The sequence below is a fragment of the Plantactinospora sp. GCM10030261 genome (assembly GCF_042666615.1).
GTDB lineage: Bacteria > Actinomycetota > Actinomycetes > Mycobacteriales > Micromonosporaceae > KBS50.
This window is the reverse complement of record NZ_JBHTDD010000025.1, coordinates 57,672-115,292: the sequence shown is the minus strand read 5'-3', so window position 1 is coordinate 115,292 and position 57,621 is coordinate 57,672. Positions and strand designations below refer to the sequence as shown.

Here is a 57,621-nt window from a genome sequence, read left to right as displayed (position 1 = left end):
ACCCGACGGCTCCACAGCCGACTGTCCCACGGTGGTCTCGGTCGTCATCTGGCGTCTCTCCCTTGATCGGTCGATCAGCCGTTATTTGTACAGTCCCCTGTCCAAGACGACCGGGCCGACGCCGGCTTCGGTTGGTCGAGCGTGCCTTCGAGTGACAATAGGTCCAGACAGACGTAGAAGCGGCACGGGGAGGTGGAAATGACTGTGCCAGCAGGCGCTCACGTCCATGATCGTTTACGGGAGCTGAAGACCGCGCTGGAGGAGATGGAAGATCTTCTACGACAAAACGATGCTGGGAACTGGGCAGACTGGATCCGACAGGTTCTCGAAGGCCTCGAACGACGCGACGCCGATGCGTTGGAGAATTTGCTGGGTCGTTACCGCGGCGGCATGGGTAGTTTCAACGACCTTGTAGTAGGAGAGTTTTCCTGGTCAGGTGGCCCTGTGCCCGCCGCGGTCCGGCGGGCCAACGACCGGCTGAACGAACTTCGTGACAGGTGCTACTCCGCCGCAACGTACCTGCGCGATCGTCTGTGAGAGGACGGACGGGCGCACGCGGCGCTCGGGATCCGGTCCGCCCTTCGAAGGCGGTCCTGGCATGCGAAGGGGCCGGGGTCGTGTCGACCCCGGCCCCATCCGATCCGTGACAGGGCTACGGCGAAGCGGTCGCCTTCTCCTCGGGGGCGACCGGCTCCACGGCCGGACGCGAGTGGCGTCCGGCGCGGCCCCGCCGGGCGGACAACATGACCGCCACGACGATGAGGACGACGCCGAGCACGGCGAGTCCGATCGGGGCCCACAGCCTGACGGTCTGCAACTGCTGGCGGTTGCTCGACGCGGTGTCCGCGCTGCGCTTGATGGTGTCGTCGGTATAGGTGAACACGGCGCTGAGGATCTTGACCGACTCGCCGTTGTCGCCGACGAGGCTCTTCTCCTGGGCCTCCCGGACCTTGATGTACTGGCCGGTCGTCGGCTCCACCCAGACGGTCCGGGTGTTGTTGTAGACGATCTCACCGCTCTTGGCGCCGGGCACCAGCTGGCTGAGCAGGATCTGGAGTCGGTCGTTCGGCAGTTCCTGCCGCTCGCCGCGGATCTCCTGGGTGAACTCGTAGGTCTCCAACCCGTTGATCTTCTCCGTCCTGACGAAGTTCGCGGGCCGGGTGGCGTTGATGTCGCGGTCGAAGATCTCGTACGTCTTCTTCTCGGTGCCGAACGGGAACTTGTAGATCTGCCCCGAGTAGCTGACGCTCTGCCGGTTGTTGCCCGTGTCCAGCCACTGCCCGGTCCACGACTGGGCGGCGGCGGTCGTGCGGTCGACCGCCAGCGCGGTGCTGTACGCGCTGATCAGGTCGTCGTTGTCGACGCGGATGACCTCCTGGCCGACGAGCCAGACGACGGCCTTGCCGTCGAGGTCGCCCTCCAGGTTGGCGGTCGCGTCGGTGTCCGGCTGCACCGTGATGGTGGACCGGAGGTTGCCCTGCTCGACCGTGGCCTCCCCTTCGGTGATCTGCAGGAAGGTGGCGCTTGGCGCTTCCGCGATCGACTGGGTGCGGTCCAGGTCGTACGGCAGTTGTGCCACCCGGGGACCGACGATGAACGCCAGCCCGGCGGCGAACACCAACGCGAGGACTCCGAGGCCGAGCAACGCGGCGCCGATGACGCGGGACCTCATTGTGCCTCCCATTTTGTGACGGTTCCCGGGCGGAGACGTCCGCCGGCTGGGCAGCAGGTTACTACTGCGTAGCCTCCGAGGGCGACCCCCGATTCGGTCGGCGTCGCAAGACGATCGTGAAATTCCACGTCGATGTTTCCCGCAGCCCGGGGATTCGTGCCATCCACTGTGCCCAGCGCGGGTGATAGCGGGGAATCACGTCGACGACGTCCAGGCGTCCGTCGCGGCGGGCGGTTCGCACCCAGCGCATCGCCCGCGCGGCGCTGACCGGGAAAAGTGTCTCCCGGTAGCGGTTCTTGGGCTCCCGTCCGGTCCGCCGCGCGTAACGTCGCCGGGCCCGCTCACCGCCGAGGTAGTGCCACGGCGAGGTCTCGTGCCCACCCCAGGGCGACAGCCACGGCGTGAACGAGACGAAGACGGTGCCGCCGGGGCGGGTGACCCGCAGCATCTCGTCGAGCATCGCCTCCGGCGCCGACACGTGCTCCAGCACGTTCGACGAGTAACAGACGTCCACGACCGCCGATCGCGCCGGCAGCGCGGTTCCGCTGCCACGCACCATGCCGGCCACCGCCGCCCCCGCCGCGGCGAAGTCACCGACGGCTGGATCGAGTCCGACGTACGTGGCGCCGGCGGCGCGGAACTCCTCGGCGAAGTAGCCGGGACCGCCCCCGACATCCAGCACCACGGCGCCGTTCAGGTCCGCGTACGACCGCAGTTGACGCACGGAATCCGTGGCGAGCAGGGCATAGAACCGGTCGGGGTCGGTCTGCTCGTGCCGGAAGGCGCGGAACAACGCCAGCGAACGGCCGACCGTGGCCCGATGCGCGGCAGGCGGCTCGGGCGCCGTCGGCCCGGATTCCGACGCGTCCGACGGCCCGGGTTCGCCCGAGTCGGACCCGGGCTCGCCCGGTGTCGGCGGCTCCGCCCCGACCCGGGCCGACGGCGCCACGGTCGCCACCACCGAGCAAACCGCCGCGAGCATCGCGGCCTGCACGAACGTGCCGTACGCCCAGTCCTGGCCGTGGCCCTGAAGCCGGCCCGCGACGGCGACGACGGTGCCGGCGCCGGCCGCGACGAACGCGACGGCGGGCAGTGCCGCGGGTCGCAGTTGGCGCACCAGCATGGCGGCCAGCAGGAACGCGATCGCCGCGACGCCGCCTAGGACGATTGTCAGCGCGGCCAGCGGCACCGTGATCAGCCAACTCCCGCCCGTCGCCGGTGTGCCGAGCGCCCGCCGGCGCCGACCGGCCGGTACCAGCGCTAGCACGCCGACCAGCAGAACGGCCGCCGCGCCGCCGGCGAGACCGGCCCGGTACGGACCGTCCGGCGTGAAGGTGAGCCGCACCGTCCCGCCGGAACCGGCCGGAACCTCGTACGCCTGCTGCCACCCGTCGACACGGACCGGACGCAGCCGCTGGCCGTCCATGGTGGCCGTCCACCCGGCGTTGCGGTTCTCCGGTACGACGAGCAGCGCCGTGTCGCCGGCGGCGACGGTCACCGTGCGGTCGGTGACGCCCCAGTCGACCACCTCGACCGCCCGCTGCCGGGCCGGTGCCGCCGACCGCGCACCCGGCGTACCGTCCGGTGCCGCCGAGGGCGCACCGGAGCGGTCCGCCGCACCCGGCGTACCGTCCGGCGTCGGTCCGGTCCCGGTGAGGGCGGCGGTGTCGACGAGGAACGCGGCGGAGGGCGTGGTGTGCAGCCGGTGCTCACCGGCGGCGAGCCGGACCGCCTCGCCGGCGAAGTCGTCGCAGATGGTCACCGCCAGCGGTCGGCCGTCGCGGAGGTCCGCGAGGGTCCCGGAGACCGACGTCGGATAGGCCACGCCGTCCAGTTCGACGGTGGGCCCCCGGCCGCACGGCTCGGTCACGGCGGCGTCGTTGGCCCCCGGTCGCGGCAGGTCGTCGAGCGCCGGTATCTCGACCTCCGCCACGCCCACCGGCGCCGGCCAGCCGTTCCCACGGTGGTCGGCGAGCGTCGCGACCTGATCGGTGACCCAGATATCCAGCCGGTCCGTGGTCCGGGCGGGGAACCTGACCCACCCGTCCGCGTCCACCGGCGCGACGGTTTCGCCAGCCGCCGTGCGCAGGACGACCGCGCGGGGCGCTGCCGAGACCGGCGCGGTCGAGGTGACCAGCCGCAGCCGATCCACCCGGCGCGGCTGCGCCCAGGCGAGGCGCAGGGTGGGTGCCTCGTCGACGGGTTCGGCGAGCCAGGCCGTGGCCGGGTCGCCGTCCACCGCCGCGTGGGCGGCCACCGTGACATCCCCACCGAGCACCGACGACGCGGACGCGGTGACCGGCGACGTGACCGGCGCGGTGGCGCCCGGCCGGGGACGCGCGGTCAGCCTCAGGCGGTAGTCGGCCGGCACCGGGGTGCTGAAGAACCGGTCCAGTCCCAGCGGCTCCTCGCCGTCGCGGGCCAGGAACTGGTCACACCGGATCTCCGTCCCGCTCGGGTAACAGGCGCCCCGGTCCTGCGGGGCCCGGCCGAACAGGTAGCTGGGAGGTGTGGTTGCCCCGGCCACGTCGGCCGGGGCCCGCAGCGCCCGGTGTGCGTCCAGACCTGGGATGCCGAGTTCGCGCAGGGCGACCGCGCCGCCGGCGTACCCGGGGCGCAGGGCCAGCACGGTGATCCGCAGGGTGGTGGTAAGTCCGGGCAGCGTGGCGAGCCGGTGCGGCCCCGGCGTGGCGGGCACCTCGCGGTCCACCGCGCCCTGGTCGGTCCCGATGCGGACGTACCCCACGGGCGAGGCGACCCGCAGGTCGTCCACGAAGTCGACGGCCAGTTCGTCCACCCGGCGGGGCGTGTCGAAGGTGACCTCCAGCCACTGGCCCGCGGGTTCGGTGAACGGATCGGACCGCCAGGACGTCCGGCGGTCCCCGTCCAGCGCCGCGAACGGCAGATACGATGGTTCGCTGGTGCCGGTGGTGTCGGCGAAGGCCCAACTGCTGGACGCGTTCACGGAGCGGACGCCCTGGTACGCCGCGACGGTCCCATGCTCCTCGACCTGGAACGGCGTGAGGTCGCTGCGGGCCCGGCGCTGGCGGGTCGGCTCGTCGGCCGCCAGCGTGTGGCTCACGTTGTCACGCATCCGGCCGACGTTCAGCTCACGCCGGCGCAGCCCGTCGGTGACGATGCGGGCCTGCCCGGCGGTGTCGAGGTCCGCCGTGTCGCCCGCGAACACCACCGGCTGCCGCCCGTCGATGAGCCCCTGCTCCAGCAGGCCGAGCAGCGACTCCGGTCCGCCGCTGACGACCGGGACGTCGGCCAGCGTGGTCGCCGAGGCGACCGGGACCGGCGCCCCGACCTGGAATATCTCGATCGACGGTACGGCCGCCGTGGCGTCGACCGGGCTGCGCCGGGCGTCACCGGCCCCGGTCGTCGGCCCGAAGGACGCCACCGGGGTGAGGCCGGGCGAGCCGGCGACCGCCCGACGGACGACAGCGATCGGCGGCGCTCCGGTGGCCACCCGGTCGTTGTCGTGCCGGACCAGCAGGTAGCGGTAGCCGGCGCGGGCCAGGAAGTCGGACAGCCCGGGGGAGCCGCGGCCCTGGGCGAGCACCGACTCCACGGTGTCCATGACCCGGATGTTGCCCTCGGAGCCGAGCGGGATCTGGTGCCGCGTCGACCACGGCGCCCCGGCCAGCGGTTGGATCGGCTCGTCGACGGTACGTCCCCAGGTGTTCTGCGCGAACCCGGTCCCCGGCACGACGAGGGTGCGGGCGGTCGGATCCTGGGTGGCGAGCCAGGCCGTCGCCTGCCGCCAGTGCGGCGGGATCTGGGACCAGCCCGGGCCGGGACGCAGCAGCAGCAGCCACGCCGGGGCGGCCGCCGCGAGCAGGAGGCATGCCACCACCGGTGCCGCCGGTACGCGGACCCGGGGCACGGCGAAGCGTCGACTGGCGGCGTGCGCGAGGCCGAGCACGAGCGGCAACCGCAGCACCGGTTCGAACTTGTGCACGTTGCGTAGCGGCGCAAGGGGGCCGTCGAGCAGGTCGCGGGCGCCGGCGGCGAGCGGGCTGTCCAGCGTCCCGAGGTAGCCGACCGTGAGGAGGGTCAGGCCGGTCAGCATGCCGAGGACGAGGAACCGCCGCTCCGGCAGCCCGCGCAGGGAGAGCCCGACGAGGCCGACCACGGCGACCAGCGCGGTGGCCGCCATCAGGCCCGCGTTGTCGATGAGCACCCAACCGGCCGGCCACCACGGATCGCCCTGCACGATGTAGCCGACCCACTGGTTGGTGCCGCGGATGGCCTGGAACTGCGACGCGACCGCGGTGGTCGTCGCGGAGGACTCGATGTAGTCCAGGAACGGAAGGCTGTACTGGCCGAACAGCAGCAGCGGAACGGCCCACCAGAGGCTCGCCCCGGCCACGGCGACGCCCCACCACGCGGCCAGCGCCGCCAGGTGCCGGTCCCACCGCCGGGTCGCCAGCCACAGGGCCGGCAGCACCAGGGCCATCACGACAGCGGCGGCGTTGATCCCGCCCATGCCGAACACGGCGAGCCCGGACAGTGCCGCAGCGCGGCGGGCCGATCCGATCCGATGGGCGGCCACCAACGGCAGCATCACCCAGGGCAGCATCACCACGGGGAGCATCTCGGACGACAGCGGCCCGATCTCGGTGAGCATCCGGGGCGCGAGGGCGTACCCGAGGCCGGCGAGCACCTGCCCGGTCGGGGAGCCGATCCGCAGCGCGCGGGCGAGCAGCACGACGCCGAGGTAGGCGGTGCACAGCAGCAGCGCGCACCAGGCCCGCTGGGTGATCCACGGCGGCACCCCGAGCAGGTCGCCGGCGGCGAAGAAGGGGCCGATCGGGAACAGGTAGCCGTACGCCTGGTTCTGCAGCTCGCCCGAGGTGGCCGCCGGGTTCCACAGATGCAGGGCGCGGGCCATGAAGCCGGCCGGGTTGACGGCGAGGTCGAGTTTCGTGTCGAAGGTGACCTGCCCCGGCCGTTGCCCGGCGGCGACAGCGACCAGCAGGAGGGCACCGAGGACGGTGCCCAGCCGCCGGCCGCGGCGCGTCTCGTCGCCGGGTCGGGACGGTGCGGATCCCACCGTCGTCCGGTCCCGCGTGCCGGCGCTCATCGGCGGCACTTCGGCGGCAGGCAGCTGAACTCGGCAAGCGCGGTGAAGAAGATCTGCCGGATCCCGGCCGGGTTCGGGGTCAGCGCCACCCGACCACCGGTGACGTCGGCGATCTGTTTCAGCTCCGCCGGATCGATGTCCGGGCCGACGCCGATGAACAGGATCGGCAGCGGCCGGCGCGGGTCGTGCAGCGCCCGCAGGTCCTTGAGCAGCGCCGCGCGGCTGATCCCGTCGGGATTCTCGTCCCTGCCGTCGGTGAGAACCAGCACCATGTTGATCCGGCCGGCGGTCCAGTTGCGGGTCCCGTCACGGTAGGCGGCGAGGGTGGTGTCGTACAGGCCGGTGGCGCCGTTCGGCTTGACCCGCACCCGGTCGAGCCGCTCGACGATGTCCGATCGCCGGGGGCCCACCGGGCCGACCGGGACGACCTCCCGGTAGTCGCGGCCCCCGTCGAGGTCGGTGGAGAACGTCCAGACCCCGATCTCGGTGGTGTCCAGCAGCAGCCGGACGCCCCCCTGCGCGGCCTTGACCGTCGCGGACAGGCGGGTGTCCCGCGTCCCGGGCACCTGCGCCGCCATCGAACCCGAGACGTCCAGCACGGCCAGCAGCCGGGCACTGAGATGCACCCCGCCCCAGGCGTTGAGCAACGCGACGGCGTCGGCAGCGGATGGTATCGGGGCCGGTGGATAGTCGGCGGCGCGGATTCGGCCGGTGTCGTCGACCCCGGCCGGCGCGGCACCGCCCGGCGTACGCAACCCGTGGCGGGTCACGGTCGCCGCGCCCTCGGCCGCGAGCATGGCTCGCAGGAACGCCGCGGCACCCTCCTGCGACCGGCTGGAGGACAGGACCGCGTACGGGTAGTCGGGGCCGGGCAGGGGTTCCGCCGGATAGACGGCGACCTGCTCCGGCCCGCCCCGCAGGACCGCGTACTCGCTGCTGACGACCGCGGCCTCGGCGGTGCCGGGACCGGCGGGCGCGGGCGGCGCCTCACCGGACATGCCGACGGTGCCGGGCGCCAGCCGGCGCATGGTCGCGGCGACGGCTGCCGGCTGGTCACCGGCAAGGGAACGGATACCGGCCAGGGCGCCGAAACCGAGCGGGCTGGTGGCCGGGTCCGGCAGGACGACCGGCACCGGCGCGCGGTCGGCCGCGACGAGGCCGGCCCAGTCGAGCCGCCGGCCGGGCCACCCCAGCCGGGTGGCCGACCGGCGGTCGAGCGCCAGCACCACGGGTGTGGTCGCCACCGAGACGCCTGTCTCGGGCACCTGGAAGACCCCGGCGTCGCGGGCGCGCCGCAGCCAGAGTGTCGACTCGGGCAGCCAGGCGTCCGGCGGCGGCGCCGGCGTCGCCGTGGCCGAGGCGGTGGGGGAGGGTCCTCCCGGCACGACCGCGGCGAGCCCCCTGAGGACGTCGGCCGACTCCCGGGGCTCGACCGTGACGTCCAGGCAGCGGTCGCGGGCGGCGAGCTGCTGGCCGACCTCCTGGGCCGCGGCGGCGACGCTGGGCGCCGCCGCGATCCGCAGTGTCGTGCGCTGCGTACACGCGGAGTCGCTGCGGGTGCGGTCGAGATAGGTCACCGCCGTCCAGCCACCGAGCACGGCGACGAGAGCGGCGCTCAACACGACCACCGGCCAGAACTCCGGTCGTCGTCGTAGGCCACTGTTCGCCACGGAACCTCCTCCGCCATGCGACCGCTTCGATCTCCCGCTCGGCGTTGCGGATCGTACCGGCGGCGCCATAGGGTGACGCGACCGCGAATCGTACTCGCCGGTAGGGGTGAACGAGTAGGCCATGACCAAGGTCGAGCGTCGCCACGTACTGTTCCTGAACTGGCGGGACCGGCTCCACCCCGAGGGCGGCGGTTCGGAGGTCTACATCGAACGGATGGCCGCCGAGATCGTGGCCCGGGGGTATCGGGCGACGATCCTCTGCCAGGCCCACGCCAACGCGCCCGCCGCGGAGACGACGGGCGACGGGGTGCACGTGCTGCGGCGGGGCGGCCGGCACACGGTCTACCTGTGCGCCGCGTTTGTCTACCTGGCCGGGGCACTCGGCTTCGGTCCGTTGTCGGGCCGGCGCCTGGGCCGCCCCGACCTGATCGTCGACGTGTGCAACGGCCTGCCGTTCCTCAGCCGGGTCTACGCCCGCCGCCCGGTGATCACCCTCGTCCACCACGTGCACCGCGAACAGTGGCCGGTGATCTTCGGCCCGACGGTGGCCCGCGTCGGCTGGTGGATCGAGTCACGGCTCGCGGTCCGCTGCTACCGGAGCTGCCCGTACGTCACGGTCTCCGAGTCGACCCGGGCGGAGCTGGTGGGGCTCGGGGTGGATCGGGCCAGGATCAGCGTCGTGTACAACGGCACGCCCGAGGTCACGCGGCGTCCGGTGGCCCGGACGCCGCATCCGAGCCTGCTCGTCCTCGGTCGGCTGGTGCCGCACAAGCGGGTGGAACTCGCCCTGCGGGCGACCGCCCTGCTCTCGCTCGAACTGCCCACCCTCGAACTCGTGGTCGCGGGGCAGGGATGGTGGGAGGAGCCGTTGCGGCGTCTCGCGACCGACCTGGGTGTCGAGCGGTGCGTCCGGTTCACCGGGTTCGTGTCCGAAGACGACAAGGACGCGCTGCTGGGCGCGTCCTGGCTGGCGGTGACGCCGTCGCTGAAGGAGGGCTGGGGGCTCACGATCGTGGAGGCGGCCGCGCACGGTACGCCGTCGGTGGCCTTCCGGTCGGCCGGTGGTGTCTCGGAGGCGATCGTCGACGGCGAAACGGGCGTCCTGGTGGACGACGAGGTCGACTTCCTCCGGGCGGTACGCCGGCTGCTTCGTGACAGCGACCTTCGGACCCGGATGGGGAGCGCGGCCCGCGCCCACGCCCGGCGCTTCACCTGGACGGTGTCCGGCGACGCCTTCGCCGATGTGGTGTCCGGCCAGCTTCCGGGGACGTCCCGACCGCTACCGGATCAGCGGGTGCCGTAGACGTTCGCGGCGGGATCCTCGTTGACCTGCTCGGCGACGTGGTCGGCGGACGGGTTCACCGCTCCCATCGTCGCGAAAATCGCGATGAAACCCAGCGCGGCACCGAGGACGGCCGCGACGACGAAGGTTGCCAATCTGGCCATGGGTGACCCTCCCCGGGTGCGTGATCCTGCGGACCGTACCACGGTGCCCGCGGGCCGCGCAGTACCAGAACGGCGACAATGATCGTCACCAGGGCGGCCAGCAGGTGGGCCAGCGCGGCGGGCCACCGCTGATGGCCGGTGGCCGGCACGTCGCCGGCACCCGGGTTCTCCCACAGGGCCAGACGCGGGCCGTCGAACGCGGGCCGCAGTCCGGACAGGACGGCCGCCGGCACCTCGGCACCAGGCTCCTTGCGCACCAGCACCCAACGCACGTCCAGCCGCGCCACCGGTTCACCGGCGGCCAGCACCGCTCGGACCCGGGCCGCACGGGGGCTCTCCCCGTCGACCGTCACGTCGCCGACCCGCAGCGCGTCGTTCATCAGCACCGGGGCGTCCAGATAACGCGGGGCCGGATCGCGGACCACCTGGCCGTGGTTCCACCGGTAGCTCTGGTAGCCGAGGAACGGCAACGACAGCACCTCACCCGGCGCGGCCGCGACCCGCGCCGACACCGCGTCCCAGTCGGCCGGGTAGCGCACCGGGCGCAGCTGGCCGGCGACGCCGAACGCCAGGTCGGGCAGGGTTGCCACCGGCAACACCACCGCGGCCACCAGCACCACCCGGGCGGCGGTGCGGTCCAGCCGGCGGCCCAGCCGGTCGGCCAGCACTCCGGCGCCGAGACTCAACCCGAGCGCCAGCAGCAGCGCGTACGGGAGGAGGAACTTCTGACCGTCGCGCAGCAGACCCGCGCCCGGCACGTGCGCCACGAGCCATTCGAGAACGGGCGTACCCGGCGCCGTGCCGGCCGCGGCCACCACGAACGAACCGGCGGCCAGCAGCGCGAGCCGTCCGGCGTACCCGGGCCAGCGGCGACGTAGCTCGACGAGGCCGACGGCGCACAGCGCCAACAACGCCAGGGTCGCCAGCGGCGTCAACGGCGACGACCGGCTGGCCGGCACGGTCTGCGCGTTCCAGATCCCGCCGGTGCCGGCGAGCGCCCCCCAGACACCGCTCCAGTTCTCCGCCCGGGCCGCGAACGCCGCCACCCCGTCCGGGTCGGACCGACCGCCGGCGGCGCTGGTCACGGCGGCCACCGCCCATGGGGCGCAGAGCACCGCGACCGCGCCGCCGGCCACCGCTGTCGCCCGGCGCCAGCCGGGGAACCCGCCGGGCAGCAGCACCGCGACCGTGGCCAGGGCGACCACCCCGCCGGTCGGGGTCAACGCGGCCGGTGCCGCCGCCAGCACCAGCCGGGCCAGCGCCCCCCGGCGGCCCGCCCGCACGTCCCGCGCCGCCGCCACCAGCCAGGGCAGCGCGGCGTACGCCAGCAGCAGCCCCCACTGCCCCAGCAGCAGCCGCTCGGCGAGGTACGGCGTCCAGACGTAGGCGACCGCGCCGACGGCCCGGGTGAGCGGCCGCCCGGTCGGCACCAGCCGGGCCATGCCGAGCGCGGCGAAGTAGACGATTCCCACCAGCGCCACTCGTTGCAGCACCCAGCCCGGCACGGCGAGGTTGGCCAACGACACCACCGCGTCCAGTGGGACCGCCCGCGGCAACGAGTCGGCCGGGGCGACCATGTCCCAGGTCAGCGGCTGCCGGGGGACGAAGACCATGTCGTAGCGCAGCACGTATCCGGGCCGCGCCAGCGGGGCGAGCACCATCGCCGTGATGGCCGCCGCCGTGAGGTGCGAAACCAGCCGGCCGCGCACCGGCTATCCGACCGGCTGCGGCACGAGTTCACCGATCTCGATCTCGTCCGTGCACAGGTTGGCCGCCGGGTCGGCGACAGTCAGCTCGATCCGGTCGCCGCCGCCGTACACCAGCAGGAAGATCGCGTTGAGCCCGCGCCGGACCTCGAACGACCGGGCCTCGCCCGGGCCGAGCCGGAAGGTCGCCGTGGTGTCCCGGTCGCTGAGGTACGCCACCCGCACGGCCTGCCAGTACTCGGGAACCGTCCCGGCCAGCGGTACCGTCACCGGGCGCCCGCCGGTGACCTGGTAGCCGCACCCGGGCGTCGGCCCCGGGCTCGCCTTGACACCCTTGACCCACGCGGGACGGACGGTGCCGGCGGAGTCGAAGACCCACAGCAGCCGCGCCTGCGTCACGAACACCGGATCCTGGTCGAGCGGTGCGAAGAACCGCGACTGCATGTTCCACGGTGTGGACAGGTAGGTGACCACCTGTTCGGGCACCGGCTGGTCCATGAAGACGGTGCCGGGGGCGGCGGTGGCCAGCCCCGCGCGGGCTGTGGTCAGGTAGTCCCGGCCGGCCTTCGACGACCAGTCGGTGGCGAAGTCCGTGCCGCTGTAGACGCTGCTCGACACGAGGAGCAGCACGCAGGCCGCCAGGCCGGCGCCGAACGCCCGAGGATGCGACCGGACCGGCGCCGGAAGGCCGGCGGCCGGATCCGCCGCAGCGTTTGTCGCCGGCTCCTCCGGATCGCCGGCGACCGGACCGGTCGGGCGACCGGTGGCCGCTCCCGCCGGCTGCGGATCGGCGTCGACCCGGCGCAGACCGCACCCGGCGACCCCGACGCAGAGGGCCGCCACCAGCAGCACGTCGGCGATGTAGCGCGGCACGAGACCGGCCACGCCGCTGAACCCCGACCCGAGCCGGGTGGCGCCGATCAGCCCGGCGGACAACGCCGCGTAGAGCAGCAGCAGCAGCCACCCGCGCAGCGCCACGCCGCGCCGCAGCCACAGGGTGGCGCCGACGAGCGCCAGCACCAGCACCCAGGACACCCGTTGCTGGGCGAGCGTCGGTGCCGCCACGGCCGGACCGTCCGAGGCGTCGAGCCAGTTCCACGGGCCGCCGAGCAGCCCGGTGGTGAGGGACTGCCCGAAGAACTGCTGGAGGAAGGTGGCCACCTCGCCGCCGGACGTCGGTCGGCGCAACGACGAGGTCGCCAGGGACAGGTAGCCGGCCAGGAACACCAGGGACACCCCGGTGAGCACGAGCCACGCCGGCCACCAGCGGCGGACGGCGGTCAGCACCGCCCGCAGCGGTCCGCCCGGCGCGTACAGGCAGACCGTGAGCAGGAAGACCAGGGCGACCACGAGCAGCGACTTCTCGAAGAAGACCAGGCCGAGGACGACCCAGAGGGCGAGCGCCACCAGGTGCCGACGCCGCCGGGTCCTGAGGTAACGCACCTGGGCGCCGATCGCCATGATCATCGCCAGCTGCATGGGCAGCAGGTTGATTCCCACCGCCCACCACGCGCTCACCTCGAGGGTGAGCGGGTTGAACAGGAACAGGCACAGCGGCAGCAGCAACCCCCAGGTGGCCGGCAGCATGAGGCGCAGCAGCCGGTAGAACGCGACGCTGACGACCGTCTGACCGATGATCATCAAGGTGGCGTACGGCCAGTAGTCGAACTCGGTCAGCCGGTGGGTCAGCCAGGTGAGCAGCCGAGCGGCCGGCATCAGGTGGTTGTTGTAGAGCGTGAACAGATGACCGGGGCCGAGGCTGGCGGCGTCGGCCTGCGAGATGAGCGGAAAGTCGTCCTGCGTCAGGTACCCGCGGGTGGTGATGCTGGCCCGCCAGACCAGGCTCCCGACGATCAGCAGGCCGGCGACGACGTGCAGCGGATCGCGGAGGATCCACGTGGGCAGCGCGGGTGCGGCCGGCGCCTCCCGGGTTACCACCGGCGCCGCGCTCATCGGTCCGCCTCCGGCCGGAAGAGGACCATGTTGACGTACCGGGGCCACGGCGCCACGACCCGCCGGGCGAAGCTCTGCCGCACCCGCCCGACCGCCTCCCGCTGGTGCGCCACCAGGTCGAACTCGGCGAGCGGCAGCCAGCGGTCACGGGGCATGACGTACGGCCGGTAGCCCCAACCCGCCAGCAGCTCCAGAACCGGACCGACCGGCTGGATCCGGTCCTCCACCTCCACCAACAGCAGCGGACGGTCCCGCCGGATGGTGTCCTCGGCCCCCCGCAACGCCGGCACCTCGTGGCCCTCGACGTCGACCTTGACGAACCGCACGTCGGTGAGGTCGAGACTGTCCACCGTCACCCTGGGCACGGTCACCGTCCGGCCGTCGCCCGCCTCGACCGACGACGTACCGACCCCCGGGCCGCCCTCGGGAAGGTGCAGCGTCGCGGTGCCGACCGAGTCGGAGGCCGCCGCCCGCACCACCCGCACCCGCGGGTACGCGGCCGTGAGGTGCGCCGCCAGTTCGGCGGCCGGTTCCACCGCCACCACCCGGTCGGCGAGCCGGCGCAGGCTCCTCGTCCACGGCCCGTACCAGGCGCCGACGTCCACCGCCGTGCCGCCACGCGGCGCGTACGACGCCAGCCGGGCGAGTTCCGGCTCCACCCGCGGATAGACGGCCCGGATGGCGGCCCCCGTCACGCCGGCCGGCATCGCCGCCGCGAACCGTGCGCTGAGGTCGGATGACAGTCTGCCGGACATGGTGAGGAACCATAGCCGCCCGGCTGGTCGTTGGGCGACGTGCTGGACCCGAGGTTTCCTCACCAGTAACCTGCACACCATCCGCGACGACGCCGCCCCACCACCCGGCCTCGCGCGGCGGACGTGTGAGGCGGCGATGACACCCACCCAGACCCCGGTCGACGTATGCGTTCTCGGCGGCTGCGGTCGGGTCGGCCTGCCGCTGGGCATCGCGCTGGCGTCGCGGGGCCTGTCCGTCGTCCTGTACGACATCGACGCCGCGGCCGTCGAGCTGGTCAACGACGGTACCCTGCCGTTCGCCGAACCCGGCGCCGCAGACCCGCTCACCGAGGCGCTGGCCGCCGGCCGGCTGCGGGCCACCACGGCGGCGGCGAGCGTGGGTACGGCGGACGCCATCGTCGTGGTCGTCGGCACCCCGGTCGACGAACACCTCAACCCGGACCTCGGCGCCGTGCCGCAGGCCCTCGAGCGGTGCGCCGAACACCTCCGTGACGGTCAGCTCGTGGTGCTGCGCAGCACGGTATATCCCGGGGTGACGGCGCTGACCGAGCGGCAGCTGGCCCGCCAGGGCCGCACGGTCGACGTCGCGTTCTGCCCCGAGCGGATCGCCGAGGGCAGGGCGATGACCGAGCTGTTCACGCTGCCGCAGATCATCGCGGCCCGCACGCCCGGGGCGATCGCCCGCGCCGGCGACCTGTTCCGCCACCTCACCGACCAGATCGTGGAGCTGGAGCCGGAGGAGGCCGAGCTGGCCAAGCTGTTCACGAACACCTGGCGCTACATCAAGTTCGCCACCGCCAACCAGTTCTGGATGATGGCCAACGACTTCGGACTCGACTTCGCCCGCATCCGGCACGCCGTCGCCCACGACTATCCGCGCGCCGCGGACCTGCCGATGCCCGGTTTCGCCGCCGGACCGTGCCTGCTCAAGGACACGATGCAACTGGCCGCGTTCAACCGGAACAACTTCGTGCTCGGCCACTCCGCCATGCTGATCAACGAGGGTCTTCCGCTCTACCTCGTCTCCCGCCTGGAGGACCGGTTCGACCTCGCCGAGATGACCGTCGGCATCCTCGGCATGGCCTTCAAGGGTGGCAGCGACGATCCCCGCGACAGCCTCGCGTACAAGCTCCGCAAGATCCTGACGTTGAAGGCCCGGGAAACCCTCTGCACCGACCCGTACGTCGCCGACGACCGGTTCCTGCCGCTCGACGACGTGCTGAAACGGGCCGACCTGCTGGTCATCGCCGCACCGCACGCGGACTACGCCGCGCTCGACACGGACCGCCCGCTTGTCGACATGTGGGGACTGACCGGACGGGGGGTCCGGGTGTGAAACCCCAGGTTTCGGTCGTCATCCCGGTCTACAACGAGGGCGAGTCGGTGGTCCGCTGCCTCGACCGCATCCTGCGCGAGGTGATGTTGCCGGCCGAGGTGCTCCTGGTGCACGACATGCCCGAGGACACCACCGTTCCCTACGCGCGGCAGATCGCCGAACGTGACCCGCGGGTGCGTCCCGTCCTCAACACCTATGGCGCCGGTCCGGCCAACGCGATCCGGTTCGGCATCGACGCCGCACGGGCACCGGTCGCCGTCGTCACGATGGCCGACGGGTGCGACGACCCGCGCCAGATCGACGAGCTGGCCCGCCTCGTCGACCGGGGAGTGGTCGTCGCCGCGGCGTCCCGCTACATGCCCGGCGGCCAGCAGGTCGGCGGACCACGGTTCAAGCGGATGGCTTCCCGCTGGGCGGGCCGCAGCCTGTGGCTGCTCGCCCGGGTCGGCACCCGCGACGCCACAAACAGCTTCAAGGCGTACGACACCCAGTTCGTCCGGGAGGTCGGCATCGAGTCCCGGACCGGCTTCGAGATCGGCATCGAGCTGACCGCCAAGGCCACCCGTCTGCGTCGACCCGTCGCCGAGATCCCCACCATCTGGCTCGACCGTCAACTCGGTGAGTCCCGCTTCGATGTCGGCCGGTTCCTCCCGAGCTACCTGCGCTGGTACTTTTTCGCGTTCGGGCGCCGGCTGGACATGGCTCAGCTCGCGGCCCGCTGGGCCGAGAAGCGGCCGGCCGCCCCGGCGTCCCAGGATTTCGAGAAGGCGCGATAGGAAGGGCGTTCCGCACGTGGCGAAGGTGCTGGTCACCGGTTCGGCGGGCTTCATCGGCGGTTACCTGGTCCAGGAACTGCTCGACCGCGGACACGAGGTCGTGGGCCTCGACAACTACTCCAAGTACGGCCGCGTGGCGCACAGCTACGACGACCACCCGGCGTTCCGGTTCGTCGAGGGTGACGCCCGGGACAGCCGGTTGCTGGCCGACCTCCTCGCCGACTGTGACCAGTTCATCGCCGGCGCCGCGATGATCGGCGGCATCTCGTACTTCCACGCGTACGCCTACGACCTGCTCGCCGCGAACGAACGCATCATGGCGGCCTCCTGCGACGCGGCGATCGCGGCCCACCGGGCCGGGCGCCTGCGGAAGGTCACGTACATCTCCTCGTCCATGGTGTTCGAGTCGACTGACACCTGGCCGAGCCGGGAGGGCGACGAGCGGCGCATCCCCCCGCCCCGATCGTCGTACGGGTTCCAGAAGCTCGCCGTCGAATACTGGGCCCGGGCGGCGTGGGACCAGTACGAGCTGCCCTACACGATCGTGCGGCCGTTCAACTGCGTGGGCGTGGGCGAGGCGCGGGCACTCGGCCAGGCGGAGGTGCTGTCCGGCAACGTCAAGCTCGCGATGTCACACGTCGTACCCGACCTGGTCCAGAAGGTCATGAAAGGCCAGGACCCGCTCCGCATCCTCGGCTCGGGTGAGCAGGTGCGGCACTACACCTACGGCGGCGACCTGGCGCGCGGCATCGTCGTGGCGATGGAACACGAGGCGGCGCGCAACGAGGACTTCAACCTCTCGACCGCCGCCTCCACCACCGTGCTCGAACTGGCCGAACTGATCTGGCGCAAGATCAAGGGCACCGACGTGCCGTTCCGGTATGTCAGCGACGATCCGTTCGAACACGACGTGGCGAAGCGGGTGCCGGACGTCGCGAAGGCCCGCGACATCCTCGGATTCACCGCCACGACCAGCCTGGACGACATGCTCGACGAGGTCATCCCGTGGATCGGCGAAGCCGTCCGCGACGGCCGCCTGTGACCTCAGCCGCCGCCGGTCACCGCGTCGGTGTGGCCGGGCCGGCGGTCGCCATCGCCGGCGCCGCCACCAACGCGCTCGGCTACCTGGTGCCCATCCTCGCCGCCCGGCAGCTCACCGCGGGTGACCTCGGGGCATTCGCCACCGTTCTGGCGATCGCGGCGATCGCCGGCGTACCGGGCCTCGGGTTGCAGATCGCGGTCGCGGTGCACACCGCCCGCCGGCCCGGCGCGGTGACCGCGCGCATCAGCTGGCTGACCGCCGCCGCGAGCGCCGGCGCGGTTCTCGCGTTGACCCCGGTGGCGACCGGTCTGCTGGACCTCCCGGTGACCGTCGTCCCGGCGCTGGCCAGCTACGTCGGTGCCGTGGTGCTCGCGGGCCGCTGGCTGGGTGAACTCCAGGGCCAGGAGCGCTTCCTCCGCCTCGCGGTCGGCATGGTCGTGCTCGCCGTCGGTCGGTACGGCGGTCTGATCGCGGGCCTGCTGCTGGGGGCGGGCGTCACCGGATCCGTCCTCGTCGGCACGGTCGTCACGCTGCTGATCCCACCCGTCCTCGCGGTGCTCGCCCGGACCGGCACGGACCTAACCCGTGCCGACGGGGTGACCGTCCGGCAGGTCATCACGGCGTGCTCGGCCACGCTCGCGATGCTCGCCGCCTCGTACGCCGACCTGATCCTGGCCCGGCACCTGCTGCCGGCGGCGGCGTCGGGCGGGTACGCGGTCGGCACCGTCCTCACCAAGGGCGCGATCTGGGCGCCCCAGGTCGTGACGGTGCTGGCGTTGCCCCGACTGGCGCGGGGGAGTCGGCGTACCCTCGCCGTCGCGGCGGCGGTGGTGACAGCCAGCGGCGTGGTGCTGGTCGCCGCGTCGGCGGTTGCCGGCAGCCTGGCCTTCCGCCTCGCGGGCGGTGCCGACTACGCGGCGCTGGGCCGCTACGCGCCCGTCTTCGCGTTGACCGGCGCGCTCTACGCGGTGGTGTTCCTGGTCGTCAACGCCCAGGTCGCCGTCGGCGCCCGCTGGCCGTCGGCGCCCCTCGTGGCCGCCTGCGTCGTCCTGGTGGTGGTGACCAGGTGGGTGGTGCCGCACACGTTCACGGCCATCATGTGGTGTGCGGTGGCTACCGCGGCCGGGACGCTCGCGGTCTCCGTGTTGTCCTTCCGCCGGTCCCGTCGGCGCCTGGTGACCCGCTGACCTGGCCGGCGAGGACGCGCTCGCCCCATTCGCCCCTGCCGACCTCTTCCGGCGCGAATCTGGGTTGTCCGGCCGGGGTCCGCGGGTGACCATGGTCGGCATGGAGCGGGGTCGCCGGTGAGGACACCGCTGCAGGGCGGGTTGCCGCCGACGGGTGCGGTGGCCGGCACCGTCGTGGAGATCGCCTGTGACGAGTCCGGGTTCACCGGGACCAACCTGCTGCACTCGGCCGCACCCGTGATCACGCACGCGAGTGTCGATCTGAGTGCCGCCGAGGCCGTCGCGGTGGTCACCGCCCTGCGGTCGAGGTTCCGGTTGTCGCCGAACGAGCTGAAGTCCGGGCAGTTCCTGCGCCGCCCGGGCGCGGGCGAGGTGCTGGACTGGTTCCTGGCGGCGCTGGACGGCCGCGCCCACGTCCACCTGGTCGACAAGGAGTACTTTCTCGTCACCCGGATCGTCGACCTGCTGCTGACCGAGCCGTCGTACGCGGCGGGCACCCGCCTGACCCAGGACCGGCGTCCGGCGGCCCTGGCCCTGTACCGGGCCGGCCGTCGGGCCGGTAACGACTGGGGCGCCTTCCTGGCGGCCTTCGTCGACCTGGTCCGGACCAAGCGCCGGCACCAGGGCGACCACCTCGTGGAGCGCTTCTTCCAGGCCCGGGACGCACTGGTACGGCAGCACCTCGGCGCGCCGGCTGACGCCGTGCTCGACGAACTCTGCCCGGACCACGTCCGGACCGTGTCGACCAGGCTCGACAACGACGACCGGTCGATCCCGCCACCGCTGGAACCGCTGCTGCCGGCGCTGGCCGAGACGGTGTTGACGTGGAGCGCCGGCCGGCGGCGGGTGCTGGTGACGCATGACGAGCAGAGCGCCTTGACGGCCGATCGGTTGACCCGCCTTCAGCGGGTGCTCGCCGCCGAGGGCGGGCCATCGGCGGCGGACGCCGGTGCCGGCGAGGCGCTGCCGGCCGGACTGTCGCCGCTGGCCGGGTTGGTGATGGCCGACTCCCGCGACGATCCGCGGGTCCAGGTCGCGGATCTCCTCGCGGGCGTGGCCCGCCGGTCACCGGGAAAGCTGGACGACGCCATGCTCCGCCCCGGCCTGACGCCATAACCAATCGACAACGGCGGTCCGTGAACAACCTGGGGTGGAAGCTGGCTGCGGCCATCGACGGCTGGGCGCCGGACGACCTGCTGGACAGCTACGAGTCGGAGCGGCATCCCGTCGCCGCCGACGTGCTCAACAACACCCGGGCACAGCTGCACCTGACGACCAACGAGCCTGGGCCCCAGGCGGTCCGGCGACTGCTGACGCAGTTGATGGACCTCGACGACGCCAACCGGTTCCTGATCGAGAAGATCACGGCGATCAGCGTCCGGTACGACGTCGGCGCGGGACATGACCTGCTCGGGCGGCGGCTGCGCGACATGCGGCTCAAGCCTGGACGCCTGTTCGAGCTGCTGCGTCACGGCGGTGGACTGCTTGTCGACCAGACGGGGCGGCTGTCGGTGGACGGCTGGGCCGACCGGGTCGACCACGTCGCGGACCTCAGCGATGACCTGGCCGTGCCGGCGGTACTGCTCCGGCCGGACGGGCATGTCGCGTGGGTCGGCGAGGACCAACAGGCGCTCGAGGTCGCGCTGGCCAGGTGGTTCGGGCGTTCGCGTGGCTCGACCCGACCGCCCGGTGCCCCCTAAGGCACGCATCCGCCTCGACGGACACCGGGGGACGCCGGCTGTCTCGCCGGCATCCCCCGTCGCCCACACCCGCACGCTGGAGAAAGCTGTCAGCCGTGCGTGAGTGCCGGCTCGAGATCGGACGTGTCCGCCGCCGGGCGTGGGGGGTCCGGACGCGTGAACAGCGCGCTGGGCCACCACATCCAGCGGCCCACGTCGAGGGTCAGCGCGGTCACCAGCACCGAGCGGACGATCATGGTGTCGAGCAGCACGCCGAACGCCACCGCGAAGCCGAGTTCGGCCGCGAACACCAGGGGCAGGGAACCCATCGCCGCGAACGTGCCGGCAAGCACCAGACCCGCCGAGGTGATCACACCGCCGGTGGCGGTCAGTCCGGTCAGCGCGCCGCGCCGGGTGCCGTGCAGCAGTGCCTCCTCCCGCACCCGGGTCACCAGGAAGATGTTGTAGTCGATTCCCAGCGCGACCAGGAACACGAAGGTCAGGAGCGGGAAGGAGGCTTCCGCCCCGGCGAAGTGGAACACGTGGTTGAACACCAGGCTGCTCACGCCGAGGGCGGCCGCGAACGACAGCACCACGGTGGCCATCAGCAGCAGCGGTGCGACGACCGCCCGCAGCAGCAGCGCGAGGATGAGGAACACCAGAACCAGCACGATGGGGATGATCACCCTGGAATCGCGCGCGGCCGCTTCCTGCGTGTCGAGAATGATCGCCGTGTTGCCGCCGACCTGGGCGTCCGCGCCCTCGATCTCGTGGACCGCGGTCCTGGCCCGGTCGACCACGCGCATCGCGGCCGGGCTGCTGGGCGCGTCCGTCAGTTCGGCGACCAGGACGGCCTCGCCATCCCGCACGGTCGGGGTCGACACGTCCCGGACACCGGGGACGCCGGACAGTGCGGTCCTTACCTGTTCCGCGAAGGCAGCGTTGGTCACGACGTAGATGGGGTCGCCGGACCCGGCGGGGAAGTGCCTGGACAGGATGTCCTCACCGACGGCCATCTGCGGCTTGCCGGTGAACTGGTCCCGGTTGGACAGCCCGTCGGCCTTGAGTCCCAGGACGCCGATCGCCATGACACCCAGGACGAGCGCCGTGCCGATCCACACTGTGCGCGGTCGACGGGAAACGACGGTCCCGATCCAGGTCCAGAGGCGCTCCCTGGCCGCCTCGGCCGATCCGTACGACGGCTTCACCGGCCAGAAGATCCAACGACCGCAGATCACCAGCAGGGCCGGCATCAGGGTGACCATGGCGAGCAGTCCGACGAGGATGCCGACGGCGCACGCGGGCCCCAACCCCTTTGTGGAATTGAGGGTGGCCAGCATCAGCAGCATCAGGCTGACCGCGACGGTCGCCGCGCTCGCGATGATCGCGGGACCGGAGCGACGCAGAGCCTGCGCCATCGCCTCGTGGCGGTCCTCGTGCCGCCGCAACTCCTCCCGGTAGCGGGAGGTGAGCAGCAACGCGTAATCGGTGGCGGCGCCGAACACCAGGACGGTGAGGATGAAGCTGGTCTGTTTGTTGACGGTCAGTCCGGCGTGCTTGGCCAGCAGGTAGATCACCGCTTCCGCGGTGACCAGGGCGCTGCCCGCGCTCAGCAGTGGCAGGAGCGGCAACACCGGGCTGCGATAGGTGAGCAGAAGGATGGCGACCACGACCAGGGCCGTGATTGTGGTCAGGCTTCCGCCACCGCTGAAGGCTTTGATCGAGTCGGACGCGTAACCGGCCGGACCGGTGACGTGGAACCTGAGACCGTCGGCATTGTCCTGACCGATCACGACCATCGCGTCGACGACCTCGCCGATGTCCTCCCAGCCCTTCTTGCCCTTGCGCACCTGCACCACGGTCTGGATGGCCGCACCGTCCTCGGACAGCACCGGACCCTGTGCCTGGCCCACTACGCCGTCGATGGCCGTGAAGCCGTCAGCATCGGCTCTGGCCTCGGCCATGTCGGCGTCGGTGACCCCGCCCGGGCGGTCGTAGACCACGATCGCGGGCACGGTATCGGCGGTCTGGAACTTCCCGGCCCGGTCGATGACCTCGGTCGACTCGGCGTTCCCGGGCAGCCAGGCCGAGTTGTCGTTCTCCTCGACGTCGCCGAGTTGGCCGGCAACCATGGCGGCCGGGATCAGCAGTGCGATCCAGAGGGCGACAATGACCCATTTCGCCGCCCTGCCACCGGGCAGGGCCGCCAACGTCCGCAGCATGTGAGTTCCTCGGTGTTCAGTCGATGTGGGCGAGCTTGTCGGGGTTCGCGATGGCATAGATTCCGCAGACCTGGTCGCCGTCCGGAGTGAGGTCGAGGACGATGACGGCGTACGGCGTGTCGCCGGCGTACAGCAGCGCCGATGGGTCACCGTTGACCCTGCGATACGTGATCTCGAGGCTGGTGCCGGGGCGGGGAGCGAGGGCTGTGACCAGCCGGGCGACCTTGTCCCGGCCCCGCAGCGGTCGCAGACCCCCCGCTCCTTGACCTCCGCCGTCGCCCCAGAGCGTCACCTCCGGCGCCAGGATCTGTAGGAGGGCGTCAAGGTCCCCGCCCAACGTGGCGGCCATGAAGCGTTCCGTCACCTGCTGCCGCACCCGAGGGTCGGGCCGGTAGCGGGGGCGTCGAGCGTGCACGTGCTCGCGCGCGCGGTGGGCGAGCTGGCGTACCGCCGAGGGAGTGCGACCGAGGATCTGCGCGGTCTCGGTGTGGGCGTAGCCGAACACCTCGTGCAGGACGAACACGGCCCGTTCCAGCGGAGCAAGGGTTTCCAGGACCACCAGGAGCGCCATCGACACCGACTCGGCGCGTACCGCCGCTTCGGCGGCGTCGTCCGACCCGGGACTGTCCGGGAGCGGGTGGACCAGCGGTTCCGGCAGCCACGGTCCGATGTAGGTCTCCCGGCGACGACTGATGACGGACTGCTGCGCGAGGGCCCGGTTCACCGCGATCCGGACGAGATAGGCGCGGGGATTGTCGACCCGGCCCGCACCCGGCCTCTGGATCCGGTGAGCCCACGCCAGCCAGGTCTCCTGCAACACGTCCTCCGTGTCGGCGACGCTGCTGAGCATGTTGTAGACGATGGAGAACAGCAGTTCCCGATGGTCGTTGAACGTTCGTGTCGCGCTGGTCACCACCGGTGCCGCTGCCCGCGGGTCGCCTTCGCCCGAGAAGGTCGACGAACCTGGTGAAGTGTGGGGCATGTGGACCCTCCCGTCGCCGTTGTGGATACGAGCCGTCCACGTACTCGGAATGTGACAGGCCCGCCCCAGATGTGATCGGGGTCTCGGCAACCATCCGCACCGCCACCGCCGATACCCCCGCCGACCGCGGCCAGGCGCGCCGCGAACGGACCGTCGAGCGTGCGTCGGCTGACGTGCTGCCGGGCGGGTGGCGGCTCCGTACGGGTACGCCCGCAGCGAAGAATCGGGGACGCGGTCCGGGGCACCACCGATGTGCGGCAATATCGACGCCGCCTACTGTCCAGCCATGAGATCGAACACTGTCGACACCCGCTCTTCGTGGCCGGCCCGCCTGCCCGCCGCCGGACTGGTGGCGGCGCCGCTGGTCTGGCTGGCCGGATGGGTGGTCATGCGTCTCGGCGGAAGTGCCGGACCCAACATCGGCTGGGACGTCGCGCACGCGCTCTGGATCGTCAGCTTCGTGCTCTTCGGAGCCGCCGCGTACGGCCTGTACCGCATGGCTGGCAGCTCGTCCACCGGGCGGGTGGCCCTCGCCGTCGCGTTCACCGGGGCGGCGACGCTTGTCGTACAAATGGTCATCGACCTGGCGGTCGGTTGGCGGGCCGCCGACAAGGCGGCGATGTCGGATCGCTACGACGAGGTGTTCGCCGTCCCCGGTGTGGAACTGGTCTTCTTCATGATCGGCCCGATGCTGCTCTTCGCCGGGCTGCTGGCGCTCGTCGTGGTGGCGGCGGCGCGGCACACCGTTCCGGTATGGCGGGTGTTGCTGGTCGTGACGGGGATCGGCCTGATGGCCGCCGGCCGACAGGCGGACGGAGTACTGCGGCTCGTCGAAGGACTGGGCGCCGTCCTGCTCTGGCTGGCGCTCGCCCCGCTCGCCGGCCGGGTCGGCGCGGCCGGCGTCGGCCAGGCTTCGTGGAGCGGCCGTCGTCGGACGTCGAGCACCGCACCGTGACGTTCGTCCCGGCAGTCATCACCAGCCGCGGTCGCCACCCCATCGGGGGCGACCCGGGTGGCTGGCACAGAAGTGGGCGACGACCGGTGCGCTATCGATGGTGGGGTTCAGCGGAGACCCAGGTCTTCGCTTGCCCTCGGTCAGCACGCCGATTCGCCCGTACGACCCCGTCGGTTGGCTCAGCGCAACGGGTCGGGCACGGTGACAACGGTGTACGGGGGCGTGCCGGGCGCGTGGTCGAACTGGCTGTTGACCACGTACACCCGTCGGTCATGAAGAGCGAGCGTGGTCGGGCTGTCGAAGGCCGGGTCGACGACCCCGGCGATTATCTTGCCGGTGGTGAGGTCGTCGTTCAGCCGGGCGACGTAGACCCCCTGACCGTCCGGTGCGGCGTAGTTGAGCACCGCGTAGACGTGGTTGCCACGCAGGACGAGACCGTCCGGACCGAAGCTGGTGCCACCGAGATCGATGAGGCTGGCTGTGCGGGTGGTGACGTCGACCCGGATGAGCGATTCGAGGCCCTGGGAGGCGACGATCAGCGCGCGGCCGTCGGGCGTGGCGTCGATGCCGTTGAGGAAGAAGTACTGCGCCGGCATGCCGGGCACCAGCGACCGCAGGTCGAGCCAGCGTTCCAACGATCCGAGGCGATGGCCGCGCAGGGCCGCCCGCCAGAGCACGGCGTTTGTGGAGTCGGTGACGTAGACGGCGTCGCGGGTGACCACCAGGTCATTCAGGAAGGTTTCCCCGACCGGACCGGAACTGCCGGTGCGCCGGGCCAGCAGCCGGCCGTCGCGGCCGTGGACGTCAAGGGTCGCGCGGGCGGCGACGAAGATCCAACCGCGGCGGTCCGGGTGGACGCCGGCGGCGAACGGCCGCTCGGAGCCGCCCGAGGCGAACGGGTGCAGCCTGTCCCGGGTGACGTGGCCGCGGTAGAGGTCACCGTTGCCGCTGCCGGTGACGTAGATCGTGCCGTCGGGCGTGATGCCGATGCCCTCGGGTAGCACGCCGGGCTTGTCGGAGACGACGTAACGGGTGGGTAGCCGACGCCCGGCGTGAGCGGCGGAGGCCAGTGGCAGCGGTGCGGCGGCGGCGCTGAGCGCGACCGCGGAGGCGGCGATGAATCGGCGACGGTGCACGGTGGGTCTCCTCGCGTGGATGGTTGGTCCCCGCAAGATACTTCGAATCCGAACCAGTTTGTTGCCTCGTCCCCGAACCGTTACCTGCCTACCGCCCGCCATTCGGGGTGACAGGTCCGGCCGCACTCGATCCGACCGCGCTGGCGGAGCCGGCCGCCGCGATGGTGCGGTCCACGGCCGCCGCCAGTTCCAGCAACGCCGCCCGGGTGTCCGCCAACGGCATTCCCAGTTCGTCCCGCAGCCGGCTGCTGAGCTGGTGGACCGGCCGAGTGGCCGCCATGTGCAGCCGCCGACCCTCGTCGGTGGGCACCAGCAACGCCGAGCGCCCGTCGCCTGGAGCGGGCTCGCGCCGGATCAACCCCCGTCGGGTGAGGGCGGCGACGTAACCGGACATGGTTGACGCCGGCTGCCCGGTCATCCGGGAGATCTCCGACGGGGTGGCCGGACCGACCGTGGTGAGCAGGCTGAGCATGCCGTACTCGACGGGTTTGAGCCCGGTCGGCCCGAGCGCCAGCCGCAACAGCTGACCGACCCGCTCGGCCAGCGCGAACACGTCGAACAGCACGCCGATCTGGTGCTCCGGACGCTCGCTCATCGTTCGGTCGGCCTCCGCAGTACGGTCACCGCGAAGTCGGCATCGTCCCGCCATGGACGCCGGTCCCAGGTGGCGAACCGGTGCTCGTGGCGCAGCCCGGCCGCGTCGAACGGTGCCGGCTCGCCCTGGGTGGCGAGGTCCAGTTCGGCGAGGTCACCGACCAGCCAGCGCGGCCCGGCATATGCGTGTCCAGGCTTCGTATTGGTCACCCAGCGTGTCGGTCTGCCCATGTCACCACCGTAGTCACCGTTACGCGACCGGGAACAGCCGGTCGAGTACGGCGCTGGCCAGGGCGGGTGCCCCGGTCAGGGCCTGATGGGCGTCGCTGCGAGCAGTTCGAGGACGTCGGCGGGTCGGTAGGCCACGACCCGGGCGTTCACCGGCGTCGGGGACGTGACGCCCCAGCGGGCGTGTACCGCCAACGCCCCCGCCGCCTCGGCACACCTGAGGTCCACCTCGGCGTCGCCGACATACGCGGTCTCGGCGACGTCGACCCTCATCCGTCGGCAGGCCAACAACAGACCGTCCGGTGCGGGTTTGGGCTCGGCGATGTCATCTCCACAGACCACGACCGGGAAGAGCCGGTCGAGACCGGTGTTGGCCAGGACGAGCGTCGCGGCGCGTCGGGTGGCGGCGGTGAAGACGCCGAGCCGGCAGCGAGCCCCGCGCAACTCGTCGACCACGTCGAGCACGCCAGGGAACGGTCGTACACCCGCCACGGCCGTCTCGAAATGGTGATAGAACACGGCCAGATCGTCGGCGGTGACCCGGCGGCCCAGGAAGTGCGCCAGTACCACCGGAAGGGCGCCGATGTGCCAGGTGGCGACCACGGTGGCCGGTGGGACCTCCGGCCCGCCCAGGCTCCGGATCGTGTCGGTGTACACGGTGGGGGCGGTCGTCATCGTGTCGACAAGCGTGCCGTCGAGGTCGAACACGACGCCCCTTCGAGCGCCGGGGCTCCCTCCGCCGGGGTCCGTCATGTCCGCGTCCCGGGCGAGGACGGAATGTGTCTGAGGATGGCGGTGTAGTCGAGGGAACCCAGTCCTGCGGTCTCCGCATCGGCCAACCACCGCTGGATGGCGCGAGCCAACGGTGCCTCCACCCCGCAACGGTCCGCGGCGGCCGTGATGAGGTCGGTGTCCTTACGTGCCAGAGCAAGCGGGAACCGCGGCGGATACGCGTCCGATTCAGTCGCCGCCCGGCGCCGGTCGACCTGGCCGGCAAGTGGGGTCCGGGCGAGGATCCGCCACGTGACGTCCCTCGGCAGGCCGTGCGCGTCGGCGATCGACAGGGTCTCCCCGAGCACCCCGATGGAGGCCAGCAGCGCGAGGTTGGCCACGAGCTTCGCCGCGGCACCGGCGCCGCTCGGACCGACATGGACCGGTTGGCCGAGCAGCGACAACAACGGCCACAGGTGGGCCGCCGCGTCGTCGGGCCCGCCGGCCAGCAGCGTGAGTTCGCCGGCCTCCGCCTCGGCGAGGCTGCCCAGTACGGGTACATCCATCAGCGGCACCGGCCCCGGCAGCGCTGATCGGAGCCGGGACACCGCCGCCGGGCCGATCGTGGACATGTCCACCACCATCGCGCCGTCCCGGATCGCCGTTGCGACACCGTTCGGCCCTTCGGTGACGGCCACCACCGCGGCGGGATCCGCCAGCATCAGGAACACCACGTCGGCGTCACGGACCGCTTCGATCGCGGTGCCGACGGCGCGTGCCCCGGTGCCTGCGCCGAACTCCTCGGCGCGGCTCAGCGTTCGGTTCCACACCGTGAGGTGGTGACCGGCGGCGGCGAGCCGGCGCGCCATGCGCCCGCCCATGGCGCCGAGTCCGATCCAGCCGACGGCCGTCATCGGCGAACCGTGGGACCGCTGAGGGTCCCGGCCAGGCTCCCGGCACGGTCCGGTCGAGTACCGCCGCTTCCGCTACCGAGGCGTACGAGATCGTCCATGCCCAGACTATATGTAGCCGGCCTACTCCCGTTCGAGATCCAATCGCGTTCCGGTGGCCGTCCGCGTGCGGTCGGGGTCGGGGCGGGCGTCGAGGTACGCGTCCAGTGCGGCGGCGCCGGTGAGCATGGCGCGGCCTCGGGCCGAGAGGCGGCCCTGCCAGTCCCGCAGGGCCGATTCGGCAGGGGCGACGCCGCCTGCGGAGCGGACCTGGTTGATCAGCGGGGCGATCTGCCCCAGCCGGTAGCCACCCCGCCGGAGTTGGTGGACGAGCAGCGCGTCGCGTACGTCGGCCGTGCTGTAGACCCGGTAGCCGGTCTGTCCGTCGCGGCGCGGCTGGACCAGGCCGGCGCGTTCCCATTTGCGTAGGGTGGCCGGGCGGATGCCGAGCCGTCGCGCGAGGGGACCGACGAACGTGTCGCCGCGTTCCAGTGGAACCGGGTCGAGGTCGCGGAGTGCGGCCTCGACGGCGCGGAGGGTGCGGCGGTCGTCGAGCAGTTGGGCGTGGCTTTCGTCGATGAGCCGGAGCGCGTCCTCGGTCGCGTTCCGGTTGATCGCCCGCATGATCGACGCGGCGGTCTGGTGCCCGTGGCCGGTCACGAGGGTGAGGAACGCGCGGAGCGCGTGTGCGTGCAGCGGGGTGTAGGCGCGGTAGCCGTGTGGGGTGCGGTCGGCGTGCGGAAGGATCCCGGCCGCCTCGTAGTTCCTGATCGCCTGGGTGGACAGGCCGTGCGCGCGGGCCAGGTCGACCGGTCTGAGTCGTCCACCACTGTGAGGGTGCAGCAGCACCGTGCCCGCCGTCGTCGTGAGAAGCGTCAACAGGTGGCCAACGATACCGGCGACGGTATCGGTCCGGCGGTCCGGCGGTAAATTGTCGGGCCGGATGTCGGATCGGGCCGACCGCCGGTCGTCTACCTGGTAGAGAGACGCACCGAAGGAGGACGATCGACATGACAACCGCCGCCAGACCGAGTCCGATCCCCGATACGTATCGCCGGGTCACATCCTGCCTTGTCGTGCGGGGCGCCGCCAAGGCGCTGGAGTTCTACGGCGAGGTGTTCGGCGCCACCGAGCGGATGCGGTTTCCCGGACCGGGTGGCACCATCGCCCACGCGGAGATGTGTGTCGGGGACTCCGTCGTCATCGTCGAGGATGAGGACCCGCAGCGGGACACCGCCGCGCCACCTGTCGATGGCCTGGCCGGTACCCCCGTGTTCCAGTTCATCTACGTCGAGGACGTCGACGCGATGGTGGCCCGAGCCGTCGAGCTGGGAGCAACGCTCCGGCGCCCCCCGACGGACCAGTTCTACGGCGACCGGGACGCCTTCGTCGTGGACCCGTTCGGGCACGGCTGGGTGATCGCGAGCCACCTGGAGGACGTCAGCGAGGAGGAGATGGGGCGGCGGCTCTCCGCCATGTACGACGGCCCGAGCCAAGGGAGCGACCGATGAAGTACGTGCTGATGTTCGTGGACACCGAGGAGTTCGCGGCGGACCTGGCGGCGATGAGTGACACCGAACGGGAACGCGCATACGCCCGGGTGCGCCAGTGGTTCGCCGACAACCAACACAAGATCACTCATCACCGGCACCTCATGCCGCCGCAGAGCGCGACCACCGTACGCCTCGACGGCGGCGAGCCGCTGGTCACCGACGGCCCGTTCCTGGAGAGCAAGGAGGTGGTGAGCGGCTACGCCGAGATAGACGTCGCCGACCTGGACGAGGCCCTGCGGCTGGTGCGGTCGTGGCCGGCCTGCCCCGTCGTCGAGATCCGGCCCATCGCGGCGTGAGCGGTGGCATCGCGTCGTGAGTGAACCCTCGCACGGCGAGCTGGCCCGCGTGGTACGTGACCACGCCGGCCAGCTCGCCGCGTCCCTGGTGCACCTCGTCGGGGACTTCTCCGCCGCCGAGGACCTCGTGCAGGACGCCATCGAGATCGCGCTGGGTCGTTGGCCGGTCGAGGGCATCCCGGCACGGCCCGACGCGTGGCTGTACACGGTCGCCCGGCGCCGTGGCCTTGACACCCTCCGCAGCCAGCGCCGCCACCGCGAGAAGCTCGCTCTCGTGCCCGGGCCGGCCGGACCGGAACCCGACGACCGGCTGCGACTGATCTTCACCTGTTGCCACCCGGCCCTTCCCCGCACCGCTCAGGTGGCGCTCACCCTGCGGGTGGTGTGCGGTCTCACCACCGCCCAGATCGCCAAGGCGTTCCTCATTCCGGAAAGCACCGTGGGTCAGCGGATCACCCGCGCGAAACGAAAGATCAGTGACGCCGGCATCCCGTACCGGATTCCCTCCGCCGGCGAACTCGGCGCCCGGCTGTCCGAGGTCCTCGCGGTGGTCTACCTGCTCTTCAACGAGGGATACCTGTCCAGCGGCGGGCAGCGGGCGCAGTCCCGCGACCTCACCGAGGACGCCGAGTTCCTCGCGACCCTGCTGCACCACCTGATGCCCACCGAGCCGGAGGTGGCCGGTCTGCTCGCGCTGATCCGACTGCACCGGGCCAGGGCGGCCACCCGCTTCGACCACGACAACGAGATCGTCCAGCTCCCGCACCAGGACCGCGCCCGGTGGGACAACGAGGCGATCGCCGACGCGGGTCGGCTGATCGCCCGCGCCGCCGCCGCCAGGCGCCCCGGGCCGTACCAACTCCAGGCGGCGATCGTCGCCTGCCACGCCGAGGCCGCCCGTTGGGAGGACACGGACTGGACGCAGATCACCCTCCTGTACGACATGCTCCTGCGTCTTGCCCCCTCGCCGGTGACCCGGTTGCAGCGGGCGATCGCCCTACGCTACGTCGCCGGCCCGGCGGCGGCGCTGTCCGATGTGGACGTGCTTGGCGGCGAGCTGGACGGCTACCACCTCTTCCACGCCACCCGCGCGGAACTCCTCCGCGACCTCGACCGCGGCGACGAGGCCCGGACGGCCGACGAACGCGCGCTCGCGCTGACCACCAATCCGGCCGAGCGATCCCTGCTCCGCCAGCGCATCAACTGGACCTGACCGGAAAGCGGGAGGGTGCCCACGTCGCACGGCCGGATAGCGCGGGTGAAGCCTGGATGAAGCCCGCCGCTGATGGAGTTGCCGCAGTCGAGGCCCGGGGAGGTCTGCATGTTGCGGCATCTGGTGGCGGCGGTGGTGGGTTGCCTGACCGTCGTTTCGAGCACCGTCGTACCAGTCCACGCGGCGCGACCCACTGCGCCGGCGGCGCCCGCGCCCACCACTGCGGCACCACCACCATCCACCGTGGATCCCGCGCAACGCGACACCGTGTTGCCCCACGACTGGCGATCGTCGCCGGACGTCGCGTGGACGACAAGCGGCGACGCGACCGGACTCCACGTGCTGGTGGCGGATTCCCGCTCGGGATACACGTGGCGCACCGCGGCGACGCTCACCGAGCCGGGGCTCGACACCGACCGGTGGATCGGCAACGCATGCCTGACCGGATCCGGACGGCGGATCGTCGTGGTCTACGCGCCGCGGCAGTTCACCAACCGGGCCGAGCTGTTCGACCGGGGTGCGTTCGCCGCCGTTGTGGACCTCGGCACCGGCGCCGTACGCAAACTCGGTATCGGCTCCACCCTCGCCTACTTCAATCCCGGCTGCGGCGCCGCCGAGACCGCCGTCCTCACCCAGGCCGGGCAGGACCTGGGAAAGACCCGGCTGCACTGGCTCGACGCTCCGAGCGGCCGGCTCTCGTTACGGGCGGAACTGCCCGGCCAGGCCACCTCGGCGGTCCCCGTCGGTGACCGGGTGGTCACCGCGTACGACGGAGGATTCGCCCAGATCGACCCCACGGGCCGGCGGTCACCGTTCGCGACGACGACATCGCTGCCGTTCCGCGTCCGGGCCGACGCGGGCGGCGGCGTCGTGTTCCTGCAACAGCATGGAAAGACCGCCCTCGCTCGGCGGGCCACGCCCGGCGTGGTGACGGACCTCGCCCGCGGGCCGCTGGGGCAGGTGGGCGTCAGCGGCGGCGCCGGCGGCCGGGTGTTCCTCACCGGTGGAGCCGTACCGATCGGGCCGCTGCCGGCGGGGGTGTCCCGGGTGGACGCCGCGCCCGCTGGTGATGTCTCGTCGCTGGGCCAACTGGTGGTGCGGCACGCCGCCGCCCGGGCGGGTGACCCGCTGCCCGCCGAACTGGCGCCGAGGGCCGACGGGCAGCGGGCCGTCCGGCTTGACGCGACGGTCGTCGCCACCCGACGGGCCGCCAGTTTCCTCGTGCGACCGGCCCCGGTCAACGGCACCGCTGCACCGGGGTCCGGCGCCGCGGCGAAGGCGGGTGTGCGGGCTGCCGTCGACGAGCCCTGGGACGGCGACCGGGCCTGCGCGGTGGCCCGCAACGACCCGGCCACCAGGGCCTACCAGCCGCACTGGAATCAGGTGGAATGGGCGGCCAACCTGGCGGTCCGGGACGCGTTGGCCGTCGGCCGACCGACCAACTGGAAGGGCACCGGCCTGCCGGCGTGGACGCCGCAGGGCATGTTCGGATCCATCGACCTGATCGGCGGCGGGACCGTGCCGCCGCAGATCCTGCTCGGCGTACTCGCCCAGGAGTCGAACCTCTGGCAGGCGTCCCGGCACACCGTCGAGGGGCTCACCGGGAACCCGTTGATCGGCAACTTCTACGGCCTCGCCGCGTCGGGTGCCGACGGATACGACCCGTCCGAGTGGGACATCAACTGGGCGAAGTCCGACTGTGGTTACGGTGTCGGCCAGGTGACCGACGGCATGCGGCTGTCCGACACCGGGATGACCGCTACCAAGAAGCGGGCGATCGCGCTCGACTACGCCACAAACATCGCGGCGGCGCTGCAGATCCTGCAGTCGAAGTGGAACCAGACCCGGTCGGCGGGGATCGTGATCAACGATGGCGACCCGCGCTGGCCGGAGAACTGGTGGGCCGCCGTCTGGGCCTACAACACCGGCATGAACCCGTCGGCGAAGACCGGCAACCCCAACGGCTGCGCGCCGTCGCCGACCTGCACCGACGCCGACGGCAACTGGGGCCTCGGCTACACCAACAATCTCGCCAACGCGTCGTACCCGCGGGACCGCAACGCCTTCCTGGAGACCGACCCGGACGACGCCCGCCATCCGCAGGACTGGTCGTACCCGGAGAAGGTCCTGGGATGGGCGGCGTTCCCCATCATCAAGGTGGAGCTGACCGACCCGGGGGAATGGCAGGCGGGCTTCGCACCGGCCTGGTGGCTGACGAACACCGACCGGCACAACGCCATCCAGCCGCCGCTGGACCTGTTCTGCACGGCCGCCATCCACTGCGACATCAACCGGGCCGGTGAGGCGTGCGCCCGCGCCGACTTCCACTGCTGGTGGAACAAGCCGGTGACGTGGAAGTCCAACTGTCAGGCCCAGTGTGGGTACGCCACACCAAGTTACGCGGCCGGCGATCCGGAACCGGCCGGTGCGGAGGGCCGCAACTACCCGCCCGAGTGCGGCCCCGGCCCGCTGCCGTCCACCGCGATCGTCGTCGACGACACGCCGGTGGCGCCGGTACGCGGCTGTTCCAGGCCCAACCTGGGCGGCACGTTCGACTTCTGGTTCGCCCAGGACGGGGCGGGGGAGTACCGGTCCAAGATCGACCTGCATCAGGTCGGGGCCGGCTGGGGGGACCACTTCTGGTTCAGCCACACCTGGAACCATCCGCAGAACGCGCACGAGATCAAGGGAACCTGGACTCCCAACCTGCCGAGAACCGGCTGGTACCGGGTGCTGGCCAAGCTTCCCGACCACGGCGCGCACACCCGCACCGCGCTCTACACGGTGTCGCTCGCCGACGGCACGACCCGGTCCCGTGTGGTCAACCAGTTCTCCCAGGACAGGCGCGGCACCTGGGCGGACATCGGCAGCTTCCGGCTCGCCCCGGGATCGGACGTCACCCTGACGAACCTCTACAACAAGGGCGACGGCACCTGGGACGTCGCCTGGGACGCGATGGCCTTTGTCCCGCTCGCCGGTAAGCCGTACACCTACGTCGCCCTCGGTGACAGCTACGCCAGCGGTGAGGGCAACGAGCCGTACGAACACAACAGCGACTTCCGGTGGCGCGGACAGGAGGACCGTTGCCACCGCGCGGCGGCGGACGCGTTCGCCAAACGGGTGTCCCACAACGGCGTACGGATCGCCGAGCACGCCAGAGGAACCGAATTGTACGAGTTCCACTTCGAGTCGTGTGCCGGGGCCACCACCGTCGCGATGACGGACGCGGCGGTGGACCGGCCGGACGAGAACACCGGCGAGTCCACTCCGTGGCGTGGTGAGGACTGGCGGTTCGGCGAGGAGCAGCAGCTCGAACGCGGCTACCTGGACGAGGACACCGACCTGGTGACCATCACCATGGGCGGCAACGACATGTCCTACAGCACCGTCCTCCAGGGCTGCGCCCTGATGCTGGATCCGTTCGACGACTGCCTGGACGACGGCTTCCGGCTCGAACGCAACGGTCGGGTCGACCCGCTGCCCCTGCGGCAGTACCAGCCACACGTCATCGACCTCACCATGACCAAGCTACGCACGGTGTACGAGGAGATCACCCGCAGGGCGCCCCGGGCCCGGGTCGTCGTGCTCGGCTATCCCGCCCTGTTCTCCGCTCACGCCGACCGCGACGTCGACTGCACCGGGGCCTACGGCACCATCACCAACCAGCATCTGGACTGGTTCAACGAGATGGCCACCCTTTTCGAGAACACGCTGGCCGACCTGGTGCTCGACATGCGGGCCGCCGGCCGGAACATCCGTTACCTCAGCCTCAACCCGGAGTTCGTCGGCCACCGGCTGTGCGAGCGGGGCGGTGACGACCCATGGTTGCACGACTTCAGCTACCTGGACCCGTCGTTCTCCGGAGCGTTCCATCCCAACCCGGAAGGTCAGGCCGCCTTCGCCCGTGCCGCGCAGCACGGCAAGGACATGGCCTAGCGATAGAGAGGAGCACCATGCTGAGAAAGCTGTCCCTGTTCGTTGCCGCCACCATGATGGCCACTGTGGGAGCGCTGGGCGCCGGGGCCCCGGCGTCCGCCGCGATCGCGCCGTCGCAGGAGGCGTGCCGCAACCTCGGCAACGGCAACCTGTGCATCCGGGTGGTCCCCGGTAACACCCTGGGCTCGACCAAGATCACGGTCTGGTACGACAAGAACGCCGGAGCGGCCCGTTACATCCGGTTGCGATACTCGGGCCCCGGGCAGGTCGGCTGGGACGAAGGCCCGTTCTGGATCTACACGGGCGACGTGCGCGGCTACATCTGGTACAACCAGTCCCTCTCACAGGGCTGCTACTTCGGCCAGTTGCAGGACCTCACCGACGGCGCCCTGGGTGTCACGAGCGGGGGGTACGTCTGCTACTGAGCTGACCGACAGCCCGCCGGCAGACCGGCGGGCTGTCGGTGTGTCCGCGCGCACGTATGCTGACGGCCGACGGCGCGCGGGACCGGGGAGGGCAGCCCATGAACCGCCCGATCGGCAGGTCAGGCGTGTCGGTGAGCCAGGTGGGCTTCGGCGGAGCCGGAATAGGAAACTGCTGGACCAGTCGGCGCAGCGGAGCCTGCTGCCCCGCTGCCGGGAGCGTGGCGTGGTGGTGCTGGCCGCCGGCGTGTTCAACAGCGGCGTGCTCGCCACGGCGGAACCCGGCCTGATGTACGACTACCAGCCGGTGCCGGCCACGGTGCGCCGGCGAGCCGTCCGGATCGCCGAGGTGTGCCGCCGGCACGGGGTGGCGCTGCCGCAGGCGGCGATCGCCTTCACCACACCCGTTGATTCCGGCTGCCGCTCGGTCCGCGCTCACGCCCTGCCGCCATGCCAGGAGTGCCACAACGCCGCGTACGCCCCACCGGCGCACACCAGCTCGTCATGGCTGCCCAGCTCGGTGATCCGGCCGTTCTCCAGGACGGCGACCCGGTCCGCGTCATGGGCGGTGTAGAGACGGTGCGCGATCGCGATCACCGTCCGTCCCTTGAGGACGGCCGCGAGGGACCGCTCGGTGCGGCGCGCGGTCGTCGGGTCCAGCGCGGCCGTCGCCTCGTCGAGGATCAGCGTGTGCGGATCGGCCAGGACCAACCGGGCCAGCGCCAGTTGCTGCGCGTCCGCCGGGTTCAGCTGCCGCGCGCCGTCACCGAGTTCGGTGTCGAAACCGTCCGGCAGGTCGGCGTACCAGTCGGCGCCGACCGCGATGAGAGCGGCGAGCATGTCGTCGTCGCTGGCGTCGGGTGCGGCGAACGCGAGATTGTCGCGCAGCGTACCGATGAACACGTGGTGTTCCTGGGTGAGCAGCGCGATGCGGCGGCGGCGTTCGGCGGGGTCGAGATCGGTCACCGGGACACCGCCGAGGCTGACGATGCCCGTGCGGGGCGCGTCGATTCCGGCCAGCAGACGGGCCAGGGTCGACTTGCCGGCGCCGGAGGGACCGACGATGGCGAGCCGCTCGCCCGGGCGTACCTCCAGGTTTATGCCGTGCAGGACGTCGTGACCCCCGGAGTAGGAGTACCGCGCGTCACGGACGGCGAGTTGCTGGCCGGGGGGCGCCGACGTGACGCCGCGCGGCTCCGGTGGGACGAGGCCGATGCCGAGAACGCGGGCCAGCGAGGCGATGCCCCGCTGCGCCTGCTCCAGGAAGATCATGATCCGGTCCAACGGTTCGATCGTCTGCTGGGCGTAGAGGGCGGCGGAGACGACCGCACCGAGGGTGACCCAGCCGTTGGCGAGGAAGTACCCGCCGGCGAGCAGCATCGCCGCGGCGGGCAGCGCGTAGCCGGCCTCGACGACCGGGAAGAAGACCGTACGCAGCGCCAACGTCGCCCGCCGGGTGCGCCACTGCCGCCCGACCCGTGCGGTGCCCTCCCGGATCCGTTCCTCGGTGAGCCGCAACGCCTCCACGGTCCGCGCGCCCTCGGCGGTCGCCGTCAACGACTCGGTCAGCTCCGACGCCGCCTCCCCCTCGGCCAGGTACGCCCGCGGTGCCCGACGCAGGTACCAGCGGGCGACGGCGACCGTCGTCGGTGTGCCGGCGAGGACGACCACGCCGAGCAGCGGATGGAGCAGGAACACGGCGCCGACGATCAGGAGCAGCTGGATCGCCGAGATCAGCACCGTTGGGACGACCTGGCGGACGGCGGTGCCGACGGTCGTCACGTCGACAGAGCTGCGGGTGGCCAGGTCACCGGTGCCGGCCCGCTCGACGACCGAGATCGGCAGGCCGAGCGTACGGGTGACGAAGTCCTCGCGGAGCCGGGCGTTGGCGCGTTCGCCGAACCGGTTGCCGACGTTCTGCGCGGTGCGGGACAGCAGGATCTGCGCCAGGACGCAGCCCCCGATCGTCAGCGCGAGCATGTTCACATCGGAGGCCGAGGCACCGGCGGTGACCCGGTCGACGATTCGCCCGATCAACCAGGGCGAGGCGAGCCCGGCGATCGCGGCGGCGACGTGCAGCACGAGCGCGAGGCTCAGCGAGCGCCTCTCGGCGCGGACGAGTTCGGCCATCGATTGACGAACGGTCGCCTTGTCGGCGACGGGCAATCCCCTCATCGCGCCGCCCCCACGCCGGCGGCGTCGGACTCGGACTCGTCGGCGTCGCGGGCGACAAGTGTCCGGTAGTCGGGTTCGGTCGCCATCAGGTCGTCGTGGCTGCCGACGGCGACGACCCGTCCCCGCCGCAGGTAGGCCACCGCGTCCGCCCGGTCGAGCAGCAGCGGAGACGTGGCGAGCACGACGGTGGTCCGCCCGGCCCGGTGGGCGTGCAACCGGTCGGCGATGCGGGCCTCGGTGTGCGAGTCGACGGCCGAGGTCGGATCAACGAGGATCAGCACGTCTGGGTCGGCGAGCAGGTGCTGCGCCAGCCGGATCCGCTGGCGCTGGCCACCGGAGAGGTTGCGGGCGCGGCCCTCGATCGGCTCGTCGAGACCGCGGGGCAGCGACTCGACGATGTCGTCCGCGGAGGCGGTGTGGATGGCGGCGGCGATCCGCGCGTCGGTGGCGCCGTCCCGGACCCGCAGCAGGTCACGCAGGGCGCCCGCGAACAGGTAGGAGTCGTGGTCGGCGATGAGGATCCGGGACCTCACCTCGGCCAGGTCGACACCCCTGATCGGCAGCCCACCCCAGGTGACCTCGCTCGGGACGTACCGGCCGAGGCGGTCGGCGAGCGCGATGGCGTCCGCCGGGTCCTCGGCCGCGACGCCGATCATCCGACCGGGCGGGACGGTCAGCCCGGACCGCGGGTCGTGCAGATCGGCGGGACCGGCGGGACCCGGCCCGGCGCCGGTCGCCCCCGCGTCGTCGGGCCTGATCCGCAGGACGGCGATGATCCGGCGCGCCGCGACCACCCCCCGGACGGCCATGTAGCTGCCTTCCAGCAGGAACCACACCGGGACCACCAGGACCGCGACGTAACCGTAGACGGCGACCAACTCGCCGACGGTGATCTGCCCCTCGGCCGCCATCCGCGCGGACAGCCAGACGATCGCGGCGAGGAACAGCCCGGGGATGCCGACAGTCAGCGCCTGCACCCAGCTGATGACCGCGCCGACCCGGTAGCCCTGCCGGAGCAGGCTCTGCGACCGGGTGGCGTAACGGCGAGCGAACAGGTCCCGGCCGCCCACGCCGGCGAGCACCCGTAGTCCGGCCACGATGTCCGCCGCCCGGGTGGTCAGCAGCCCCACCTCGTGCCGGTAGGCGGTGTCGACGATCTGCAACCGGCCCATCAGCGGACCCACGACGATCGCGCTCACCGGGACACCGAGCAGCACGAACGTGGCCAGCAGCGGGTCAACCGACCAGAGCACGACGGCCGCGACCGCGTACGCGAGGATCGCGCCCACGCCCGGGCCGGTCATCGTCAGCGCCCACGACGTCTGCGTCACGTCCGTACCGCCGATGGTGGCGACCTCGCCCGCCGCGACCTTGCGTGGCAGCACCGCGCCCAGCCGCGCGATGTGCCGCAGCACCACCTGCGACGAGCGTGCCGTCGCGTCCTCCCGAAGGAAGGTCATCGTCCGATGGCGCATGATTCCCAGGTACGCGAGGACGACGCCGGCACCGACGATCGCCGCGACCCAGCCCAGCAGCGCCCGCGTGTCACCGGTCCGCAGCCCATCGTCGATCGCCCGCGCGATCAGGTACGGCCGGCTCGCCAGCCCGATCATCCACGCCGTGCCGACGAGGCTGCCGCGCAGGGCACGCGGCCACTGGCAGCGGACCAGCCACCACAGGTACCGCACGGGACCTCTGGTGTCCGGGACGCCGGGGTCGGGGTGCGGCAGGCGTGGCGGCATTAACTCACCCTATCGATGGCCTCCGCACCGTGGCCTCCGGTTTACCGAGGGCAGAAACACGCTGTTCACATCGCGTCCGGTCGGCGGTTGTCCGCGCGTCGGAAGGCGCGCCGGTACGCCGTCGGTGAGGTGCGCATCGTCCGCAGGAAGTGGTGGCGGAAGGTCACCGCGTTGTCGAAGCCCGTCGCGGCGGCGATGTCGTCGATCGAGGCGGTGGTCGTCTCCAGCAACGTCAGGCTCGCCTGGATCCGCTGCCCGATCAGCCAGCGGATCGGGCTGGTCCCGGAGCAGCGTTTGAAGTGGCGCAGGTAGGTGCGGGTCGACATGTGCGCGTGCCGGGCGAGGTCGTCGACGGCGATGGGCCGGTCGAGGCGGCTCATCGCCCACGACATGCTCTGGGCGATCCGGTCGTCGTCGACATCGACGGCGACGGGGGCCTCGATGAACTGCGCCTGCCCGCCCTCCCGGTGCGGCGGGATGACCAGACGTCGGGCCACGGCATTGGCGGCGCTCGGCCCGAAGTCCTTCCGGATCAGGTGTACGCAGAGGTCGAGGCCGGCGGCGTTCCCGGCGCTGGTGAGCACGTCGCCGTCGTCGACGTAGAGCACGTCGGGGTCGACCCGCACCGCGGGGAAACGTCGTTGCAGCAGGTCGGCGTACCTCCAGTGGGTGGCCGCCCGCCGACCGTCGAGTAGCCCCGCCGCCGCCAGCGCGAAGGCGCCGGAACAGATGGACACGATACGCGTCCCTCGGTCATGCGCCGCCCGCAGCGCGGTGATCAGGGCGGGGGAGAACTCTCCGTGCGGGTCGTCGACTCCGATGACCACCACGGTCTGCGCCGTCGCGAACACGTCCAGCCCGTTTCCGGTGGAGATCGTCGCGCCACCGAGCAGCCGCACCGGCCGTCGACTCTCCGCGCAGATCGCCAGGTCGTACCAGTCGACGCCGAGTTCCGGCCGGGGCGTCCCGAAGACCTCCGTCACGATGCCCAGTTCGAAGACGGACATGCCGTCATAGGCCAGTACGGCCACCCGGGGACCCGTGCCGGTGGGCCGCGCCGTCACCGTCATGGCGCTAAGTTAGCGGATATCGGCACCGACGCCACTGCCAGGCTGCTGTGGTCCGCTGAACAATGGGGCGATGTCTTCCGTCCCTTCCACGGCCACGGCCGGCACCGGCGCCCGCCGTGACGGGCCCGCCGGTGGCCGGACGCCGATCCTCACCCGGCCCTTCCTGGCACTTCTGGTCGCCGGGTTCACGGCCCTGCTCGGCTTCACCCTGCTGCTGCCGGTGGTTCCCCTCTACGCGGCGACGGCGGGCGCCAGTGCGGCGGTGGCCGGGCTGACCACCGGCGCGTTGATGCTGGCCACCGTGGTCGCCGAACTCGTCGTGGCGCGCCTGCTGGCGGCGTTCGGATACCGGGCGGTGTTGGTGGCGGGAGTGCTACTGCTCACCGTCCCCACCGTGTCGCTGGCCGTCTCCGATTCGATTCCGCTCATCCTGGCGGTCTCCCTGACCCGAGGGGCCGGGCTCGGCATCGTCGTGGTCCTCGGGACCGCGCTCGCGGCGGAACTGGCGCCGGCCGCGCGCCGCAACGAGGCGCTGGGTCTGTACGGGCTCGCCGTCGGGATCCCGTGGATCGTTGGCCTGCCGCTGGGGATGTGGCTGGTCGACCGGGTGGGGTTCGCGCCGGTGTTCGTCGTGGCCGCGGTCTGCTCGTTGGTCGGGCTGGTAGCGATGCCCTGGGTGCCGGTGCGCCGGGTGGCGGTGGACCGGCGGCACCGGGGTGTGCTCGGCGGGCTGCGGACGGGCGGACTGCGGCGGCAGGTGCTGATCTTCGCGGCTACCACCCTGGCCGCCGGGGTCTTCGTGACCTTCCTGCCGCTCGCGCTGCCGGCCGGGACAGGTGACCTGGCGGCGTGGGCGCTGTTCGCACAGGCCGGCGCCGCGCCCGTCACCCGGTGGCTGGCGGGTCGGATCGGCGACCGGCTGGCTTCCCCTCGCCCGTTGCTGGTGCCGTCGGTGCTCGTCGCCGCCGTCGGCGCGTCCGGAGCCGTCTGGCTGGACAGTCCGGTGGCCGTGCTGGTCGGCATGGCTCTGTTCGGGGCCGGTTTCGGCGCCGCCCAGACCGTCACCCTGGCACTGATGCTGAGGCGGGTCTCCCGATCCGGATTCGGTCAGGTGAGCGCGTTGTGGAACCTTGCCTACGACGGCGGGATGGGGATTGGCGCAGTCGGCTTCGGCCTGCTGGTGGGGCCGGTCGGCTATCCGGTCGGCTTCGCCGTCGTGGCAGCGGTGATCTTCGCCGCGGTCTGGCTCGCCTGGCGGGACGGTGCCCTGGACGAGACGCCAGAGCCCGCGGAGGTCCGATCCACTACGACAACGGAGACACGCCATGCATGATGACTTGCGCCAGACCGTACGGCAGTTGATGCCTCAGGTGCGGCGAGACCTGGCTGACCTGGTACGCATCCCGTCGGTAAGCGCCGACCCCGCCGCCGCCGGGGCGGTACGCCGCTCGGCGGAGCTGACCGCCCGGCTGTTCGACGACGCGGGCGCGGCCGAGGTGGAGGTGCTGGCCGGCGCGGCGGGTGGACCACCCGCGGTGCTCGCCCATTATCCGGCGCCACCGGGACGACCGACCGTGCTCCTGTACGCCCACCACGACGTCCAGCCGGCCGGCGACCTTGCCGGCTGGACCAGCCCACCGTTCGAACCGGTGGAACGCGACGGCCGCATGTACGGACGGGGGACCGCCGACGACAAGGCCGGAGTAGCGGCGCATCTCGCCGCCCTGCGGGCGTTCCGGGGCCGGCCACCGGTCGGCGTCACCGTACTCGTCGAGGGCGAGGAGGAGATCAGCTCACCGAACCTGACCGGCTTCCTGCGCCGGTACCGCGACCGGCTCGGGGCCGATGTCGTCGTCCTCGCCGACTCGGACAACCTGCGTGCCGGGCAACCGGCGCTGACCACCACCCTACGCGGGATGGTGAGCTGCGTGGTCGAGGTGCGGGCATTGCGGCACGGCGCGCACTCCGGGACGTACGGCGGGGCGGCGCCGGACGCTCTCACCGGGCTCTGTCGGCTGCTGGCGACGCTGCACGACGACCGGGGCGAGGTCCGGATCGACGGCCTGGCCTCCTGGACAGCCCCGACGGTGGAGTACCCGGAGGACCGGTTCCGCGCGGAGGCCGGGGTGCTCGACGAGGCGCGGTTGATCGGCGACGGCAGCCTCGCCGAGCGGATCTGGGCCAGGCCGGCCGCGACGGTGCTGGCGGTCGACGCGCCCACCGTGGCCGGCGCGACGAACACGCTCCCTCCTGTCGCGAGGGCGAAGGTGGGTCTTCGGGTCGCCCCGGGTGACGACGCGTCGAGCGCATTACGAGCACTGACCCGACACCTGCGGGAACACGCGCCATGGGGCCTACGGGTGCGTGTCGATGAGGGCGACCTCGTCCAGCCTCACGTCATCGAACCGCGCGGCGCGGCATTCGACGCCGCCCGCGTCGCCTACCGCGCCGGGTACGGCGCCGACCTGGTGGAGATCGGCGGTGGCGGTTCCATCCCGATCGTCGGCGAATTCGCCGCCGCCTTCCCGGCAGCGGCGATCCTGGTTACCAGCCCCGGCGCGGACCCGGACAGCCGGCCACACAGCACCGATGAGAGCCTGCATCTCGGTAACTTCGAACGGGCCTGCCTGGCCGAAGCCCTGTTGCTGGCGGAACTGGCGTCCATCGACCGGTAGCCGGTGGGCCACCGCAACCATGTGCATGGCTCTGTTCGGGGCCCGTCATGCCACCGGGAAGTCGAAGTATGTGTCGGGATACGGTTCCTCCCTCAGCGTGTAGTGCCACCACTCGCAGTCGTACCGGTCGAATCCACAGCTCTCCATGATGGAGCAGAGGTGCTCCCGGTTCCGCGCCTCGGCCGGTGTGATGCCACGGGCGCCGTGGTGCGAGATCGGATCCATCAGGTCGTGGTCACCGCCCATCGGCACCAGTTCTCCCGTGGAGATCCGGTAGAGCGTCAGGTCGACGGTGCTGCCGCGGCTGTGGCCCGAACTGGCGGCCACATATCCGCGCTCGAACATCTGGGGCCGGTCGAGGTGCGGATAGTGTCGCGGCTTCGTCCGGCCGTCCTCCGGCTGCCGCGACCAGCGGACAAAGCGATCCACGGCGCGTTGCGGTCGGTACCCGTCCCAGACAAGCAGGCCGAAGTCGAGGGTCGCGGCCTTTTCCTGGGCCTGGACCAGCGCGGCACACAGCGCCCTGGTCCCGACGATCCGGTTCACCACGTACCCGTCCACCGGCTTGCCGGTGAAATTGTCCCAGGTGGCGTACTTGGCATCCCAGCGGATTCCCGGCACGAGTTCGTCGACGTAGGCGAAGCCGTCCCTCACCGGACGCCTCCCGGCAGGGCCAACCGCACGATCTGGTCGATCACTTCGGTGAGCGGTAGTCCGGCGGCCGCCATCATCCTCGGGTAGCGGCTGTACGAGGTCAGCCCGGGCAGGGTGTTCACCTCGTTGAGGACGACCCTCCCGTCCGCCATGAGGAACATGTCCACCCGGGCGAGCCCGCGACAGCCGAGAGCGCGGTAGACGGCCCGTGCCGTCTGCTGGACCCGCGCGCGAGCCTCCGCCGGGATGTCGGCGGGGACGATGAAGGTCGAGTTCTCCGAGCCGCGCTCGGGTTCAGCCTCCTGGTGGATCTTGAAGAAGCCGTGCGACAACGCGATCCGATCGACCTCGCCGACCACCAGGTCCACGCCGTTTCCCAGGACGGCGCAGCCGATCTCGCTGCCCGGCACGGCCTCCTCGATCAACACCTTCGAGTCGTAGGCGCGGGCCAGGTCCACCGCGCCCGGCAGATCCTCCTTGCGCGTCACCCGGCTGACGCCGAAGGACGACCCCGAGCGGGCCGGCTTCACGAAGACGGGATAGTCGAGCCGCTCGGGATCAGGCAACTCGCCGGTCGTGACGGCCCAGAACCGTGGTGTCGCGATACCCACGCTCGCGGCCACGAGATAGGTGAGGGACTTGTCCATGCACAGCGCGGAACTCTGCACGTCGCAGCCGACGTACGGGATACCGGACAACTCCAGCAGACCCTGGATCGCGCCGTCCTCGCCGAGCCTGCCGTGCAACACCGGCAACACCAGGTCCAGTCGGATCTCCCGATACCGCCCCTGCTCCAGGACGAGTAACCCGTGCACACACCGGTCGGCCGACAGCACGGCCGGGTGACCGCCCTCGATCTCCCAGTCCGCGCCCGGACCGGCACAGAGGCGCCACGCACCAGCCCTCGTGATCCCGATCCAGAACGGCTCGTATTTCTCGGTGTCGAGGCTCTTCGCGACCTCTTGTGCGGACTTGACGGAAACGGGATGCTCCTCGGTCGATCCCCCGAAGACGATTCCGACCTTCAACCTACCCATGCTGCTTCCCTTCCACGAATTCGACACAGTTGGCAAGACTGTTCTCGACGATGTCCCGCAGCGCGTGGTCTGTGTAGTACGCCAGGTGCGGACTGATGAGCACGTTCGGCATTTCCTGGAGCCGTAACAGCGCCTTGTTCTCGATGGGCCGGTTCCGGCAGTCGGTGTAGAAGACGCCCTCCTCGCCTTCGACGACGTCCAGTGCGGCGCCGGCCAGCTTGTCGCTCTCCAGCGCCGCGACGAGCGCCTCCGTGTCGATGAGCGACCCCCGCCCGGTATTGACGATGAACGCACCGTCGCGCATCCGCGCCAAACGTTCACGGTCGAGGAGATGATGCGTGCCGGCGGTGAGCGGAATGTGGAGGGTGACGATGTCGCTGTGTGCCAACAGATAGGCGAGTGGGACGTGGTGGGCGGTGGTCGCGCGCCGATTGTCGTGGGTCAGGACGTGGCATCCGAAGCCTCTCAGCCGATCCATGACCGCCGAGCCGATGCGACCCGTTCCGACCACGCCGACGGTCAGGTCCCGCAGTTCCCTGCCCCGCGCGTCACCCGATCGGTAATCATGGGCGTCGGCACGGCGGATGATGGCCTTCGCGTGCCGCACGGCCATCAGCATCAACATCAGCGTGTAATCGGCCACGCTGTCCGGTGAGTAGGCGACGGCGCCCACGCGAATGCCGACGCTGGAGGCGAACGCCACGTCGATGTGGTCGGAGCCGATGCTCCGGGTCGAGATGTACTCCACGCCGGCCCCCGCCAGCGCGGCGACCGTCCTTCTGGTGATCCGCGTCCGGTGGCCGACGCTGACGCACCGGTTACCCAGCGCCAGATCGACGTTGGCTTCGGTTACCGCCGCCCCGGTCAGGGTCGGCCGTACGCCGAACCGGGGCGCCAGCTCACGGAACAACGCGGTCTCGCCCGGGTCACATCCGTAGATGGTGACCCCTGTCTGGTCGGTCCGGGAAGACGACGTCAGCGTTCGGGCGCGGGAGGCCGCCGCTTCACCAGGTTCGCTGTGATCCATGTGCTCAGTAAAGAGAACACGACGTTGCGGGCAGGTACGAGATTTCGCATATATCCCTGATATGTTCCCGCCCAGGGAGCGCCCGCCGGATGGAGCTACGGCGTGCCGGGCAGCCGGACCGTGACGACGAGACCGCCGGTAGGTCGGGGGACGAGGTCGAGGGATCCGCCGTGTGCTCGGACGATGCTGTGCACGATGGCCAGCCCGAGGCCGACACCGGCGTGCCCGTCGGTGCGTACCCGCTCCGATCCGCGCTGAAAGGGTTCGGTGAGGGTCGGCACCAGGTCTGGCGGCAGCTGGCGGCCGGTGTTCTCCACCCGCAGCACGCTCGTGTCGCCGTACGCGCCGGTGTGCACCGTCACGGTGCCGCCGGCCGGATCGTTGTGGACGATCGCGTTCTGGACGAGGTTCGCCACCATCCGCGCCAGCAGCTCGGCGGAACCGCTGGTCGGGGCCGCCCCACCGGTGGCATCGAGCGTGACCCGACGTTGCTCGGCGAGGGGGAGCAACTCTTCGACGGCCTCCTCGGCGAGCAGGGAGAGGTCGACGCGCTCGTGACTGAAGCGTCCACGGTCGCCGCGGCTGAGCAGCAGCAGGGCGTCGGTGAGGTCGATCGCCCGGGTGTTGGCGGCGTGCAGGCGTTCGATGAGTTCGGTCCGGTCACGCGTCGGGTCCCGGCGGGCCACCTCCAGCATCGTCCGCGAGATCGCCAGCGGGGTACGCAGCTCGTGAGAGGCGTTGGCGGCGAACCGCCGTTGCTCGGCGACGTTCGCCTCCAGCTGCGCGAGCATCGAGTCGAACGCGTCGGCGAGCTCACGGAACTCGTCCGCGCGGCCCTCGATGCGGATCCGGTGGGACAGTGACCCGTTCGCGGCCATCCGGGTGGCATGGGTGATGCGGGTCAGCGGCGCGAGCATCCGCCCGGCCAGGATCCACCCGCCCAGCAGGCCAAACGCCAGCAGGAAGACCAGCACCACGGCGACCCGCGGGCCGAAGGCGCGGAGCAGGTCGGACCGGTTCGGTACGAACATTCCCGGGGAGCGGAAGCCGGACTCATCGGGTGCGGGTAGCCATGAGTTCTGGGTCACCTCGGGCACGTACCGCAGCAGGAACACCCAGACCGTGCCGAGGAGCAGGGCACCCGCCAGCATGACGAGCCCGGCGTAGCTGAGGGCCAGCTTGAGGCGGACACTCACGCCGGGCTCCCGATCCACGGACCCCTCCGTCACATCCCGTCCCCGGAGTCCGCGTCGATGCGATAGCCGACGCCGGGAACCGTGGCGATGATCCACGGTTCGCCGAGGCGCTTGCGCAGCGCGGAGACGGTGATGCGCACCGCGTTGGTGAACGGGTCGGCGTTGGCGTCCCAAGCCCGCTCCAGCAGGTCCTCGGCGCTCACCACGCCGCCCTCGGCCATGACCAGGACCTCCAGCACGGCGAACTGTTTGCGGGTGAGCGCCACGTACCGGCCGTCGCGGAACACCTCCCGGCGGAAGGGGTCGAGCCGCAGACCCGCGATCTCGCGCACCGGTGGCCGGGCGTACCCGCGTCTGCGGTCGAGCGCCCGCAGCCGCAGGACGAGTTCCCGCAGCTCGAACGGTTTGGTGAGGTAGTCGTCGGCGCCCAACTCGAACCCGGATGCCTTGTCGTCGATCCGGTCGGCGGCGGTGAGCATCAGGATCGGGATGCCGCTGCCGGAGGCGACGATACGCCGGGTGACCTCGTCGCCGGACGGGCCGGGGATGTCGCGGTCGACGATCGCGAGGTCGTACGAGTTGACGCTGAGCAGTTCCAGGGCGGAGTCGCCGTCGCCAGCGATGTCGGCGGCGATCGCCTCCAGGCGCAGCCCGTCGCGGACGGCCTCGGCCAGGTGGGGCTCGTCCTCCACGATCAGTACACGCATGCCTGCAGCTTATGGTCAGGACAGAAGGGGACTGATGGCGGCGTACCGGACACGCGGCGCAGCCCACGGCCGCCGGTCGTCGACCGGGACGCGCTCTGCTTCATGCGTCCATTGGCGGCGGCGGGCCGTTGCGGCGGCGTATGGCGTTTCCGATACGCCCGCGATACGGCCGGGATCTGGTAAGCGTCATCGCGCTGACCGCCGGCCGGCACGCCCGCGCCGCGCGCTGCGGGGGCCAACCGAGGACTCGGCTGACCCCCGTACCGACGGCGTGGCAGGACGTCAGCTGTTCAACGTGGCCAGTACGGCGTTGGCCATGCCCTGCTCGCCGGCCGCGTTCGGGTGGAACGGGGCGGCCGAGTTCTCCGGGATCAGTCCCTCGACCCATCGGGTGCTCTTGCTCTTGCAGGCGTCCCGACCGATCGACGGGGTGTAGACGTCGACGTACGTCGCGTTGTTGGCGGCCGTGGTGTTGGCGAGCATCGTGTTCAGCGACTTCTGTACGCCGCGCAGGTATGGCACGTCCTGGTAGGCGATCGGCACCTTGGGCCAGCAGCCGTAGCCGCTGTCCGGCAGGATCGCCGGGTAACCGAGCACCACGACCCGCGCGTTCGGGGCGGCGGCGCGGACCGACTGGAGCACCGTGGTCACCTTCGGCACGGTGGCGTCGATCCGGGCTCGCAGTTGGTCGGTGCCGCCGGCGGTGTACCTGTTCTTGCATGGCGAACCGAACGGGCTGCTCAGGCTGTCCTCCGCGCAGGTGCTGATGATGCTGGAGAAGCCGATGTCGTTGCCGCCGATCTGTACCGTGACCAGTGCCGTGCTGGAGTTCACCGCGTTGAGCTGGGGCGGCAACTGGATGCCCAACTGGCCGCTGCCGCCGTAGAGGATGTCGTTTGTGGTGGCCCCGGAGCAGCTCACGTCGGCGAACGACGAGGAGCGGGCGGACGCGGCGACCAGGGACGGGTAGTTGCGGTTGGAGCGCAGGCAGTTCAGGTCGGTCTGGGTGGGGATCAACGGACCAGCGGTGAACGAGTCGCCCAGCGCGACGTAGCGCCCGGAGGGCACCGCGGCACTGGCTGGCTGGGCGAAGGTGAGCAGCATACCGGCGGTTGCCGCGGCGAGCGCGGCCGTCCGAAGGGCAGTCCGGACGAACGGCAGGCGGGGACGGATCATGGCGCCTCCCTGGAGGGGGATCATGGGGGTGCCGTGATTCTGTCGGTGCTGACACCCGACGTCAATATCTATGACAATCTTTACGTGCCGGCGGCAATGATCATCGTCAGTGCACCGCGACGCCGAGCCCGGTCACCTCCGCGGCAAGGCCATCCGCACCCCGTGCCGTCCGCCGAACAGGCGCCCTCCCCGGAGCCGATAGAGTGGTGACAGCGTCGCGTGCCGGTGGCAGCCCGTGTCAGGCATGGAGGCGCCGGACTGAGGGGAGCACGACGATGATGATCGCCGTCCCTTCGCCTGTCACCCGTGGGTGAGGGCGAGACGACCAGGCTTGTCGCCTGGAGCCGGGAAATGCGCGCCGTCCACGATCGGTTGCGGCTGGCGCTGGCCGTGACGCGGCAGGCTCTCGCGGCCGGTGAGCCGGCGCGGCCGGCGACGCGTGATCTGCTGCTGTTCTGCCACGGTTTCTGCGCGGCGTTGACCGCCCACCACACGGGCGAGGACCGCGACCTGTTTCCCGCGATCGCCCAGGAGCACCCCGAACTGCGCGAGACGCTGCACTATCTGCGGCAGGACCACTCGATGATCGGGCATCTGCTGGCCGGACTGCAGGCCGCCGTGGACCGCTCCGCTCCCTCCGCCGAGCTGGACCGGCACCTGGAGGGCGTGGCGGCGATCATGGAGTCACACTTCCGGTACGAGGAACGTCAACTGCTCGCGGTGCTGGAAACACTGGCGTTGGACGCCGACCCCGCTGCTGTGCTCGGACCGTTGTGACGGCCCCAACGTGGTGCCTGCTTGGCGGTGGTCGACGACCGCTGAGGAACGCGATGCTCGCCGGCACGTGCCGGCGAGCCGGTCACCCTCGCGAGGCCGAGTCGAGTAGCCGGTCCAGCCCTGGATTGTCGATGTCCCTCGCAAGCAACCGCGCGGCGGCGAGTGCGGCCGACTCGCCGAGCCGGGTCCGGTGCAGATGGGCCCGCACCACAAGTTCCCGGAAGTCGCAGCGCGCGGCGAGCAACGCCAGGGATTCGACGAGTCGCCTCGCCCGGACGTGGTCGCCCTCGCCCAGGGCGGTGTCGACGGCCGCGTCCAGCACGTAGGCGCTGGCCCACTGGTAGCGGTCGGGTACCCGGTTGCTGATCGACCGGACATCGGCAGACAAAGCGTCGTCGACCGATATGTCGACCGGGTCGCCCCGGAACACGGCCGGCACCCCGAGGGCACGCCGCAGTTCCGCGAGCGTCCACCGCAGTGCGCCCAGCGGATCGTCGGCGTCACCGAAGAGCAACTCGGCCAGATGCCGCCGGCCGGGGGGTCGCTCCGCCAGCAGGAGGTAACCGAGGAGCGCCCACGCCTTCCGCCCCCGTGGCGGGGTCCGCCGACCGTCCCCCTCGATGGTCGGCGTCCCCAGCAGCCGCACCCTCACCATTCTGTTGGTCACTGCCGTACGCCGACCGCCTCCAGGTAAGCACCCTCCGCGAGCACCGTGCCGTCGGTGGCCCGGTTGAACGGTCGCGGCACATCGGCGAGATCGGCGATGAACTGGTCACGTCGGTCCGCGTCGAGCGTGTCGGCCAGCCGGGTGATCGGACCGTAGTAGCGCCGGAACCACTCCGCGAAGTGCTCCGGGGAGCGGTAGCAGAAGTCGAACGTTCGCGCGTTCAGCGACCGCCATTCCACCCGCGTGCCGAACAACTCGGCGAGGCCGCCCTCGGTGCCCCACAACATGGGTGACCGGACACCGGCCGGAGGTGGCGCGAACCGGGAGATGGTCCGGAACATGTGGCCGACGAGGCTGTCCGGAGTCCAACTGGCGAGCGCGATCACACCGCCGGGGCGGGTGACCCGAACCAGCTCGGTCGCGGCCCGTTCCTGATCCGGGGCGAACATCACCCCCACGGTGCTCAGCGTCGTGTCGTAGGCGTGGTCGGGGAAGGGCAGCCGTTCGGCGTCACCATGCGTGAACGTGACAGCCAGATGTTCGGCGGCCGCCCGTTCCCGCCCCTGGTCGAGCAGGTTCGCGGCGTAGTCGACGCCGGTGGCGTCGGCGAACCTGCGCGCGGCGGCGATCGCCGCGTTGCCTTGCCCGCAGGCCACATCGAGCACCCGCTGGCCGGCCCGTACCCCGGCGGCGACAACGAGGCGTTCGGCGATGAGCTGGAGTGTGTTGCCGACCCGGGGATAATCCCCGGCCTCCCAGCCCAGCCGCTGGCGGTCCTTGATGATCTCGAAGTCCACGATCTCGGTCTGCATGGCGAACCCCCTCTGTCCGACACCGGTCCGCGGCCGTGGCCGGCCGTGCCCATGGACACACTTCCGTCCGGGCGTGTGAGCAGGCGTGTGATGCCGGATAGCCGACAGGAACGGCCAGCGGGAGGTGGCGGCCTACGCGGGCTTCTTGACGCAGACGAAGCGCGGCTCGGCGTCGTACCGCCAGGTGAACTTCTGCCGCCGGATCTCCTGGCCTCCCTTGCGGAAGACGCGGTACGCGTCCTGGGTGAAGCCCACGCTGCCGGAGGCCGAGATGCAGGTGGGTCCGTCGGGCAGCTCCACGGTCTTCGGCGCGACGACGTTGCGCCGAGGGCTCCACTCGGTCTTGACGCTGTCGTACACCTTGGTGCTCCACATCGATACGGTGATGGAGTTGGCGGTGTACGACGTGTCGATGACGATCCCGTACTCGGTGTCGTTGCGGAACTTCATGTCCAGGTCCGGGTAGAAGATCGTGGACTCGATGACCGAGGGATAGCGGCTGAAGTAGTACGAGTGCGGCTTGTGCTCGACATCCTCCAGCCCGGCGTAGTAGGCGGCGTTGAACAGCGTGGTGGTGAACTGCGAGACACCGCCGCCGACTCCGGGCACCAGCTTGCCGTCGAGGATCACCGGCGCGTCCTTGTATCCCTGGGCGTATCCCCGCTCGCCGGTGTGCTTGTTGAGGGAGAACGTGGCGCCCGGCTTGACCAGCGCGCCGTCCACCTCCTTGGCAGCCTGCACGATGTTCTGGCTGCGTGGCGAGGACAGCCCGCCGGTGAACTTGGTGGTGAAGGTGGAGACCCGCTCCTTGATGCCGAGCTTGGCGATGTCCTCGGTGGTGGTGTCCGGCGCGGCGGTCCGCATCGTGCCGGTGACGGTGCGGTCGTCGGCCTTGGACAGCACGGGCAGCAGGTCCCGGGCGAGGGCCTCGGTGTCGACCTGCCGGCCCTCCGTCCCGGCGCTCACCACCGGCTTGCCGGACACGATCGCCACGCTGGCGTTCTTCGCCGCGACCTCGACCTTGCCCAGCGGCCCGGCGAGCGCGGCCCGCAGCTTCTTCCCGTCCACCCGAGGGTTGATCTTGCCAGTCTTGTCCGCGGTCAGCACCAGGCTCTTGGCGATGGCGGTGGGCGGCACGGTGACCTCGCCGCGGTCGGTGGTGACTGTGACCGGGCCGGCCACCGCGGGGGTAGCTACCTCGGCGACGAGCCGGTCCACCTCCTCGGCCGAGGTGGCGGGGTGCAGGTCGACGAGTGGCACCGGCACCGGATGGGCGCCGAGCCAACCGTCCCGCAACGCGCCGGCCGACCGCTCCGGGTCCAGACCTCGCCCCGGCTCGGGGTGGACGGCCTGCGGGGTGGTGCCGGAGAAGGTGATCGCCGGCATCGTCATGGGCCGGGCCTCGTCACCCAGCCGCCCGCGCAGAACCTCGTCGAGCTTGGCCGGATCGACGGCCACCACGGGCTGAACCTCGCGGGAGCCGAAGAGCACGCTTAGCGGGTTTCCCGGGGTCTCCGCGGCGGCAGCCACGGTCGCGTCCACGTCCACCCGCAGGTCGACATCGGCCGGCGACACCTCGCCTGCCTGCTCGCCCACCCTGACGGGGACCGGTGCAGACAGCCGGTCGGCCTGTGCGGACAGGCCCGCGCGCAGCGCCTCGGCGGCCTCGGCCCGGCTCTTGCCACCGAGTTCGATGCCGAGGACGGTCGTCCCGCGCGGCACGTCGCCGGCGTACCGGTAGGCGACGACGCCGCCCACCAGCAGGACCACCACGGCGACGCCGGCGGCCAGTAGGGTCCGCCGCCGGCCGAGCCGGCCGGTCCACGACCCGGGGGGTCCGGTATCCGCATCGGTGGGCGCGGCGTCCGGTGCCGTCGGCGGTGCCCCGGCGCCGGGTCGCGCCGGCCCGGCGTCCGTGCCGGTCCTCGCCGGTGGCACGGCAGGGAAGGTCACGGTCGGCGAGTCGTCGGCCGGCATTTTCTGGCTCACGGGTTACCTCGGCTTCGGGGGCGATTGGAGGCGGCCCGTGCCGCCCGCATCGCATGGTATCCCGATCATCATCCGGCGCCGACCACCGGTGACCTGGGCGCCGTCCCTCGGCTACCCTCCGTCGATCTCGGTGTGCGCACCGTCCGGGTCGTCGTATTGATCGACATCGGCCTGGCCCGCCGGTAGGGTGACCGGACATCGCGAGAGGGGTGTCCGCGTGGTTCGATCCGAGACGTCCGCCGGGTCCGCGAATGTCCGGGGCGGCGATGCCCTCGTCGTGTGGGGCGGCTGGGACGGCCATCACCCACGAGAAGCGGTGGAATTGTTCGTCCCGAGGCTCGAACGGGCCGGCCTGCGGGTCCGGGTCGCCGACACTCTGGATGTCTACACCGACGAGGACTACCTGCGGCGCTGTGCCGTGATCGTACAGTGCTGGACCCAGGGGGAGGCCACCGGCGAGCAGGTCGACGGCCTGTCCCGGGCGGTAGCCGGGGGTGCCGGCCTCGCCGGCTGGCACGGTGGGTTGGTCGACGCGTTCCGCACCAGCACCGACTACCAGTTGCTGACCGGTGGACAGTGGGTGGCCCACCTGGACGGGATGGTGACCCACACCGTGGACCCGGTGCCGGCCCGGACCGCCCACCCGATCATCGCCGGCATCGAGGCGTTCGAACTGACCACGGAGCAGTACTACCTGCACGTGGACCCGTCGAACGACGTCCTGGCGACGAGCACGATCGTGGACAACGAGCAGGCGCCCTGGGCCGCGGGCGTCGTCATGCCACAGGTGTGGACCCGCCGGTGGGGTGCCGGCAGGGTGTTCTTCGCCGCGCCGGGGCACGACCTCGCCGTCCTGCGGCACCCGTCGGTGTCCGAACTCACCGGCCGTGGCCTGCTGTGGGCCGCCGGCCTGCTCTGACGGTTCGATCGCTCGGGGGAGTCGATGCGCGTCGGCATCATCGGTTGCGGTTACATCAGCGACATCTACCTGACCAACCTCACCCGGCTGCCCCCGGTCGAGGTGGTCGCCTGCGCCGACCTGGCGCCGGAGCGGGCCCGGGCGAGCGCCGAGCGGTACGGCGTGCCCTATGGCGACACGGTGGCGACGCTGCTCGCCGATCCGGCGGTCGAACTGGTCGTGAACCTCACGATCCCGGCGGCGCACGCGCAGGTCAGTAGGGCCGCGGTGGCTGCCGGCAAGCACGTCTACGCGGAGAAGCCGCTGGCGACCACCGGTGCCGACGGGCGGGCACTGCTCGCCGCCGCTCGGGCCCGTGGTGTGCGGGTCGGCGGCGCGCCGGACACCTTCCTCGGCGCGGGCGGGCAGACCTGTCGCGCGCTGGTCGATGAGGGGACCATCGGAACGCCGGTGGCCGCGGCGGCGACCATGGTGTGCGCTGGACACGAGCGGTGGCATCCCGCGCCGGACTTCTACTACCGGGCTGGCGGTGGGCCGCTGTTCGACATGGGGCCGTACTACCTGACCATGCTGGTGAACCTGCTCGGGCCGGTGCTGCGCGCCACCGCCGTGGCACGGGCGAGCTTCCCGCATCGGACCACGCGGGACGGTCGGACCATTCCGGTGGAGGTGGACACGCACGTCACCGCGATCCTGGAGTTCGTCTCCGGCGTGACGGCCACCGTCGTGATGAGCTTCGACGTCGCCGCCAGCACCGTTCCGCACGGCATCGAGGTGTACGGGTCGACGGGCACGATCGCGTTGGCCGACCCGAACCTGTTCACGGGCCCGGTGCTGCTCGGTCGGGGCGACGCGGGCTGGCAGGACGTGCCGCTCCGGTCGGATCTGACCGGCAACGAGCGCGGGATCGGGGTGGCCGAGATGGCCGAGGCCATCGAGGCGGGCCGGGAGCCGCGGGCCGGCGGCGAACTGGCCCAGCACGTGCTGGACACCATGGAGGCGATCCTGGCCGCCGCGCGGCTGGGCAGCCGGGTGGATGTCGGCTCGACGTGCCACCGGCCGGAGCCGTTCACCGGGCTGCTCCGCGCCTGACGGTTCCGGCACCGGGGGATCGGGTCAGCCGGTGATCCGGCCGACCAGCGCCTTGGTCACCTCGGGAGTGCCGGCCGTGCCGCCCAGGTCGGGGGTACGGGTTTCCGGCGTCCGTAGGGTCGCCTCGATCGCCGACACCACCTTCCGGGCTGCCGCGTCGTGACCGAGGTGGTCGAGCATCAACGCGACCGACCACACCGCCCCGATAGGGTTGGCGACGCCCTGCCCGGCGATGTCCGGCGCGGAGCCGTGCACCGGTTCGAACATCGACGGGTACGTCCGGGTCGGGTCGAGGTTGCCCGAGGGGGCGATGCCGATGGAGCCGGCGACGGCGGCGCCGAGGTCGCTGAGGATGTCACCGAACAGGTTGGACGCCACAACGACGTCGAGGCGTTCGGGTTGCAGCACGAACTTCGCCGCCAGCGCGTCGATGTGTTCGGCGCGCCATTCGACGTCGGGGAACCCGGCGGACCGCTCGGTGACCACCTCGTCCCAGAACGGCATGGTGTGCACGATGCCGTTCGACTTGGTCGCCGAGACGAGCCGGCCCCGGCGGCCCCGGGCGAGCGAGAAGGCGTAGTCGGCGATCCGGGTGATGCCGGCGCGGGTGAAGACCGCCTCCTGCACCGCCAACTCCTCGGGCTGACCCCGGCCGAGCCGGCCACCGATCTCGCTGTACTCACCCTCCACGTTCTCCCGTACGACCACGAAGTCCACGTCGGTGGCGGCCCGCAGTGGGCTCGCCACCCCGTCGAACACCCGGATCGGCCGCAGGTTGACGTACTGGCGGAAGGTGCGCCGGATCGGGATCAGCAGCCCCCACAGCGAGACGTGGTCCGGGACGCCGGGCCAGCCGACCGCGCCGAGCAGGATGGCGTCGACCGGCCGGAGCAGGTCCAGCCCGTCGGCCGGCATCATGGCGCCCTCCCTGGCGTAGCGTTCGCACGACCAGTCGTACTCGTCGTAGTCGAACGCGATGCCGTGCCGGCCGGCGACGGCGTCGAGCACGGCCCGCGCGGACGTGATGACCTCGGGTCCGATCCCGTCGCCGGGGATGACGGCGATCCGGTGCCTCATCGGCCGATCCCGACCAGCGCGATCATCAGGGGCAGCAGCACGAAGATGAGGATCGCCCCGATGACGTCGAACGAGGCCCCGGACCTGATCATCCTGGTGATCGGCACCACGCCGGAGCCGTAGACCACGGCGTTCTGCGGGGTCGACACGGGGAGCATGAAGCCGAACGACGCGGCGAATGTGGCGGCCAGTGCCGGCACGAACGGATCGACCCCGGCGGCCACCGCGACCGGAATGATGATCGGCACCACCACGGCGGCGGAGGCCGTGTTGCTTGTCGTCTCGGAGATGATGATGGCCAGCAGTACGGCGAACGCGGTGATCGCCAGTACGCTGGTCAGGCCGAGCCAGTCGGCGCTGGCGGTGCCGATCGTCTTGGCCAGCCCGGTGTCGTCGAGCAGCGCGCCGAAGATGATGCCGGTGCCGAAGAGCAGGATGGTGCCCCAGTCGATGCGGGCCGCGTCGCTCCAGGTCAGCGTGTACTCCCGGTTTCCCCAGTTGGTCGGGAGCAGGAACAGCAACGCGGCGCCGAGCACGGCCACGACGCCCTCGTTGAGTCGACCGCTGATCGTCTCGTACACCGCGGAGTCGGTGCCGGCGATCAGGGCGACCAGGCCCGGGAGGATCCACAGGGTGACGGTGAAGCCGAACGCGATGAGCGTGTTCTTCTCCGCCCGCGACAGCGGTCCGAGCCGGGCCCGCTCGGCGGCGACGTACTCCTCGACACCCTCGATGCGCCGGATCTCGGGCTTGTTCAGCAGCAGCAGGATCGTCGCCAGGGCCAGGAACATGACCAGGCAGATGGGGAACGCGACGGCCATCCACGCCGCGAACGAGATGCGTTCGCCGGTGGCCTCCTCGATCAGCCCGCGGCCGATCAGGTTGGGCGGCGAACCGACGGGCGTGAGCAGGCCGCCGACGCTGGCGCCGTAGGCGAGCATCAGCATGAGCGCGAAGCCGACCCGCAGCCGGGTGGGATCCCAGCCGGGCCCGGCCAGCCCGCGGGCCTGGAGCAGCTTGGCGATGACGGCCAGGATGCCCAGCGCGGTGGGCAACAGCATGGCGACGGTGGCGGTGTTGGAGACGAACGCCGACAGCAGGGCGGTGATCACACCGAACGCGACGATCACCCGGCCGGTGGTCTTGCCGACGCCCGGCAGCGACAGGATGCGGAACGCGAACCGGTGCGCGAGGCCGTGTTTGAGCATGGCCTGGGCGAGGATGAACGCGCCGATGAAGGTGAAGACGGTGGAGGATCCGAACGGCGACAACGCGTCCGCGGCGGAGGCGACCCCCATCAGCACGACAGCGGCCACGCCG

General features: G+C 71.6%; 45 protein-coding genes and 2 pseudogenes (1 of these 47 cut by a window edge). 19 read left to right on the top strand and 28 right to left on the bottom strand.

Translation table 11 applies throughout. The annotated features are described in order from the left end of the window. Positions 1-198 precede the first annotated feature (198 nt). Positions 199-537 (top strand): DUF6966 domain-containing protein, encoded by a 339-nt coding sequence (locus ACFQUZ_RS25170; RefSeq protein ID WP_377446396.1) that lies wholly within the window; start codon positions 199-201, stop codon positions 535-537. Positions 538-652: 115 nt separating this feature from the next. Here ACFQUZ_RS25170 and ACFQUZ_RS25165 read toward each other — a convergent pair whose 3' ends face one another. From ACFQUZ_RS25165 to ACFQUZ_RS25155, 3 genes are all read right to left on the bottom strand, one after another. Beyond that, positions 653-1,672: a DUF3068 domain-containing protein gene (locus ACFQUZ_RS25165; protein ID WP_377446395.1), complete on the bottom strand. Its 1,020-nt coding sequence runs from the start codon at positions 1,670-1,672 to the stop codon at positions 653-655. A gap of 61 nt (positions 1,673-1,733) precedes the next feature. Next, positions 1,734-6,761 (bottom strand): alpha-(1->3)-arabinofuranosyltransferase family protein, encoded by a 5,028-nt coding sequence (locus tag ACFQUZ_RS25160; RefSeq protein WP_377446393.1) that lies wholly within the window; start codon positions 6,759-6,761, stop codon positions 1,734-1,736. Beyond that, entirely contained in the window at positions 6,758-8,431 is a 1,674-nt protein-coding gene (locus tag ACFQUZ_RS25155; protein ID WP_377446391.1) for a substrate-binding and VWA domain-containing protein, read from the bottom strand. The genes ACFQUZ_RS25160 and ACFQUZ_RS25155 overlap by 4 nt, the downstream gene beginning before the upstream one ends. Positions 8,432-8,552: 121 nt before the next feature. Here ACFQUZ_RS25155 and ACFQUZ_RS25150 point away from each other — a divergent pair, with 121 nt between their 5' ends. Then, positions 8,553-9,734, top strand: a complete 1,182-nt coding sequence (locus ACFQUZ_RS25150) for a glycosyltransferase family 4 protein (RefSeq protein ID WP_377446389.1) — start codon at positions 8,553-8,555, stop codon at positions 9,732-9,734. A 55-nt stretch (positions 9,735-9,789) separates the two neighbouring features. Here the strand turns inward: ACFQUZ_RS25150 and ACFQUZ_RS25145 are convergent, their stop codons facing one another. The 3 genes from ACFQUZ_RS25145 to ACFQUZ_RS25135 are packed head-to-tail and all read right to left on the bottom strand — an operon-like array spanning position 9,790 to position 14,291. Then, entirely contained in the window at positions 9,790-11,538 is a 1,749-nt protein-coding gene (locus ACFQUZ_RS25145) for a hypothetical protein (RefSeq protein ID WP_377446401.1), read from the bottom strand. 51 nt (positions 11,539-11,589) lie between these two features. Then, a complete protein-coding gene (locus ACFQUZ_RS25140) occupies positions 11,590-13,536 on the bottom strand; it encodes a hypothetical protein (protein ID WP_377446387.1) in 1,947 nt (648 codons plus the stop codon). Beyond that, a complete protein-coding gene (locus ACFQUZ_RS25135; protein ID WP_377446385.1) occupies positions 13,533-14,291 on the bottom strand; it encodes an FkbM family methyltransferase in 759 nt (252 codons plus the stop codon). The genes ACFQUZ_RS25140 and ACFQUZ_RS25135 overlap by 4 nt, the downstream gene beginning before the upstream one ends. Between ACFQUZ_RS25135 and ACFQUZ_RS25130 the strand changes: the two genes are divergently transcribed. From ACFQUZ_RS25130 to ACFQUZ_RS25105, 6 genes and pseudogenes are all read left to right on the top strand, one after another. Next, positions 14,290-15,627 (top strand): nucleotide sugar dehydrogenase, encoded by a 1,338-nt coding sequence (locus tag ACFQUZ_RS25130; protein WP_377446384.1) that lies wholly within the window; start codon positions 14,290-14,292, stop codon positions 15,625-15,627. The two genes, ACFQUZ_RS25135 and ACFQUZ_RS25130, sit on opposite strands and share 2 nt — an antisense overlap. Then, positions 15,624-16,403: a glycosyltransferase family 2 protein gene (locus ACFQUZ_RS25125; RefSeq protein WP_377446382.1), complete on the top strand. Its 780-nt coding sequence runs from the start codon at positions 15,624-15,626 to the stop codon at positions 16,401-16,403. The genes ACFQUZ_RS25130 and ACFQUZ_RS25125 overlap by 4 nt, the downstream gene beginning before the upstream one ends. Before the next feature lie 16 nt (positions 16,404-16,419). After that, positions 16,420-17,445: an NAD-dependent epimerase/dehydratase family protein gene (locus ACFQUZ_RS25120; RefSeq protein ID WP_377446381.1), complete on the top strand. Its 1,026-nt coding sequence runs from the start codon at positions 16,420-16,422 to the stop codon at positions 17,443-17,445. Further along, positions 17,409-18,632, top strand: a complete 1,224-nt coding sequence (locus ACFQUZ_RS25115; RefSeq protein ID WP_377446380.1) for a polysaccharide biosynthesis protein — start codon at positions 17,409-17,411, stop codon at positions 18,630-18,632. Before ACFQUZ_RS25120 ends, ACFQUZ_RS25115 begins: the two co-directional genes overlap by 37 nt. A gap of 117 nt (positions 18,633-18,749) precedes the next feature. Further along, positions 18,750-19,748 (top strand): hypothetical protein, encoded by a 999-nt coding sequence (locus ACFQUZ_RS25110; RefSeq protein WP_377446378.1) that lies wholly within the window; start codon positions 18,750-18,752, stop codon positions 19,746-19,748. Continuing rightward, positions 19,697-20,332 (top strand): annotated as a pseudogene (locus ACFQUZ_RS25105) (FAD-dependent monooxygenase); the annotation flags it as partial. The gene ACFQUZ_RS25110 and the pseudogene ACFQUZ_RS25105, both read left to right, overlap by 52 nt. 89 nt (positions 20,333-20,421) lie before the next feature. On the opposite strand, the gene ACFQUZ_RS25100 reads toward ACFQUZ_RS25105, so the two are convergent. Both ACFQUZ_RS25100 and sigJ read right to left on the bottom strand, forming a co-directional pair. Continuing rightward, the gene (locus tag ACFQUZ_RS25100; protein ID WP_377446376.1) at positions 20,422-22,533 is read right to left on the bottom strand and encodes an MMPL family transporter; all 2,112 of its coding nucleotides are present in this window, start codon (positions 22,531-22,533) and stop codon (positions 20,422-20,424) included. A 16-nt stretch (positions 22,534-22,549) separates the two neighbouring features. Then, positions 22,550-23,515: an RNA polymerase sigma factor SigJ gene (gene sigJ / locus ACFQUZ_RS25095; RefSeq protein ID WP_377446374.1), complete on the bottom strand. Its 966-nt coding sequence runs from the start codon at positions 23,513-23,515 to the stop codon at positions 22,550-22,552. A 286-nt stretch (positions 23,516-23,801) separates the two neighbouring features. Between sigJ and ACFQUZ_RS25090 the strand changes: the two genes are divergently transcribed. Beyond that, positions 23,802-24,470, top strand: coding sequence for a hypothetical protein (locus tag ACFQUZ_RS25090; RefSeq protein ID WP_377446373.1), 669 nt, complete (start codon positions 23,802-23,804; stop codon positions 24,468-24,470). Between the two features lie 179 nt (positions 24,471-24,649). Here ACFQUZ_RS25090 and ACFQUZ_RS25085 read toward each other — a convergent pair whose 3' ends face one another. From ACFQUZ_RS25085 to ACFQUZ_RS25060, 6 genes and pseudogenes are all read right to left on the bottom strand, one after another. Then, a complete protein-coding gene (locus tag ACFQUZ_RS25085) occupies positions 24,650-25,606 on the bottom strand; it encodes an SMP-30/gluconolactonase/LRE family protein (RefSeq protein ID WP_377446371.1) in 957 nt (318 codons plus the stop codon). An 88-nt stretch (positions 25,607-25,694) separates the two neighbouring features. Beyond that, entirely contained in the window at positions 25,695-26,201 is a 507-nt protein-coding gene (locus ACFQUZ_RS25080) for a MarR family winged helix-turn-helix transcriptional regulator (RefSeq protein ID WP_377446369.1), read from the bottom strand. Then, positions 26,198-26,392 (bottom strand): annotated as a pseudogene (locus tag ACFQUZ_RS25075) (SAM-dependent methyltransferase); the annotation flags it as partial. The pseudogene ACFQUZ_RS25075 and the gene ACFQUZ_RS25080, both read right to left, overlap by 4 nt. A gap of 114 nt (positions 26,393-26,506) precedes the next feature. Beyond that, positions 26,507-27,136: an HAD family hydrolase gene (locus ACFQUZ_RS25070; RefSeq protein ID WP_377446368.1), complete on the bottom strand. Its 630-nt coding sequence runs from the start codon at positions 27,134-27,136 to the stop codon at positions 26,507-26,509. Between the two features lie 41 nt (positions 27,137-27,177). Then, positions 27,178-28,053 (bottom strand): NAD(P)-dependent oxidoreductase, encoded by an 876-nt coding sequence (locus ACFQUZ_RS25065; RefSeq protein ID WP_377446367.1) that lies wholly within the window; start codon positions 28,051-28,053, stop codon positions 27,178-27,180. Between the two features lie 120 nt (positions 28,054-28,173). Beyond that, the gene (locus ACFQUZ_RS25060) at positions 28,174-28,968 is read right to left on the bottom strand and encodes a MerR family transcriptional regulator (protein ID WP_377446365.1); all 795 of its coding nucleotides are present in this window, start codon (positions 28,966-28,968) and stop codon (positions 28,174-28,176) included. 197 nt (positions 28,969-29,165) lie between these two features. On the opposite strand from ACFQUZ_RS25060, the gene ACFQUZ_RS25055 reads away from it, so the two are divergent. The 5 genes from ACFQUZ_RS25055 to ACFQUZ_RS25035 all read left to right on the top strand — a co-directional run bounded on the left by ACFQUZ_RS25055 (position 29,166) and on the right by ACFQUZ_RS25035 (position 35,512). After that, on the top strand, positions 29,166-29,600 hold the full coding sequence (locus ACFQUZ_RS25055) for a VOC family protein (RefSeq protein WP_377446363.1): 435 nt from the start codon (positions 29,166-29,168) through the stop codon (positions 29,598-29,600). Beyond that, entirely contained in the window at positions 29,597-29,938 is a 342-nt protein-coding gene (locus ACFQUZ_RS25050) for a YciI family protein (protein ID WP_377446361.1), read from the top strand. Before ACFQUZ_RS25055 ends, ACFQUZ_RS25050 begins: the two co-directional genes overlap by 4 nt. A gap of 16 nt (positions 29,939-29,954) precedes the next feature. Continuing rightward, positions 29,955-31,151 (top strand): RNA polymerase sigma factor, encoded by a 1,197-nt coding sequence (locus ACFQUZ_RS25045; RefSeq protein ID WP_377446360.1) that lies wholly within the window; start codon positions 29,955-29,957, stop codon positions 31,149-31,151. A gap of 108 nt (positions 31,152-31,259) precedes the next feature. After that, positions 31,260-35,087 (top strand): SGNH/GDSL hydrolase family protein, encoded by a 3,828-nt coding sequence (locus ACFQUZ_RS25040; protein ID WP_377446358.1) that lies wholly within the window; start codon positions 31,260-31,262, stop codon positions 35,085-35,087. Between the two features lie 17 nt (positions 35,088-35,104). Beyond that, positions 35,105-35,512: a hypothetical protein gene (locus tag ACFQUZ_RS25035; protein WP_377446357.1), complete on the top strand. Its 408-nt coding sequence runs from the start codon at positions 35,105-35,107 to the stop codon at positions 35,510-35,512. Between the two features lie 432 nt (positions 35,513-35,944). Here the strand turns inward: ACFQUZ_RS25035 and ACFQUZ_RS25030 are convergent, their stop codons facing one another. The 3 genes from ACFQUZ_RS25030 to ACFQUZ_RS25020 form a co-directional block, all read right to left on the bottom strand. After that, the gene (locus ACFQUZ_RS25030; RefSeq protein ID WP_377446355.1) at positions 35,945-37,684 is read right to left on the bottom strand and encodes an ABC transporter ATP-binding protein; all 1,740 of its coding nucleotides are present in this window, start codon (positions 37,682-37,684) and stop codon (positions 35,945-35,947) included. Next, positions 37,681-39,426 (bottom strand): ABC transporter ATP-binding protein, encoded by a 1,746-nt coding sequence (locus ACFQUZ_RS25025; protein ID WP_377446353.1) that lies wholly within the window; start codon positions 39,424-39,426, stop codon positions 37,681-37,683. Before ACFQUZ_RS25025 ends, ACFQUZ_RS25030 begins: the two co-directional genes overlap by 4 nt. A 65-nt stretch (positions 39,427-39,491) precedes the next feature. Further along, positions 39,492-40,496, bottom strand: a complete 1,005-nt coding sequence (locus tag ACFQUZ_RS25020; RefSeq protein ID WP_377446351.1) for a helix-turn-helix domain-containing protein — start codon at positions 40,494-40,496, stop codon at positions 39,492-39,494. Positions 40,497-40,566: 70 nt separating this feature from the next. Between ACFQUZ_RS25020 and ACFQUZ_RS25015 the strand changes: the two genes are divergently transcribed. Both ACFQUZ_RS25015 and ACFQUZ_RS25010 read left to right on the top strand, forming a co-directional pair. Next, positions 40,567-41,829 (top strand): MFS transporter, encoded by a 1,263-nt coding sequence (locus tag ACFQUZ_RS25015; RefSeq protein ID WP_377446350.1) that lies wholly within the window; start codon positions 40,567-40,569, stop codon positions 41,827-41,829. Continuing rightward, a complete protein-coding gene (locus ACFQUZ_RS25010; RefSeq protein ID WP_377446349.1) occupies positions 41,822-43,171 on the top strand; it encodes a dipeptidase in 1,350 nt (449 codons plus the stop codon). The genes ACFQUZ_RS25015 and ACFQUZ_RS25010 overlap by 8 nt, the downstream gene beginning before the upstream one ends. Before the next feature lie 45 nt (positions 43,172-43,216). On the opposite strand, the gene vanX is transcribed toward ACFQUZ_RS25010, so the two are convergent. From vanX to ACFQUZ_RS24980, 6 genes are all read right to left on the bottom strand, one after another. Continuing rightward, complete coding sequence (gene vanX, locus ACFQUZ_RS25005) at positions 43,217-43,825, bottom strand: D-Ala-D-Ala dipeptidase VanX (protein ID WP_377446347.1); 609 nt, start codon at positions 43,823-43,825, stop codon at positions 43,217-43,219. Then, on the bottom strand, positions 43,822-44,862 hold the full coding sequence (gene vanA, locus ACFQUZ_RS25000) for a D-alanine--(R)-lactate ligase (RefSeq protein WP_377446346.1): 1,041 nt from the start codon (positions 44,860-44,862) through the stop codon (positions 43,822-43,824). Before vanA ends, vanX begins: the two co-directional genes overlap by 4 nt. Next, positions 44,855-45,772 (bottom strand): NAD(P)-dependent oxidoreductase, encoded by a 918-nt coding sequence (locus tag ACFQUZ_RS24995; protein WP_377446344.1) that lies wholly within the window; start codon positions 45,770-45,772, stop codon positions 44,855-44,857. Before ACFQUZ_RS24995 ends, vanA begins: the two co-directional genes overlap by 8 nt. Before the next feature lie 212 nt (positions 45,773-45,984). Continuing rightward, complete coding sequence (locus tag ACFQUZ_RS24990) at positions 45,985-47,085, bottom strand: sensor histidine kinase (RefSeq protein WP_377446343.1); 1,101 nt, start codon at positions 47,083-47,085, stop codon at positions 45,985-45,987. A 29-nt stretch (positions 47,086-47,114) separates the two neighbouring features. Continuing rightward, positions 47,115-47,792, bottom strand: coding sequence for a response regulator transcription factor (locus ACFQUZ_RS24985; protein WP_377446342.1), 678 nt, complete (start codon positions 47,790-47,792; stop codon positions 47,115-47,117). Positions 47,793-48,074: 282 nt separating this feature from the next. Next, on the bottom strand, positions 48,075-48,968 hold the full coding sequence (locus tag ACFQUZ_RS24980) for an SGNH/GDSL hydrolase family protein (RefSeq protein WP_377446340.1): 894 nt from the start codon (positions 48,966-48,968) through the stop codon (positions 48,075-48,077). 306 nt (positions 48,969-49,274) lie between these two features. Between ACFQUZ_RS24980 and ACFQUZ_RS24975 the strand changes: the two genes are divergently transcribed. After that, positions 49,275-49,745 carry a hemerythrin domain-containing protein gene (locus ACFQUZ_RS24975; protein ID WP_377446339.1) on the top strand — a complete coding sequence of 157 codons (471 nt, stop codon included), beginning with the start codon at positions 49,275-49,277 and terminating at the stop codon, positions 49,743-49,745. An 82-nt stretch (positions 49,746-49,827) separates the two neighbouring features. Here ACFQUZ_RS24975 and ACFQUZ_RS24970 read toward each other — a convergent pair whose 3' ends face one another. The 3 genes from ACFQUZ_RS24970 to ACFQUZ_RS24960 all read right to left on the bottom strand — a co-directional run bounded on the left by ACFQUZ_RS24970 (position 49,828) and on the right by ACFQUZ_RS24960 (position 53,201). Continuing rightward, positions 49,828-50,391 carry a hypothetical protein gene (locus ACFQUZ_RS24970; RefSeq protein WP_377446338.1) on the bottom strand — a complete coding sequence of 188 codons (564 nt, stop codon included), beginning with the start codon at positions 50,389-50,391 and terminating at the stop codon, positions 49,828-49,830. 17 nt (positions 50,392-50,408) lie between these two features. Then, entirely contained in the window at positions 50,409-51,224 is an 816-nt protein-coding gene (locus ACFQUZ_RS24965; protein ID WP_377446337.1) for a class I SAM-dependent methyltransferase, read from the bottom strand. A gap of 132 nt (positions 51,225-51,356) precedes the next feature. Continuing rightward, positions 51,357-53,201 (bottom strand): VanW family protein, encoded by a 1,845-nt coding sequence (locus tag ACFQUZ_RS24960; RefSeq protein WP_377446400.1) that lies wholly within the window; start codon positions 53,199-53,201, stop codon positions 51,357-51,359. A gap of 229 nt (positions 53,202-53,430) precedes the next feature. On the opposite strand from ACFQUZ_RS24960, the gene ACFQUZ_RS24955 reads away from it, so the two are divergent. Both ACFQUZ_RS24955 and ACFQUZ_RS24950 read left to right on the top strand, forming a co-directional pair. Next, positions 53,431-54,132, top strand: a complete 702-nt coding sequence (locus tag ACFQUZ_RS24955) for a ThuA domain-containing protein (RefSeq protein ID WP_377446336.1) — start codon at positions 53,431-53,433, stop codon at positions 54,130-54,132. A 24-nt stretch (positions 54,133-54,156) separates the two neighbouring features. Further along, positions 54,157-55,224, top strand: coding sequence for a Gfo/Idh/MocA family protein (locus ACFQUZ_RS24950; protein WP_377446335.1), 1,068 nt, complete (start codon positions 54,157-54,159; stop codon positions 55,222-55,224). 24 nt (positions 55,225-55,248) lie between these two features. On the opposite strand, the gene ACFQUZ_RS24945 is transcribed toward ACFQUZ_RS24950, so the two are convergent. Both ACFQUZ_RS24945 and ACFQUZ_RS24940 read right to left on the bottom strand, forming a co-directional pair. Beyond that, a complete protein-coding gene (locus tag ACFQUZ_RS24945; protein ID WP_377446334.1) occupies positions 55,249-56,301 on the bottom strand; it encodes a tartrate dehydrogenase in 1,053 nt (350 codons plus the stop codon). Further along, on the bottom strand, positions 56,298-57,621 hold the 3' portion of the coding sequence (locus ACFQUZ_RS24940) for an SLC13 family permease (protein WP_377446333.1). Its footprint extends 341 nt past the window's final position; the window shows 1,324 of its 1,665 coding nt (coding positions 342-1,665); its start codon lies beyond the right edge, outside the window; its stop codon occupies positions 56,298-56,300. The genes ACFQUZ_RS24945 and ACFQUZ_RS24940 overlap by 4 nt, the downstream gene beginning before the upstream one ends.

Excerpts from the sequence above, each read along its gene's own strand:
- ACFQUZ_RS25170 (WP_377446396.1), top strand. The coding sequence starts at position 199 with ATGACTGTGCCAGCAGGCGCTCACGTCCATGATCGTTTACGGGAGCTG.
- ACFQUZ_RS25165 (WP_377446395.1), bottom strand. The coding sequence starts at position 1,672 with ATGAGGTCCCGCGTCATCGGCGCCGCGTTGCTCGGCCTCGGAGTCCTC.
- ACFQUZ_RS25160 (WP_377446393.1), bottom strand. The coding sequence starts at position 6,761 with ATGAGCGCCGGCACGCGGGACCGGACGACGGTGGGATCCGCACCGTCC.
- ACFQUZ_RS25150 (WP_377446389.1), top strand. The coding sequence starts at position 8,553 with ATGACCAAGGTCGAGCGTCGCCACGTACTGTTCCTGAACTGGCGGGAC.
- ACFQUZ_RS25145 (WP_377446401.1), bottom strand. The coding sequence starts at position 11,538 with ATGGTGCTCGCCCCGCTGGCGCGGCCCGGATACGTGCTGCGCTACGAC.
- ACFQUZ_RS25140 (WP_377446387.1), bottom strand. The coding sequence starts at position 13,536 with ATGAGCGCGGCGCCGGTGGTAACCCGGGAGGCGCCGGCCGCACCCGCG.
- ACFQUZ_RS25130 (WP_377446384.1), top strand. The coding sequence starts at position 14,290 with ATGGTGAGGAACCATAGCCGCCCGGCTGGTCGTTGGGCGACGTGCTGG.
- ACFQUZ_RS25135 (WP_377446385.1), bottom strand. The coding sequence starts at position 14,291 with ATGTCCGGCAGACTGTCATCCGACCTCAGCGCACGGTTCGCGGCGGCG.
- ACFQUZ_RS25100 (WP_377446376.1), bottom strand. The coding sequence starts at position 22,533 with ATGCTGCGGACGTTGGCGGCCCTGCCCGGTGGCAGGGCGGCGAAATGG.
- sigJ (WP_377446374.1), bottom strand. The coding sequence starts at position 23,515 with ATGCCCCACACTTCACCAGGTTCGTCGACCTTCTCGGGCGAAGGCGAC.
- ACFQUZ_RS25090 (WP_377446373.1), top strand. The coding sequence starts at position 23,802 with ATGAGATCGAACACTGTCGACACCCGCTCTTCGTGGCCGGCCCGCCTG.
- ACFQUZ_RS25080 (WP_377446369.1), bottom strand. The coding sequence starts at position 26,201 with ATGAGCGAGCGTCCGGAGCACCAGATCGGCGTGCTGTTCGACGTGTTC.
- ACFQUZ_RS25065 (WP_377446367.1), bottom strand. The coding sequence starts at position 28,053 with ATGACGGCCGTCGGCTGGATCGGACTCGGCGCCATGGGCGGGCGCATG.
- ACFQUZ_RS25050 (WP_377446361.1), top strand. The coding sequence starts at position 29,597 with ATGAAGTACGTGCTGATGTTCGTGGACACCGAGGAGTTCGCGGCGGAC.
- ACFQUZ_RS25040 (WP_377446358.1), top strand. The coding sequence starts at position 31,260 with ATGTTGCGGCATCTGGTGGCGGCGGTGGTGGGTTGCCTGACCGTCGTT.
- ACFQUZ_RS25035 (WP_377446357.1), top strand. The coding sequence starts at position 35,105 with ATGCTGAGAAAGCTGTCCCTGTTCGTTGCCGCCACCATGATGGCCACT.
- ACFQUZ_RS25030 (WP_377446355.1), bottom strand. The coding sequence starts at position 37,684 with ATGAGGGGATTGCCCGTCGCCGACAAGGCGACCGTTCGTCAATCGATG.
- ACFQUZ_RS25025 (WP_377446353.1), bottom strand. The coding sequence starts at position 39,426 with ATGCCGCCACGCCTGCCGCACCCCGACCCCGGCGTCCCGGACACCAGA.
- ACFQUZ_RS25020 (WP_377446351.1), bottom strand. The coding sequence starts at position 40,496 with ATGACGGTGACGGCGCGGCCCACCGGCACGGGTCCCCGGGTGGCCGTA.
- ACFQUZ_RS25015 (WP_377446350.1), top strand. The coding sequence starts at position 40,567 with ATGTCTTCCGTCCCTTCCACGGCCACGGCCGGCACCGGCGCCCGCCGT.
- ACFQUZ_RS25010 (WP_377446349.1), top strand. The coding sequence starts at position 41,822 with ATGCATGATGACTTGCGCCAGACCGTACGGCAGTTGATGCCTCAGGTG.
- vanA (WP_377446346.1), bottom strand. The coding sequence starts at position 44,862 with ATGGGTAGGTTGAAGGTCGGAATCGTCTTCGGGGGATCGACCGAGGAG.
- ACFQUZ_RS24985 (WP_377446342.1), bottom strand. The coding sequence starts at position 47,792 with ATGCGTGTACTGATCGTGGAGGACGAGCCCCACCTGGCCGAGGCCGTC.
- ACFQUZ_RS24980 (WP_377446340.1), bottom strand. The coding sequence starts at position 48,968 with ATGATCCGTCCCCGCCTGCCGTTCGTCCGGACTGCCCTTCGGACGGCC.
- ACFQUZ_RS24965 (WP_377446337.1), bottom strand. The coding sequence starts at position 51,224 with ATGCAGACCGAGATCGTGGACTTCGAGATCATCAAGGACCGCCAGCGG.
- ACFQUZ_RS24960 (WP_377446400.1), bottom strand. The coding sequence starts at position 53,201 with ATGCCGGCCGACGACTCGCCGACCGTGACCTTCCCTGCCGTGCCACCG.
- ACFQUZ_RS24950 (WP_377446335.1), top strand. The coding sequence starts at position 54,157 with ATGCGCGTCGGCATCATCGGTTGCGGTTACATCAGCGACATCTACCTG.
- ACFQUZ_RS24945 (WP_377446334.1), bottom strand. The coding sequence starts at position 56,301 with ATGAGGCACCGGATCGCCGTCATCCCCGGCGACGGGATCGGACCCGAG.